Source organism: Fuscovulum sp. (assembly GCA_035192965.1).
In the GTDB taxonomy this organism is placed as follows: domain Bacteria; phylum Pseudomonadota; class Alphaproteobacteria; order Rhodobacterales; family Rhodobacteraceae; genus Paragemmobacter.
This window is the reverse complement of the sequence record CP136571.1, coordinates 1,499,607-1,555,123: the sequence shown is the minus strand read 5'-3', so window position 1 is coordinate 1,555,123 and position 55,517 is coordinate 1,499,607. Positions and strand designations below refer to the sequence as shown.

The window sequence follows — 55,517 nt, the reverse complement described above, 5'->3', positions numbered from 1 at the left end:
CATAGCCGCCGGAGCCGTGAACTTCCTTAACGACCAGTTCGCAAAGGTTGTCGAGGACATAGCCAAGATCATCCTGCTTGCCGCATTGCCAGGTGGGCACGTTTTGCAGGATCGGTTCTTCGCCCAGATAGAAGCGCACCATTTCAGGGACGAAGGTATAGACCGCCTTGTCATCCGCGACGCCCGCGCCGGGGGCGGAACAGATGCTGACCCCGCCAGACCGGTAGACATCCATCAACCCCGGCACGCCCAGTGCGGAATCGGGGCGGAAGCAGAGCGGATCAATGAAGGCGTCGTCGATCCGGCGATAGATCACATCCACACGTTTCGGGCCTTCGGTCGTGCGCATCCAGACAAATTCGCCTTCGACGAACAGGTCTTGGCCTTCCACCAGTTCAATCCCCATCAGATCGGCGAGAAAGCTGTGTTCGTAATAGGCGCTGTTGAACGGCCCCGGTGTGAGAAGGACGATGGTCGGTTCCTTGGTGCATTTGGGTGGGGCGACCGAGGCGAAGGTGCGGCGCAGAATTTCGGGGTAGCGGTCGACGGGTTCGATGCGGTTGCCGCGGAACAGGTCGGGGAACATCCGCATCATGATTTCGCGGTTTTCCAGCATGTAGCTGACACCCGATGGCGTGCGGCAGTTGTCTTCCAGCACGAAGAAATCTTCCGGGCCAGTGCGGACGATGTCGATGCCCACGATATGGGAATAGACGCCCTTTGGCGGTTTGATCCCGGCGACCGCCTTTTCGTAAGCCTCGTTCTGATAGACCAACCGGGCGGGGATGCGGCCGGCGCGGACAATTTCGCCCCGTCCATAGACATCGACGAGGAAGGCATTGAGCGCGCGGGCGCGTTGCTTGATGCCCTTTTCCAGCTTGGCCCATTCTGAGCCGGTAAAGACGCGAGGGAACATGTCGAAGGGGATCAGCCGGTCGGGATCGCCGCCTTCGCCATAGACCGCGAAGGTGATGCCGATGCGGCGGAACAATTCTTCGGCCTCGGCCTGTTTTAGGGTTCTGAGTTCGGCCGGCATGGCGTTCATCCAGTCTTCCAGCCGCGCATAGGGCGCGCGAACCTTGCCGCCGTGATACATCTCGTTGAAGTATTGCGTCACCGTCACCGCCCCCGCGCCATCCCACAGGCTTTAGTAAATCAGGCGATGTTGCGGGGGGGAAGGGTTTCATCCGGCTGAAATGGGTGAGGCATGGGCATATGCCCAAAATACAGGCGAAATCAGTGGCTGGCGTTGGGTTGGCGCGGCGCTAACTTGGGGTCATGGCGCACAATCCCGTTCTGACCTTCACCGATAGGGGCATTTACTGCCCGGATGGTGATTTTTTCATCGACCCGTGGCGGCCGGTGGATCGGGCATTGATCACGCACGGCCATTCCGACCATGCCAGATGGGGGCATCGGCAGTATCTGGCGACGCATCAGGCGCTGCCGGTGATCCGGCATCGGCTTGGCCAGATCGAAGCGGCGGGGATCGCCTATGGCGAGCGGTTTCAGATCGGCGGGGTGACGGTTTCGTTTCACCCGGCGGGGCATGTGCCCGGATCGGCGCAGATCGCCGTGGAACGGGCGGGCGAGGTCTGGGTCGTGTCGGGGGATTACAAGGTGGAGCCCGACGGGCTGGCCGAGGGCTTTGCCCCCATCCGATGCCATGCCTTCATCAGCGAATGCACCTTTGGCCTGCCCGTCTTTCGTTGGCAGCCGCAAGAGCGGGTGATGGATGTGATTGGCCAGTGGTGGGCGGCCAATGCGGCGGCGGGGAAGACTTCGATCATCGGCGCCTATAGTTTTGGCAAGGCGCAGCGGTTGATGGCGGGGGTGGCGCCGATTGGCCCGATCCTGACACATGGCGCGGTGGAAGAGATCACAGCGATCCTGCGGGCACAGGGCTATGCGCTGCCCGATACGGTGCGAGCGGTGGCGGGGGTGGATGGCAAGACGCATCCGGGTGCCTTGGTCATCGCGCCGCCTTCGGCGCTGGGGTCGGCTTGGGCGCGGCGGTTCGGGCCTGCGGAAGAGGCCTTTGCCAGCGGCTGGATGGCGGTGCGCGGCATTCGCCGCCGCCGCGCGCTGGGGACGGGTTTCGTGGTGTCGGACCATGCCGATTGGGACGGGCTGAACGCCGCTATCCGTGCGACGGGGTGCGAGCGGGTCTTTGTGACCCATGGCTATACCGCGCCATTCCGGCGCTGGCTGGCCGAACAGGGCTATGATGCAGGGATCGTGGCCACCGAATACGGGGAGGAGGCCGAAGAGCCACCCGCCGAGGGCGCGGCATGAGGCAATTTGCAGAGCTTTTCGCCGCGCTGGATGGCACGACCAAAACCACGGCAAAACTTGCCGCATTGACGCGTTACTTCCAGACCGCGCCTGAGGATGACCGGGTTTGGACCATCGCGCTTTTGTCGGGGCGGCGGCCGAAGCGGAGTGTCACGTCGACCGAACTGCGGGAATGGGCGGCGGAGGCGGCGGGGTTGCCGCTTTGGCTGTTCGAGGAAAGCTATGCGATGGTGGGCGATCTGGCCGAGACCATTGCGCTGATCCTGCCCGTGGCCGAGGGGGTGGAGACGCCGTCGCTGTCGGCCATCATCGCCGAGTTGATGCTGTTGACCGGGCAAAGCAGTGAGGCGCGAAAGGCGGCGATCCTTGCCTATTGGGCGCGGCTAGGCCCGACAGAGCGGCTTTTGTTCAACAAGCTGATCACGGGCGGGTTCCGGATGGGGGTGAGCCAGGGATTGATGACGCGCGCCCTGTCCACCGCGACGGGGGTGGAAGAGGCGGTGTTGGCGCATCGCTTGATGGGGGATTGGGCCCCGCAGACCACGCGCTTCGACATGCTGGTTCGGGATGATGCATCGGGGCCTGCGTCGCGGCCTTATCCTTTTGCGCTGGCGGCACCTTTGGAAGATGGGCCCGAGGGGCTGGGTGATCCGGGCGACTGGCGGGCAGAATGGAAATGGGATGGCATCCGGGGGCAGTTGATCCAGCGGACGGGGGCGTTTGCCCTATGGTCGCGCGGGGAGGAGTTGATTACTGACCGTTTCCCGGAATTCGCTGCGCTGGCCGATTTCCTGCCCCCCGGCACGGTGATCGACGGCGAGGTGCTGGCCTGGGATCGGGCGACGGACCGGCCTCTGCCCTTTGCCGATCTGCAAAAGCGGATCGGGCGCAAGACGGTGCCGAAAAAGCTGTTGGTTGAGGCCCCTGCCCTGATGCTGGCCTATGATCTGCTGGAGGATGGGGGGCAGGATTGGCGGGATCGGCCCTTTGCCGAACGGCGTGCGCGTCTTGAGGCGGTGGTGGCCGGGCTGCCGGAGGGGATGCCGTTGCGGCTGTCGCCTGAGATTGCATTTGAAAGCTGGGGCGGACTTGGCGCAGAGCGGCAGGGTGCGCGGGAGATGCGGGCCGAGGGGGTGATGATCAAGCGCGCGGCGTCGGGATATCACGTGGGGCGCAAGCGCGGCGATTGGTGGAAGTGGAAGCTGGACCCGTGGACGGTGGATGCCGTGATGATCTATGCGCAAGCGGGGCATGGGCGGCGAGCGAACTTGTATACCGATTTCACCTTTGCGGTGCGTGATGGCAATGCGCTGGTGCCCTTCACCAAGGCCTATTCGGGGCTGACCGATGCGGAATTCGCTGAGATTACCCGTTGGGTGCAGAAGAATACACTGGAACGGTTTGGCCCGGTGCGGCGGGTGCCGCCGGAACTGGTGTTCGAGATCGGGTTCGAGGGGATACAGGAAAGCCCGCGCCACAAATCGGGGATTGCGCTGCGCTTTCCCCGGATGATCCGCTGGCGGCGCGACAAGCCGGTGGATGAGATCGACACGCTGGAGGGTTTGCGCGATTTGCTGCGGGCGGCGCGGGGGTGAGGCGTCGGCAGCGGGGGTTTTGCACCCCCGCACCCCCGCAGGATATTTGAACAGAGAAGATGTAAACGGATGGATGGATTGCGCCGAAGTGAAGGGGCTTCCCTTGCACCTTTGCCCCATGCCGCCCTAGATGGAGGCCAAGCATATGCATGAGGTTTCCCGATGACGCTTCCCCTGCCCCGCCCCGTATTTGACGCCAATGCCAGCGGTGGGGGCCTTGGCAAGTTGCCCGATTGGGATTTGACCGATCTCTATGCCGCGCCTGATGCGCCGGAATTCGAGCGTGACATGGGCTGGCTGGAAAAGGCCTGCGCCGAATTTGCAGGCAAGTATGAGGGCAAGTTGGCCGCGCTGGATGCGGGCGGGTTGCTGGCCTGTGTGCGGGAGTATGAGCAGATCGACGTGGTGGCGGGGCGGATCATGTCTTTCGCCGGGCTGCGCTATTACCAGAACACGATGGACAGCGAGCGCGCAAAGTTCATGGCCGATGCGCAGGACCGCATCACCACCTTCACCACGCCCTTGGTGTTTTTCAGCCTGGAGTTCAACCGTCTGGATGAAGGGCATCTGACCGGGTTGCTGGCGCAGAATGCTGACCTTGCGCGGTACAAGCCGGTGTTTGACCGGATGCGTGCGATGCGGCCTTATCAACTGTCGGATGAGTTGGAAAAGTTCCTGCACGACAATTCGGTCGTGGGAGCAAGCGCCTGGAACAAGCTGTTTGATGAGACGATGGCCGGGCTGATGTTCAGCGTGGCGGGTGAGGAAGCAGAGCTGAACCTTGAGGCCACGCTGAACCTGCTGACCGATACCGATCGCGCCAAGCGTGAGGCGGCGGCGCGGGCACTGGCGGTGGTGTTTGACAAGAATATCAAGCTGTTCTCACGCGTGCACAACACCTTGGCCAAGGAGAAGGAGGTCGAGGATCGCTGGCGCAAGATGCCCACGCCGCAAACCGGGCGGCACCTGTCCAACCACGTGGAACCCGAGGTGGTGGAGGCGCTGCGCAATGCCGTTGTAGCAGCCTATCCGAAGCTGTCGCATCGCTATTACCGGCTGAAGGCGAAATGGATGGGGTTGGAGACGTTGCAGATCTGGGATCGCAACGCGCCTCTGCCGATCGAGGCCCCGAAAACGGTGGATTGGGAAACGGCGACGGCGATGGTGCTGGATGCCTATGGCGCGTTCGACCCCAAGATGGCCGATCTGGCCAAGCCGTTTTTCGAGAAAGGCTGGATTGATGCGGGTGTGAAACCCGGCAAGGCGCCCGGCGCGTTCGCCCATCCGACGGTGACGGCGGTGCATCCCTATGTGATGCTGAACTATCTGGGCAAGCCGCGCGATGTGATGACGCTTGCGCATGAGTTGGGGCATGGCGTGCATCAGGTGCTGGCCGCCGGTCAGGGGGAGTTGCTGTCATCGACACCGCTGACGCTGGCCGAAACGGCGAGCGTGTTTGGCGAGATGCTGACCTTCCGCAAGCTGCTGGACGGCGCCAAGACGCAGGCCGAGCGCAAGACTCTGCTGGCGGGCAAGGTCGAGGACATGATCAACACGGTCGTACGGCAGATCGCGTTTTACGATTTCGAATGCAAGCTGCACGCGGCGCGGCGCGAGGGCGAGCTGACGCCCGATGACATCAACGCGCTGTGGATGAGCGTGCAGGCGCAATCGCTTGGCGATGCGTTCGAGTTCATGGACGGGTATGAAACCTTTTGGGCGTATATCCCGCATTTCGTGCATTCGCCGTTCTATGTGTACGCCTATGCCTTTGGCGATGGGTTGGTGAATGCGCTTTATGCGGCCTATGCCGATGGCTTGCCGGATTTCGAAGAGAAGTATTTCGAGATGCTGAAGGCAGGCGGGTCGAAGCACCACAAGGAATTGCTGGCTCCGTTCGGGCTGGATGCCAGTGATCCGAAGTTCTGGGACAAGGGGCTGTCGATGATCGCGGGATTCATCGACGAGCTGGAGGCGATGGAGGCCTGACCCGGCAGATCCGCGCGGATATGGGACCGGGAGCAAGCGATTGCCCCCGGTCTTTTGTTTACCAGTGGATTTCGCGCGCCGTGGCGAAGGCCGCGTCGATCATCACCTGCGTGCCGCGGGTAAACTCCAGCGGGCAGGGATAGGCGGCACCGGTGCGGATGGATTTCCCGAAGTTTTCCACCTGAAGCTTGTAGTGATTGGCAGCGGGCCAGCGTTCGGACGTGATGTTCGAGCCGTGATGCAGTTCGATCCGCGCCTCGGCGAAGAGGTTGGCATTGAAGGGGCCGTTGGCCACTTTCAACAGGCCCTTGTCGCCGTGGAAGGTGACCTCTTGGCGGTTTTGCAGGCGCATCGACGTCATCGCGGTATAGGTCGCGCGACCAAGCGGGCCTTCGAGGATGGCGTCCAGTTCGGCCCAGACATCAACGCCGTTTTCGCGGATCATGCGGCAGGAGATATCTGTCGCCTCGGCCCCCGTCACGAAACGGGCAGAGCCGTAGGTGTAGACGCCGATATCGCGGATGCCACCGCCGCCGGTTTCGGGGCGGTTGCGGATGTTCTGGGTTTCTTCGTGGTTGTCATAGCTGAAGAAGGCATCGACATGGCGCAGCTTGCCGATGGCCCCGCCCTGCACCAGTTCGCGGGCGCGGATCCATTGCGGGTGGTGGACGATCATGTACGCCTCGGCTGCCAGCAGGCCGGTCCGGTCACGCGCGGCGATGATGGTGTCGATTTCCTCGGCCTTCATCGCGATGGGCTTTTCGGTCAGGACGTGCTTGCCGGCCTCAAGCACCTTGAGCGTCCATTCCACATGGATGTGGTTCGGCAACGGGATGTAGATGGCGTCAATCGACGGGTCTGCCAGCAGGTCGGCATAGGTCATCTGTTTGAGGCCGGGGCAGAAATCCCAGCCGGTGGCCTGACCGGGCTTTGACGTGCCAAGGGCGACGAGTTCGGCGTTTTCGGCCATGTGGATGGCGGGGGCCATCTGTTCGCGGGCGAAATTGGCATTGCCAAGCACACCCCAGCGCACGGGTTTCATTGCGGGTTCCTCCGGTTTGGTGACGGCGCAGGCTAGGCGGGGTTGGCGGCCGGTGCAAGCCCGGGCTGGCGCTACCCGATCTTGCGGAACAGTTCCAGCAACTGGCCCCGCGCCACAAAAAGGATGCCTGCCAGATAGGCCACGGACAGGAATAGGAGCGTGATCCAAGTATAGGTGAACAGGGCGGCGATCAGTGCGGCAAGGCCCACAAGGATGTAGCGCGCATCTTCAGCATAGATGGTGACGCGTTTCAGTGATGGGGTGCGGATGCGGCTGATCATCAGCCCGCCCATGGCGACCATCCAGAAAAAGATCACCTCGGCCGGGATACGGACATCGCCGGGGAAGCAGAAGGCAAGGTAGATGGGGGCCAGAACCAGCATTGCGCCTGCCGGGGATGGCACACCGATGAAAGAGGTGCGCTCTGCCGGTTCGGCCCCTTCGGTATGCTTGTTGCCGACGTTGAAGCGGGCCAGCCGCAACATGCAGCAGATGGCGTAGATCAGGACGGCGATCCAGCCGAGGCTGGCCTCGCCTTTCAAGCCCCAGAGATAGAGCACAAGCGCGGGGGTGACGCCGAAATTGACGAAGTCACCCAGGCTGTCGAGTTCGGCACCGATTGCGCTTTCGGATTTCAGCATCCGCGCGAGGCGGCCATCCAGCGCATCCAGGGCGGCAGCAACTCCGATCAGGGCGACGGCGGTGGCGATCTGACCGTCGACCGCAAAGCGTATGGCGGTCAGCCCTGAACAGAGCCCGAGGATCGACACGAGGTTGGGCAGAAGCTGCAGGATATGCAGCTTGCGGCGCGGACGGGTCTGATCATCGGGCGGCTGGGTCATTCCATGCGGGCCATGCGTTGCGGGCTGTCGATGCCGAGGGTGGCGATGACGGTTTCCCCGGCGACGCAGGTCTGGCCAAGGGCCACCTGCGGCTGGATCCCATCCGGAAGGTAGATATCGAGGCGCGAGCCGAAGCGGATCAGGCCGAAGCGTTCGCCGGTGCGGATATCCTGCCCCTTCACCGCGAAGCACAGGATGCGGCGGGCGACGAGGCCTGCGATCTGCACCACGGCGATGGAGCGGCCATCGGCCATGTCGATGCGGACCGAGTTGCGTTCATTGTCGACAGAGGCCTTGTCGAGCGAGGCGTTCAGGAATTTGCCCGGACGGTAGCTGATTTCGCTGATCCGGCCCGCGATGGGGGCGCGGTTCACGTGGCAGTTGAAGACCGACATGAAGACCGAGACGCGCATCAGCGGTTCCGGCCCCATGCCCAGTTCGGGCGGTGGGACGGCGCGTTCGATGAGCGAGACCACGCCATCGGCGGGGCTGACCATCAGGCCCGCATTCTGCGGCACGGCGCGTTTGGGATCGCGGAAGAAGTAGTAGCACCAGACGGTGAGGCCTACACCGATCCAGCCAAGCGGATCCCAGATCCAGAACAGCACCAGCGTCACGGCGGCAAAGGCCGCGACGAAGCGGATGCCTTCCTTGTGCATCGGCTTGATGAAGGTCTCTAGCATGGTCATGGGCGGCCTCCGGCTTTGCTGCGGTCTACCCCTCTGGAACGGTCGAGGCAACCGCTGACAGGACCTGCGGCTGCCCTTGCATATAGGCATGCCGGGGGCGCGCACCAAGCCAGAGCCCGGGTGGTGGTTGGTGGTTTGGTGGGGTTACCGGAAGAATCGGTCGATACGGGAGCGGCGCAGTTCATAGCTGTCGCGCAGCCAGGTTCGGATGGGCCGGGTGCCGGGAACCGCGCGGATGACGCTGCGCAGCCCGCCGGGAAGGCGTTCGATCCAGCTGTCGCCGCGTTCCGTGTTGCGGAAATCCGCCGCGCCGTCGCTTTGCTTGCCGTTGAAGGTTTCGACACAGGGCCGGGTCGATTCAGCCCGATTGATGTGCAGCGCGACGAGGGATTCAAAGCATTGCACAGACCAGATGCGGTTTTCCGATCTGGTGGTGTCGAGCAGGCCGGAGCGTTGATTGATGCGGTCGATCAGGCCTTTGGTGTATTCCAGAAAGGAATACCGCCGGGGGCCGAAGCCATCCATGTAGGAGGTATGCGTATCTTCGACGACCAGAAGGCCGTGGTCGCGGATGGTGTCGACCATGGCCTCGACCGTGGTAATCTGCTGGGCATAGGTATGACCGCCATCATCAAGCAGGATGTCGACCGGGCCGACCGCGCGGCGGAACTCCTGCCAGAACTCTAAGCTGGACTGGCTGCCGATAAAGATTTCGAACCCGTCCTTTTCCCATTTGCGGGCATTGGGGTTCAGGTCGATCCCGATGATGCGGGCCTGTGGGCCAAAGAATTCGCGCCACATGAAGAGCGAGCCGCCGCCCAGGACGCCGACTTCGACAAAGGTGATGGGTTTGCCGCGATAGGGGCTGAAGAGCGCGTCATAAACAGCGAAATAGCTGCTGTGCTTCATGGTGCTATAGGGGCTGTTGCGATAGGCGGCGAAGCTGTGCGTCTGTTCCATACCGATCTTGCCCACCCCTGAAGACCCCGGAACCGTTCCCCGTTATCAGGCAAGGCGGCACCAATGATTAACTTTCGTTAACTTTCAGGACCGGGTGTGGCAAGAAAAACCCGCGCTCGCCGGTCGGGGCGGGCGCGGGCGCGGGATGTTCGGTGTTTTTGGCCAAGAAAGGCCCGAGGTTCTGTCCTTCGCCATGCCCTGCGCCAAGGGCTTTGGCGGGCGGGGCCTTCGTCAGGCGGGGATGGCCATGCCTTTGACGCGGGCGAGTTCGCGCATCTTGTCTTGCAGCTTTTCGAAGGCCCGCACCTCGATCTGGCGGATGCGCTCGCGGCTGACGCCGTAGCTTTCCGACAGTTCTTCCAGCGTGACGGGCGTGTCGGCCAGACGGCGCTGCATCAGGATGTCTTTCTCGCGGTCGTTGAGCACGGACATGGCCTGCACCAGCATGGCGCGGCGGGCGTCGAGTTCATCGCGTTCGGCATAGGCATCGGCCTGATCGCTGTCTTCGTCCTCCAGCCAGTCCTGCCATTGCGTGGCCCCTTCGCCATCGGACCCGACCGTTGCGTTCAGCGAGGCATCCGAGCCGGAGAGGCGGCGGTTCATGTCGATGACCTCATCCTCGGTCACCGACAGATCCTTGGCGATCTGGGCCACGTTTTCGGGGCGAAGATCGCCCTCTTCCAGCGCGCCGACCTTGGCCTTGGCCTTGCGCAGGTTGAAGAACAGCTTCTTTTGCGCCGAGGTCGTGCCGAGTTTCACCAGGCTCCAGGACCGCAGGATGTATTCCTGAATCGAGGCGCGGATCCACCACATGGCATAGGTCGCAAGGCGGAAGCCTTTTTCGGGGTCAAAGCGTTTCACTGCCTGCATCAGGCCGACATTCGCCTCAGAGATCACTTCGGCCTGCGGCAGGCCATAGCCGCGATAGCCCATCGCGATCTTGGCGGCGAGGCGGAGGTGACTGGTGACAAGCTGGTGCGCGGCGCCGGCATCCTGATGATCCACCCAGCGCTTGGCCAGCATGTATTCCTGTTCCGGTTCCAGCAGCGGAAACTTGCGGATTTCCTGCAAATAGCGGTTCAGGCCCTGTTCCGGGCTGGGTGCGGGAAGGTTCTGGTAGGTGCTCATGTCGTGCCCCCTATACTGTTGCCGGGTCTTGCTTAAGCCCCCGGACGCGCGAAACTGGTATCTGGCGGTGCAGGATGCAAGCCCGCCTTTTCCTTTCTACGGTATTTGGGAAAGGTTCCGTCTTTGTTAAAGACGCGGCAACGTGCTTTCACGCACATGTCAGGCATTGTTTCAGCAGATCAGTGCGCAGCGCGAAGGGTTTCAACCAGCGCGGCAAGGTCAGGCGGCAGCGGGCTTTCAAACTCCAGCACCTGACCTGTGACGGGGTGGACAAAGCCAAGGGTCGCTGCATGAAGCGCCTGACGGGGGAAGCTGTTGCCCGCCTCGGCCGCTGCATCGCCCACGAGTTTGGGCGCAAGACGGCGACGGCCACCATAGGTTTGATCGCCCAGAAGGGCATGGCCGGCATGGGCCATATGAACGCGGATCTGATGGGTGCGGCCGGTTTCCAGCCAGCATTCCACCAGCGCGGCAGCATTGGTGCCAAAGGATTCGATCACATGCGCGCGGGTAATGGCGTGGCGGCCCGCGCCATCCCAGACCACGGCCTGACGCTGGCGGTCTGTCTTGTGCCGGGCAAGCCCTGTGGCGATACGGACGATGCCACCCGGTTCAAAGCTGACGCCGCGGGTGCCGCGCAGGCGCGGGTCGGCGGCATCGGGCAGGCCGTGGACCAGGGCGATATAGTGGCGGTTCACGGAGTGATCTTCGAACTGCTTGGCCAGCCCGTGATGCGCGCGGTCGGATTTCGCCACGACCAGCAGGCCGGTCGTATCCTTGTCGATGCGGTGGACGATGCCGGGGCGTTTTTCACCGCCAATGCCGGAAAGCGTGTCGCCGCAATGGTGCAGCAGCGCGTTGACGAGGGTGCCGGAAGGGGAACCAGGGGCGGGATGGACGACCATGCCTGCGGGTTTGTCGATCACGATCAGATCGTCATCTTCATAGACCACCGTCAGAGGGATCGCTTCGGGCTGGGCATCGTAATCCTCGGCCGGGGCGAGGATGAGGGTGAAGCTGTCCCCCTCGGCCACACGGGTTTTCGGATCGGTGGCGGGGAGGCCGTCCTTGAGGACGGCGCTTTCGGCGATCATCTTCATCAGGCGGGACCGGGACAGCGCCGCTTCCTCTGGCACCTCGCGCGCGAGGGCCTTATCAAGGCGGTCAGGCGGGTTTGGCCCGATGGTGACGATCAGGGTGGCGGCGCCGTCTTCGATGGCTTCTGGTGAAAGGTCTGGCATGGACGATACTCCTGATCCCGCTGGGCTTCCGCCCAGCCTGACCTTTCTGAAATGGCTGGTCATCGTGCTGATGATCACGATGATCGTGGGTGTCATAACCATCGTCGGCCTGCTTGTCACCCGGATGCCGAGCGGGGCGGGACCGGTGCTGCCCGAGAGCCTGACCCTGCCTGAAGGGGCGAAGGCCGAGGCGGTGACGGTGGGGGCGGATTTCGTGCTGGTCGTGACGACGGATGGGCGGGCGCTTGTCTACGGGCGCAACGGGGCGTTCCGGCAGGAGATTGCGCTGTCAGAGTGAGGCGTCACCCCAAAGGGCAGTGAGGATAGCATCCAGCCCATCGGTCAGCGCGGCGGGGCCGGGTTGCAGGATCAGGGGCGACTTGATTTCATGGATCCGGTTGTTGCGGATGGCGGGAATAGTGTCCCAGCCGGGACGTGCGGCAATGCGGGCGGGGACGACCTTTTTCCCGCACCAAGAGGCGAGGATCACGTCGGGCGCGCGGGGGATCACCTGATCGGGCAACAGGATGCGGTCTTTGGCGGCCTTTTGCGTGGCGAGTTCGGGAAAGGCATCCTGCCCGCCTGCGATCTGGATCAGCTCGGACACCCACCCGATGCCGGAGATGAGCGGTTCATCCCATTCCTCGAACAGCACTTTCGGGCGGTTTGGACGGGGGATGGCAGCGATCCGTTGGAGACGCGCCTCGTAGCTGCGGGCGAGGGTTTCGGCGGTGTCCGTTGCGCCGGTCAGCATCCCGCAGGTGCGGATCATGCGCAGGATGCCCGCAACATCGCGCTGGTTGAAGGCGTGCACCTCGACGCCTTCGCGGATCAGATCGGCCACGATGGGGGCCTGAAGATCGGAGAAGGTCAGCACAAGGTCGGGGTTGAGATCGAGGATCTTGGGGATATCGGCAGAGGTGAAGGCCCCGACGCGGGGCTTTTCGCGGCGGACGCGGGCGGGGCGTACCGCGTAACCGGTGACGCCCACAATGCGGTGATCCTGCCCCAGCAGATAAAGGGTTTCGACGGTTTCCTCGGTCAAGCAGACGATGCGGTGATAAGTCATTTCGCGGCCCTGCGTTCTTCTTCGGCTTTGCGCCAGACTTGCCAGTCGGCAGCGGCGGCGGTGATGGCGCGGCGGGTGGCGGCACCCACCGCCTCGCCTATGGCTGTGTGTAGGCCGGCATAGCGGGTATCGCCCGGATCGCAGGCCAGCGCCGCGCAATCGGTGCCGGTGCCGGTGGCGGTGCCCGTGGGCAGGGTGAGGCCCGCCTCCATCACCGCGGCGGTGCGGGCCTGCACGGCGATGGAGAGCGCCTCAAGCTGGGCGGTTTCCGTGAGGGCGGCGTCAACGGCGGTGCAGAGGTTGATCGTGCCCCAATCGGCGCTGTGATAGGGGCGGCGGGTGCCCACCGCTTCGGCATTCGACAGGCCGACAGTGGCGAGGCAAGTGGCGGTGATGCCGTCCACGGTCACCCCAGCCAGATGGTAGGTGCCGATATCGCGCGAGGTGAGCATACCCACGGCATCGGGCCAAGCCTGCATTTCGCGGGCAAACCACGATTCAACATCGAAATCGCGGGGAAGGTCGGCGTTCTTCACCTCACGCCAGATCACGGACGTGGCGGTGGCAAAGCCGGGGCGGAAGGGGGCCCAGCTGAGCACACGCATGGGGCGCGGCAGGTGGGCGGCAAGCCAGGGGCGGGTGAGGGATGCGCGGATCATCGGGTGACGGAAAGCGGTTGGAAGACGGGGCCATGGGGCGTTTCCGTGTGGAAACCTTGGACGCCAAAGACGCGCGCAAGGAGCGCGTCGGACAGCACGTCACGCGGGGGGCCATCGGCGGCGATGCGACCCGTTTCCAGCATGATGAGGCGCGTGCAATGCCGCGCGGCGAGGCCGAGATCATGGACGGAGGCGATGACAGACCGCCCCTCGGCCGCGAGGTCGGCAAAGACCTGCATGGTGCGGATCTGTGCCGCGGGGTCGAGCCCGGCCACGGGTTCATCGGCCAAAAGGAGCGGCGTTTCCTGCGCCAGTGCGCGGGCGATCAGCACGCGGGCCTGTTCGCCGCCCGACAGTGCGGTGGCGGTGCGTCCGCGAAAGCCCGTCAGACCCATGCGGTCCAGCGCGCGGTCGATGGCGGCCTGATCCTGCGCGCGCAGCAGACCCGCGTGGTGCGGGACGCGGCCAAGGGCGACGATGGAGTCAACGGTTACGGGCCAGGCGATTTCGCGGGCCTGCGGCAGGAAAGCGGCGATGCGGGCGCGGTCCTGCGGCGAGAGGGTGGAGAGATTTGAGCGGCCCAGATGCGGCAGCAGGCCCAAAGCGGCGCGCAAAAGCGTTGTCTTGCCCGCGCCGTTGGGGCCGATCAGACCCACGAACTCCCCCTGCCCCACCGTCAGAGAAATGCCCTCCAAGACCGGGCATTCTCCGCGCTTCACGGTCAGGTTTTCAAGGTGCAGCAGGGTCATGCTTCCACCCCGCGCATGCGCCACAGAAGGTGCAGGAAGAAGGGCGCGCCGATCAGGGCGGTCAGGACGCCAAGCTTCAGGTCCTGATCCGGGGTGATCAGGCGCACGGCGATATCCGAGGCCAGCAGCATGGCCGCGCCGCCCAACATGGCGGCGGGCAGCAGGCGCGAGGGTTGGCCTCCTGTGAGCGGGCGCAGCAGGTGAGGGATCACAAGGCCGACAAAGCCGATGGCCCCCGCCACGGCGACAGAGGCACCGATGGCGGAGGCGGTGCCGAGGATTATCATCAAGCGCAGGCGGCGCAGGCTGACGCCCATGGATTGCGCCGCGTCTTCGCCAAGTGTCAGCGCATCCAGCGCGCGGCCCGTGGACAAAAGCATCACGCTGCCTGCCAGCATGAAGGGGGCGGCGATCCAGACATGGGTCATGGACCGGTCGGCAAGCGAGCCCATCATCCAGTAGACGATTTCCATCACGGCAAAGGGGTTGGCCGAAAGGTTCAGCACGAGTTGGGTTCCAGCCCCGGTGAGCGCCGAAATCGCGATGCCGGCAAGGATCAGCGACAGCGCGCCGCCGCGCGGACCAGCGAGGGCGAGGATCAGCAGGACCGACAAGGCCGCCCCGGCAAGCGCGGCCAGCGGCAGGGCCAGCGTGAAGGCAGCGGCGAGGCCGGTCTGGAGCGAGAGGACCGCGCCCAAAGCGGCGGAAGAAGAGACGCCGATCAGGCCCGGCTCGGCCAGCGGGTTGCGCAGGAAGCCCTGCATTGCGGCACCTGACAGCCCCAGAACGGCGCCGACCAGCAGGCCTAGGATGGCGCGCGGCAGCCGGATCTCTTGCATGACCAGAACGACCGGGCCGCCTTCGCCGCTGAGCAGGGCAGAGAGACTTTCCGACAGGCCCAGCGCCGCGGGACCGATCAAGAGCGAGGCGAGGAACAACACCGCGACCAGCAGTCCAAGCAGGGTGAGGAGGAGGCGTTGAGACATCATTCCGATGCTCCGATCGCCGCGCGTGTCTGGGCCATGGTGCGGATGGCGTTCAGGATATGGGGCGTGCCGCAGACCCAATCGGCATCGCGGACCGAGGCGCGGGCGGCATCGTTGCGGATCGCGTCCAGCGCGGGGTGGGTCAGGATCTCTTCGGCCCGCGACGCGCCGGGATAGGGGGTGGAAGTCACGACGACCGTGGGTTCGGCGATAACCAGCCGTTCCAAGGGCAGGATGCCGCCCCCGGTGAGGCCTGCTTCGGCCCCGACATTGGCAAAGCCGGTGAGGGTGAGGATGGCGTCAGACAAGGTGCCCGATCCCGCGGTATAGCCGTTGGGGTAATACATAGCCGCCGTGACGGGCGCGCCGTCAAAGCCCAGCGCGGCAAGGTCGGATTCAAAGGCCTGCGCCATCGCCTCGCCTTGTTCGGCGCGACCCAAGGCAGTGCCGATCAGGCGCATATGGGCGGCGACATCTTGCAAAGTGTCGGCGGGGGGAAGCTGGACGACCTCGATCCCCAGCCCGCGCAGCAGGTCGACTGAGGCGCGGGCAGTGTAGGTGCCGGCCAGCACGAGATCGGGGTGCATAAGGAAGATCTGTTCCGCCCCGCCCCGGTTGATCGGGTAGGCGCGGGCCTCTTCGACCATGGCAGAGGACAGCGGGTCAAGCGACAGATGGCTGACCGACAGCAACTGCCCGGGGGCAGCCAGCAGCATGGCAAGCTGATCGGTGCAAAGGTTCATCGACACCACCCGTTCGGGCGGCGCCGCCACCGCCGCCCCGGCCCAAAGGGCAAGGGCGACGGGGAGGAGGGGATTAGAACGACGCACGGAGGCCAAGGTGCACTGACCGGCGCGGTGTGGCAAAGTCCTGCACGATTTCGTAGATCTCATCCGTCAGGTTTTCCACTCGCAGATAGAGCTCACGGTCCTGCCCGAGGTCATAGGCGACCTGCGCGCGGTAGACGGTGTAGGTGTCGGAGTCTGCGCCCGCATCCTCTGCGCCCGAGGCATGGACAAGGCCGAAGCTGCCGGTCCACCCATCGCCCAGCTCGGCATCGAGGTTGAGGCTGAGCTGGTTCAGCGGAACGCGTGTCAGAGGCAGCCCGTTGGGACGGCGCGCGTCGGTATAGGTATAGGCACCGACCAGCGTGAGGGTCGAGGTGACCGGCACTTCGAGACCCAGTTCAACACCCTGACGGACCGATGTGCCCGGCAGGTTCACGAGGGTATCCGGAGCGGGCGTCGCGTCATAGGTGACCAGATTGTCAGTCTCTAGCCGGAACAACGTGGCCGACAGCGTGGTGCCATTGAGGAATTCCTGATCAATGCCGATCTCGTAGCTGGTGCTTTCCTCGGGCGTCAGGTTCGGGTTGCCGACGAAGAAACCATAATCGCCATACAGTTCGTCAATCGACGGGGCCCGGAACCCGGTGCCGAATGAGGCGCGCAGGACCGTGCCAAGGCCGACTTGCCAGCTTGCGGCAAGACGGCCAGTGGTGAAGGTGCCGAATTCCGAATGTTCATCCAGACGCAGGGTGGCCGAGACATCGACACCATCTGTGGGCGACCAGAGGGCCTGACCGAAAGCGCCGACCGTTGTGGTATCGCGCGAGCCGCCGGGGATGCGGGTGTAATCCGCGCCTTCCTGCATCGCGTCGATCCCATAGACGAAGGAGAGTCTGTCAGACACCGAGGTGGTGGCGTTCCAGCCCAATGCCCAGCGGTCGCCCGCGAAGAAGGAGTTGCCCTGATCGACATCGACCACGTCGCGCGTCACCCGGAAATAGCTGAGGTCGAACAGATGCTGGGTGTTGCCTGCATCAAGTTCGGCAAAGACCCGGGCGCCGTATTCGTTTTTGGTTTCGGTGTTCGGCAGATCGGCCAAGACGAAAAGCGGGGCGGGGAAGCCGTCAAAGCCGGACGTCGTTTCCTGTGTGAAGGCCGAGCCCCCGATGGTGAGCGTGTCAGACAGTGCATAGCGGGCCGAAAAGGACAGGCGCGTTGCCTCGGACGGGTCGGCCTCGGCGCCGCCGGCGAAGACGGAGAAACCGTCGCTCTGGTAGCGGGTGCCCGAAAAGGCGGTTTCCAGACGGCCTTGCCGTTGCGTCAGGCCATAGCTCAGGATGGCGGTATTGTCGGAGCCGTATTCGGCGAGAAGGTTCTGCTTCTGGCCGTCTTCCTCAAGCCGGTCATGGGTGGTGATGTTGATGACCCCGCCCACGGCAGAGCCGCCCCAGAGTGCGGATTGCGACCCGCGCAGCACCTCGATCCGCGAAATGTCTGCGGCGAGGAGGGAGCCGAAATCGAAGGAGGTTTCGGTCTGCGTCGGATCGGTGACGCGGATGCCGTCGACGAACACGGCGATGTAGCGGCGGTCTGCGCCGCGGATACGAAGGTTGGTAGTCGTGCCGACAGGGCCTTGGGTGGTGACGGTCACGCCCGGGATGCGGTTCAGAACGGCGGCGACGGTGGTGTCGCCCGCCTTTCTGATGGCCTCGGCATCGACGACCTGAACCGAGCTGCCGGTGCGGTTGGCAGCCTGCGCGGTGCGGTTGGGGGTGATCACGATTTCCGGCAGCCGGACATCCCGGTCGGCTGTCTGCGCGTTGACCGGGAATGCTGCGAGGAGTGCGATGAGTGAGACGGAGAGGCGTTGCATGCCTGTTTCCCTTCCTGCGGGCCACGGGGGCCCTGACAAAAACATATGTCTTGGGAAAGGGATGGCCCCTTCCGCCGACGGTGAGTTCGTCACCTCAAGCGGAAAGTCCGCTGCCCGATGCGCTCCCCGCGCCCCGGAAAGGGTGATCACCTTGGCAGGTCTCCTGGCTTGCGGGTCAGGGTTCGGGTGGGCCTTCCCGGGGATAACCCCAGTGGCATATTCCACCATCACTCGCCGCTTACAGTTGCGGGGGCAGCCGCGGATTTGCACCGCGTTCCCTTTTCATCCGACATCTGCCGGAACCGAAGGCACATCCTGCATAGTGCGACTGGAATTGCTGTCAATGGAATATTTTTCGCCGTGTCGGGTTTGAGATGCGGGATGCCGCTTGTGGGCTGCGGGGTGCACGCAAAGTGGATGGTTTTTGCGTAAACCAATGTTTTAGAACGGAAATACGGGATTTCGGCGTGCAGCAAACCGTGCAGCATCCTGTGCAGCAAAGTGTATGCACGCTTCGAACGGGGGGTTAGGGCCGCGTTAACCTTTGGTCCGGCGGAAATCGCAGCGCGGGGGGCGGAAAGCGACGCGCGGGTGGCGGTACGGGGCGGGACCCCGGCATCCTGCCCGGTCCAGCATGAAGAAATGCTGAAGGGGGAGAGCGGGATGATCGGGGATCTGGGGGCGCGGGATGCGACGGCGCTGGCGGAACTGGTCGCGGCCAAGGAAGTGACGCCGGGCGAGTTGCTGGATGCCGCGCTTGCAGCGGTGGCGGCGCGCAATCCGGCGATCAATGCCGTGGTGCTGATGCAGGAGGAGGTGGCGCGGCGGGCCATCGCCTCGGGTCTGCCCGACGGGCCGTTCAGGGGGGTGCCGTTCCTGTTGAAGGATCTGGGGTGCGAGGCGGTGGATTTCCCGTCACATAACGGTTCGCGCTTGCTGGCCGATACACGCTATGGGCGCGACTCGGCGATCTATGCGCGCATCCGGGCGACAGGGGTGGTCACGTTCGGGCGGACCACCAGCCCGGAGGGCGGGATCGGCGCGGCGACAGAGGCGGCGGTCTATGGCGGGCCGACGCGCAACCCGTGGCACACGGATCACACGCCGGGCGGATCGTCCGGTGGTGCGGGGGCGGCGGTGGCCGCGGGGATCGTGGCCTTTGCACATGGGTCGGATGGCGGCGGGTCAGTGCGGATACCGGCGTCGAATTGCGGGCTGTTCGGGTTCAAGCCGACGCGGGCGCGGCTGCCAGACGGGCCTTATGTCGGCGAAGGCTGGGCGGGGATGGCGATTGACGGGTTCCTGACGCGGTCGGTCAGGGATACGGCGGTGATGCTGGATGCCTGCGCAGGGCCGGATCTGGGTGCGCCCTATGTGGCCCCAGCCCTGCGCCGCAGCCATGCCGATGCGATCAGCCGACCGCCGCGCCGGATGCGGGTGATGATCTGCGATACGACCTTCACGGGCGCGGCGATCCACCCCGAGGTGCGGGCCGTGGTGCATCAGGCCGGGCGACTGCTGGAAAGCTTGGGGCATCATGTGGAGCCGGGGCGGCCGCAGGCGGATGTGCCGATGATGATGCGGGCCTGGACGGATATCGTGGGGGTTGGCACCGCACTGGGGGTGCGCAAGGCATTGAAGGGGCGCGAAGCGGCCGGGTTGGTGGAAGGCGTGTCGCGGGGCGCGATGGCCCATGCGGAAGGGTTGCATCCGACGCGCTATCTGGAGGCGGTGGGCGAGATCCACGCCTTTGGCCGCCAGATGGCCGGGGTGTTCGAGGGCCAGTTTGATGTGATCCTGTCGGCCACGCTGGCGGAACCCCCCGCGCAGGTGGGGCGGTTCAATCACGACACCGAGGATTATCTGGCCTATCGGATCGGACCGGGGGGAATCTTTGAATACTCGCCCTTCTGCGCGGTGTTCAACGCCAGCGGCCAGCCGGCGGCGAGCCTGCCCTTGGGGTGGTCCGAAGGGGATCTGCCCATCGGGGTGCATCTGGCCATGCCCTTTGGCGCGGATGAAGACCTGATTGCGCTTTGCGCGGAAATTGAGCGGGCGGCACCCTGGGCCGGGGCGCGGGCCCCGATGGCGGGGCCAGTGGATTCTTAACGCTTGCCAAGCCGAGATTCGCCCGTTCAGATATGATCAAAAGAAAAAGCAGACAAATGGGGAGCGCCAGAGAGTGACCGAAGCCGTCACCATCGAGGCCAGAAACACCGTCAAGGCCTTTGGCCAGGGCGACGCTGCCGTGCGGGCGCTGGACGATGTTTCGATCCAGATCCGCAAGGGCGAGTTCTTTACCCTGCTGGGACCGTCCGGCTGTGGCAAGACCACGCTGCTGCGCCTGATCGCGGGATTCGAGATGCCGACCAGCGGGACGATCCTGCTGGATGGCACGGACATCACCGAATTGCCGCCGAACCGGCGCCCGGTAAATACGGTGTTCCAGAGCTATGCACTGTTTCCGCATCTGAGCGTGGCGGAGAATGTGGGTTTCGGCCTGACAATGCAGGGCCGCCCCAAGGCCGAGGTGCAGGCGCGGGTGGCCGAAATGCTGGCCTTGGTGAAGCTGGAGGCGATGGCGGGGCGCAAGACCAGCCAGTTGTCGGGCGGGCAACAGCAGCGGGTGGCGCTGGCGCGGGCCTTGGCACCGCAGCCGAAGGTTCTGCTGCTGGACGAGCCACTGAGCGCGCTGGACCTGAAGCTGCGCAAAGAGATGCAGGTCGAGTTGAAGCGGTTGCAGACCGAGACCGGGATCACCTTCATCTTCGTGACGCATGATCAGGAAGAAGCGCTGACCATGAGCGACCGGATCGGCGTGATGAGCGCGGGCAAGTTGCAGCAGGTGGGCAGCCCGAAGGAGATCTACACCCGGCCCGTGAACCGCTTTGTCGCCAGTTTCATCGGCGAGACGAATTTCCTGCCCGCCACGGTGGTACCAAGTGGGGTGAAACTGGCCACGGGGGATGTGGTGGAGGTGGCGACGACGCGGCCGGGAACGGTGACGCTGACGGTGCGGCCCGAACAGGTGCGGCTGGTGGCGGCAGGTGAGCAGGGGGCGATAGCGGCGACGGTGAAGTTCCAAGTCTATTTCGGGACGGATACGCATTGCCACCTTGCGCTGGCCGATGGAACCGAGGTGGTGGCACGGCTTCAAAGCCCGGCCAATGGCGAGGCGGGGATCGAGCCCGGGCAGGCGGTGGGCATCCGCTTTGCGCCGGGCGCGGCGCAGGTTCTGGAGGATTGAGGCGATGAGCGCCGCCGAGGAGCGCCTGCGAAAGCAATCGGCCCGCAACGGGTGGCTGTTGTCGTCCCCTGCCCTGCTGTTGCTGATGGTGGCCGCCATCGGGCCGCTGTTCATCATCATCGTCTATTCTTTTCTGACGCCCGGCCAATACGGCAATGTGGTCTGGGAATTCAGCTGGGATGGCTGGGTGAGCATGATGTTCACGCGCGACATCTTTGACGGCACGCTGGGGCTTGCGGATGCGCATCTTTCGATCTTCTGGCGGTCGGTGAAGCTGTCCTTGCTGACAACGGCGGCGACCTTTGCGCTGGGCTTTCCGACGGCCTGGTTCATCGCCACGCGTCCGCCCCGGCAACGGGGGTTGTGGCTGTTTCTGATCACCATTCCGTTCTGGACGAACCTGCTGATCCGGACCTTCGCGATCATGGAGGTGATCCGTCAGGAAGGGGTGCTGAACACGTTCCTGTTGTGGACCGGGGTGATCAACGAGCCTTTGGCGATCATCTATACTGATACAGCGGTGCTGATCGGGATGGCCTATGTCTATTTGCCGCTGATGGTGCTGCCCCTGTTTGCAGCGATCGACCGGTTCGACATGCGCCTTCTGGAGGCGGGGTACGATCTTTACGCGACGCGCTGGCAGGTGTTGCGGCGGGTGATCCTGCCCATCGTGAAGCCGGGGATCATCGCCGGATCCATTCTGGTCTTTGTGCCGTCGCTGGGGGCTTATGTCACCCCGCGCGTGCTGGGTGGCGGCAAGAACATGATGATCGGGAATTTCATCGAATTGCAGTTTCTGGCAGGGCGGAACTGGCCGCTGGGGGCGGCACTGTCGGTGACGCTGCTGGTCATCGTGACGGTGGCGCTGCTGATCTATGTGCGGGCCGCGAACCGGGGGAGCAATCCGCATGGCTGAGCGGCGGTTCGAGGTGGCGCGCATTCCCGGCTTTGCCTTGGTGGCGGTGGCGACCTTCGTAATGCTTTATCTGCCCATCGCGACGCTGGTGGCATTTTCCTTCAACGCGGGCAACAGCATCGCGGTATGGGAAGGGTTTTCGCTGCATTGGTATGAGGATGCGTGGGACAATCAGGCGGTGAAGGATGCGACCGGGCGGTCGCTGCTGATCGCGGTCTGCGCGGCGGTGATATCGACGACGGTGGCGACGCTGGCCGCGCTGGGCACGACGCGGCGGGCGAAGTTCCGGGGCGAGACTTTCATCTATGTGGCGATCAACCAGCCGCTGATGGTGCCCGAGATCGTGACGGCGGTGGCGCTGATGATCCTGTTCGGGATGGTAAAGGTCGCAACGGGCTATCAGGGGCTTGGCTACCTGATCCTGGCGCATTCGGCATTCTGCATTCCCTTTGCCTATCTGCCGATCCGGGCGCGGCTGGAGGGGATGGACCTGTCGCTGGAGGCGGCGGCGACGGACCTTTACGCCTCGCCCTGGCAGACGTTCCGGCATGTGACGCTGCCTTTGCTGGGGCCGGGGATTTTGGCGGGGGCGATGCTGGCCTTCGTGATTTCGCTGGATGACGTGATCATCACCGAATTCGTGAAATCGGGCGGGCAGGATACGCTGCCCACCTACATGCTGGGGCAATTGCGCCGGACGATGACGCCCGAGGTGAATGCGATTTCCACCGCCTTGCTGGCGCTGACGGTGGTGCTGTTGACGGCCTTTTTCCTGCTGACGCGGAAACGGGACTGACAGGAAAGAAAAACGAAACCAACAAGGGAGCAACTGCAATGAAAAGACTGATGACGGCGAGCGCGCTGCTGATGGCCACCACGGCCATGGCGCAGGCGGAAGGGCAACTGAACCTGTACAACTGGGGCAACTATACCAGCCCCGAACTGCTGGAGAAGTTCAAGGCCGAGACGGGCATCACCGTTACGGTGACGGATTACGACAGCAACGACACTGCTCTGGCCAAGGTTGAGGCGGGCGGCCACGGGTTCGATCTGGTGGTGCCTTCGGCCAACTATGTGCCGATCTGGGTGGAAAAGGGGCTGATCGTCGAACTGGACGCATCCAAGCTGCCGAACAAGGCCAATATCGCGCCGGAATGGGCGGATGTGGCCTGGGATCCGGGTCGTGCGCATACGATTCCGTGGCAGTGGGGATCGACCGGGGTGGCGGTGGATACGGCCGTCTATCCGGGCGACATCAACACCAGCGCCGTCTGGCTGGAGGTGCCGGAGGAGTTGAAGGGCAAGATCAACGTGGTGCCGGAGATGAATGACATCGTGGCGATGGCCACGATGTATGCGGGTGGCGAGCCCTGTTCGGAAGATGCGGAAGTGCTGAAAAAGGCGCGCGACCTGCTGGTGGCGGCCAAGCCCAACTGGATCAGCATGGATTACGGCGCGACCGAGCGGCTGTCGAACGGCGATTGGGCGGGATCGGTGAACTGGAACGGATCCACCATGCGCGCGCGGATCGCCAATGCGACGGTGGCCTATGGCTATCCGAAGGAAGGCTATCCCCTGTTCATGGACTCGGTGGCCCTGCTGTCGGATGCGCAGAATGTGGAAGAAGCCTACAAGTTCCTTGATTTCATCATGGTGCCGGAGAATGCCGCGATGATTTCTTCCTTTGCGCGTTACGCGAACGGGATTGCCGGATCGGAAGCCTTCATGCCCGAGGACATGAAGACCGCGCCGGAAGTTGTGATCCCGGAAGAGCACAAGGCGGCGGGCGTTTTCCTGCCGACCTGCACCGGCAAGGCGCAGGAGTACATCACTGCGATCTGGACCGAATTGCAGAAGTGATCCAGCGGAGTGCCGCCCCCGCAAGGGGCGGCACATGTCTTTTAGGTCACGGGCGCGGGCCTTCGCCCGCGCCCGTTCCAGTTGGGGCGCTGCCCCAAACCCCGGAGTATTTGAGCCAAGATGAAGACCATGGAGATTTGTGAACTTTCGGCATCACGCCTTTCACGGCTGATCGCGACGGGAGAGGTGCGGCCATCTGAGGTGATGGAGGCCACGCTGGCGCGGGTGGCGGCGGTGAACGGGGCGGTGAATGCCATCGTTTCAATGCCGGATGCGGATGTGCTGATGGATCAGGCGCGGGCGGCGGATGATGCGCCGCGCCGGGGCTGGCTGCACGGAATTCCCATGGCGGTGAAGGATCTGGTGGCGGTCAAGGGGATACGCACGACCTGGGGGTCGCCGATCTTTGCCGATCACGTTCCGGTGGCCGATGACCTGTTGGCAGCGCGGATGCGGGCGGCGGGGGCGATCTTCATCGGCAAGACCAATACGCCGGAATGGGGGCATGGCAGCCATAGCTTCAACCCGGTGCATGGGGTGACGCGCAATCCCTATGACCTGACGCGCACGGCGGGGGGATCATCGGGAGGCGCGGCGGTGGCGCTGGCGTGCCGGATGGTCGCGGTGGCTGACGGGTCAGACATGATGGGATCGCTGCGCAATCCGGCGGGGTGGAACAACGTTTATGGTTTCCGCCCGTCCTACGGGTTGGTGCCAGCCGATGCGGTGGGGGCGACGTTTCTGGCCACGATGGCGACCGAGGGGCCGATGGCGCGGACGGTGGAGGATGTGGCGCGGCTTTTGGAGGTGCAGGCGGGGGTGAACCCGGAAGTGCCCTTCGGGCGTGCGGCGGAGCCGTTTGGTGACCTGCTGGACATCGATATGCGGGGCAAGCGGATCGGCTGGCTCGGCGATTGGGGCGGCGCCTATGGGTGTGAGCCGGGGATAATTGAGCTGTGCGAAGCGGGGTTGCGGGTGTTCGAGGAGATGGGGGCGGTGGTGGAGCCGGTGGCCCCCCCCTTTCCGGCGGAACAGCTGTGGTTTGCCTGGACGACGATCCGGGCGATGCTGAATGCGGGCGACAAGCAGGCGATGGCGGCGGACCCGGCCAAGCGGGCGCTGATCAAGCCGGAAAGCCTGTGGGAAATCGAACAGGGAACGAAGGTTTCGGCGGCGGAGTTCCATGCCGCGAATGTCATTCGATCACGGTGGTATGCGCGGGCGGCCAAGCTGTTCGGCGACTATGACGCGCTGGTGATGCCGACGGCGCAAGTCTGGCCTTTTCCGGTTGAGTGGCGCTGGCCACAGTCGATCAACGGCCGGGCAATGGACACCTATCACCGCTGGATGGAGGTGATGATACCGGTGGGCCTGGCGGGGTTGCCCGCCTTGAACGTGCCAGTGGGGTTTGGCGCGCAGGGGCTGCCGATGGGGATGCAGGTCTTCGGAGCTTTTGGAGCGGATGCCAAGGTGTTGGCCATGGGGCAGCAATATCATCTGGCGACAGATTGGCCGGGGCGGCGCGCGCCATTCTTGGAAACAACGGCGCTATAGATCGTAGCGGGCGAGTTCGCTGTAGACGCTGCCCTGCTTTGTCTGGCGGGACTCGAACAAGATGAAGTGATCGACCTGCCATGCGGGTGTGGTGAAGGTGCTGCCCGCCGCAATGGCGCGTTCGAGACGGAAGGTATCTTCGGTTCCCGGGGGGAGGAAGCGGCCGAGCGTGACGTGGGGGTGGAAGCGGCGGCGTTCCGTGACAATCCCGGCGCTGCGGGCGGCGTGGTCGAGTTTCGCTTGCAGGCGGGTGAGCGGTTCGGAGGGGGCAACGCCGGCCCAGGCGGCGCGGGGTTTGGCGCCACCAAAGAGGCCGAGGGATTTCAGGGACAGTGGAAAGGGTGGAACGCGGGTTTGAGCGAAGCGTTCATGCGCGGCCTCCAGCACGGGTTCGGGCTGTTCGCCCAAGAAAACGAGGGTGAGGTGGAAGCCGTCAGGATCGGTCTTTTTCGGCAGGGGCAGCAGGAATTGCTGCACGCGCAGCGCGGAGAGGGCCTCTTCCGGCAGGGGAAGGGCGAGGAAAGCGCGGATCATCGGCGGGCCAGATGGGCGAGGCGGTCGCGGATTTCGGGGCGGACGGGGCCTTCGCGCGGGGGGTCGAGAAGCGTGGTGAGCATGTGCGGTTCCGGAGCCGGGCGGGTGCCGCCGCCCCATGACAGGGCGCGGAGGATGGCGGCCGCATCGTCGGGCAGGTGGTCGGGGATTTCAAGGCCGTTGAGCGCGGCCCAGAGTGCCGTCCAGCAGCGGCCCACGGACCATGGGTTGTACCCGCCGCCGCCCAGCAGCAGGAGACGGGGCGCGAGGGGGCGGATTTCGGTGAGCGCCTCAAGATAGGCGCGGTTGGACAGGGCCAGGCGGGAGAGCGGGTCTTCCATCAAGGAGTCGGCCCCGGCTTGCAGGACGATGGCCTGCGGCCTGTGCGCGGCGAGGCGGGGGAGGATGAGGCCATGGAGGACGGCGCGGGCCTCGGTATCGTTGTAGCCGCGCGGGACGGGGAGGTTGAAGGCGTTGCCCCCGGCATCATCGGAGAGTGCGCCGGTAAAGGGCCAGCGGTTTTCTTCATGGACCGAGATCATCAGCAGGTCGGGATCGCCTGCAAAGGCGGGCTCTACGCCATCGGGGTGGTGGGCGTCGATGTCGATATAGGCGAGGCGTTGCAGCCCGGCATGGCGCAGCGCCATGAGGGCGAGGACGGGGTCGTTGAGGTAGCAGAACCCATTTGCGCGATCAGGCAAGCCGTGATGGGTGCCTCCGCCGGGAACGTGGATCGCGCCTGCCGGATGGGTGGCAAGCAGTTCGGCGGCAAGTATGACGCCGCCTGCGCCAGTGGCAGGGCGGCGGAACATTTCTGGGAAAATCGGGTTGGAGGTGGTTCCGAGGTGGTGGCGGGCGCGGGTGTCGGCATCGACATGGCCGGTTGCCTCGGCCTGTTGGAGGGCGGCGATATAGGCGTGCGTGTGATAGGCAGTCAGCGCGGCGGGCTTGGCGCGCGGGCTTTGGCGGAACCGGTCCGGCGGCAGCCAGCCCAAGGTGCGGGCAAGGTCCATCACGGTGGAGACGCGGGGCACGCGCAGGGGGTGGGTCTGCCCGTAGGAGGAGCCGCGATAAATGCCCGAGCCGAGGAAAAGCGGCCCCGGAAGGGCCACCGAAGCGGAAGATGTCACGGCAGCAGGGCTTCGATCTTTTCCACGACGGGGGCGGCGGTGGGGCGCATCACGCTGCCCCAGGTGGCGACAACCGCGCCATCGCCATCCAGCAGAACCTTGTTGAAGTTCCAGTTGGGTTCGAACCCTTCGGTCGTGGCGAGCCACTGGTAGAAGGGGTGGGCAGCCGCGCCACGGACGGGGGTGATGTCCGTCATCGGGATGGTCAGGTCGAAGTTGACGGCGCAGAATTCCTTGACCTCATCCGCGGAGGCGAGTTCCTGGCGGAAATCATCCGAAGGCACAGCAAGGACGACGAGGCCACGGGTGGCGTATTCATCATGCAGGGCCTGAAGATCATCGAACTGCGCGGCAAACCCGCAAAGCGAAGCGGTGTTGACCACCAGAACCGGCTGCCCCTTGAAGGTATCAAGGTCGATGGTGCCGCCGTCAATCGAGGGAAAGCTGAACCCGGCGACCGCGGCCACAGGCAGAAGAGCCAGCGCAGCAGAAGCGAGGGTAGTGGACATCGCACGAGGAAAAAGGCGCATCGCGGCTTCCTGAAATGGCTTGGCTTTACGTTATCAGGCGCAAGATAAGGCGGGTAGGGCCAAGGTCAACGCGACCTTGGCATGAAGCAAATGGCGGCACGGGCGTGAAATGCTGTCGTAAGTGGCATATTGCCGACAAAATCCAAAGAAACCACGTAAAATCCGCAGGAAAACCAATCTCGGAGTGGAAGTTCGGGGCGCGACCTATCATATACGAGGACAAAGCAGCGATCCGGATGAAAAACCGGGTTGAAAGATCGGGCGAGCAGATGAAACGGAGCCAGACAAGCCAATTCCTTTCCCTGGGGGAGGACGGACCGCGCAACCAGTTTGCTGCGTTGTGCTGGCGACTGCATCGCGGGCGTGTCGAGGTGCTGCTGATCACCAGCCGCGATACCGGGCGGTGGGTCATTCCCAAAGGCTGGCCCGTCGCAGACAAGAGCCCGGCCGAATCCGCCGCGCAGGAGGCCTGGGAAGAGGCCGGGGTGCGTGGACAGGAAGGTAAGGATGCGTTGGGCCTGTATACCTATGACAAGCTGCGCGGCACCAAAGAGGCGCTGCCCTGTGCAGTGTCGGTCTTTCCGTTGCGTGTAGAGGAGCTTGCGGCGCGCTTCCCCGAACGCAAGGAACGCCGCCGCCGTTGGTTCGGGGCGGACAAGGCCGCCAAGCTGGTGGCCGAGCCGGAATTGCGGGCGCTGTTCCAGAAGCTGGCGCATGATCCTGCAGTCCTGACCCAAGCCACGGCAGGACCTGCGACCTGACCGCGACCCGTGACGCGTGGCTTGATTTCCGGACCGATCTGCATAGGTCGGAAGGATGAGACGAGACTGCCCCTTGCAACCCGGTGATCCGCGATGATCCGCTTCAGCCTGAAATGTGCCAAGGACCACAGCTTTGAAAGCTGGTTCCCGTCGGGCAGCGCGTTCGACACGCTCAAGGCGGCGGGGCATGTGGCCTGCCCGGTCTGCGGATCGGGTGAGGTCGAAAAGGCGCTGATGGCCCCCAGCGTGGCGGCCCTGCGCGGCGAGGCGGAGCGGCCTTCGCTGGGCGCGCCGGCGACCGAGCTTGAGGCGGCGCTGGCCGCGTTGCGCCGCCAGGTCGAAGAGAATTCCGATTACGTGGGGATGGACTTCGTGACCGAGGCACGGCGCATGCATGCCGGTGAGGTACCTGAACGCGCCATCCATGGCGAGGCGCGGGCGGATGAGGCGCGCAAGCTGCTGGAGGATGGGGTGCCCGTCACCCCCCTGCCCTTTCTGCCCGCGCGCAAGGCCAATTGACGCCGCCCGATTGGGGCGTGATTGCCATGAACGGTTAACCATTTTCCCCGCGGCCGATGTGCGCGCGCCCTAATCTCGTCACAGTTCGGGGCGAGTCTTCCACCTGTGCCAAGTGAACGGGTGATCGTGATGCCAGACCAGATGCAAGATGAACGGGTGGATGCGGCGCTGGCGCTGGCAGTCCATGTGTTCCAGACCACGGAACTGGCCTGTTTCGCCCGGGGAACGCGGATCGAGACGGCGACGGGATTAGTCGCGGTCGAGGATCTGCGCGACGGCATGATGATCGAAACTATGGATCATGGGATGCAGCCGGTGCGGCGGGTGCTGTCAAAGCTGGTGGACGGGCGCGGTGCGCTGGCCCCAGTGGAGATCGCGACCGGGGTTTTGGGTAATGTGCGCCCGGTGCGGGTATCGCCGCATCACCGGATGGTGGTGTCGGGCTGGCGCGCGGAATTGCTGACCGGCGAGCCGGAGGTTCTGGCGGCGGCGGCCGATCTGGTGGATGGCGACCGGGTGCAGGTGGTGCCGGAGGAGCGGGTGGAGTACTTCCATCTGCTGTTTGACCGGCACGAGATCATCTTTGCCGAAGGGGCGGCAACGGAAAGCTATCACCCCTTTGCACAGGATGCGGCTGAGTTGGCACCGGACACGCTGGCCGAGCTTCTGGCCGTGTTTCCCGATCTGGGCCGGGCCTTCTGGGAAGGCACTTTGTTGGGAGGGACTGCGCGGCCCTGTGCCAGCCGGACCGAGGCGGCGCTGCTGCTGGCCTGATGGGGCCGCGCGATGCGCGACCCTGCCGATTAGATTTGGTTCGTCAGATCTGCTTTTCCGGCATCTGCACGCGCAGGCCATCCAGCGCGTCGGACACCTTGAGCTGGCAGGTGAGGCGCGAGCGGGCCGGATCGGGGTTCCAGGCGAAATCAAGCATGTCTTCTTCCATGCTGTCCTTCTTCGGCAGTTTGTCTACCCAGGCCGGATCGACATAGACATGGCAGGTGGAGCAGGCGCAGGCACCGCCGCAATCGGCCTCGATCCCTGGGATGCCGTTGTCGCGGGCGCCTTCCATCACGGTGAGGCCATTCGCGACCTCGACCACGTGTTCCTTGCCGCCATGTTCCACATAGGTGATCTTCGCCATTCTACCCTGCCCGTTGCGCCAGATGTGCGTTGCTGACGTTCGACATAGGCGATTTCGGGGGCCTTTGCCAGTGGGGCGGATGACGCGGGGGATGGGATCGGGCGGCTTGCCAAATCCGGCAGATGTTCTATTTTTGTTCTTATGTCACACCCTGCCCCGCGATCCCCTGATCCTGCCCTGCGCCCTATGTCGGATTGGCTGGTGCCGACGACACGGCCCGGAACATGGCCGCGCCCGCCAGCGGCGCTGGTGGCGGCGCGGCTGGATGAGCCGCCTGCAGGGGCGCGCGTCTGTGTGGCGGGGCTGGTGTTGCTGCGGCAGCGGCCCGGCACGGCGAAGGGGGTGATCTTTGTCACGCTGGAGGATGAGACAGGCACCTGCAACGTGGTGGTCTGGGCCAATGTCTATGAACGGTTCCGCCGCGCGGTGATTGCAGGGCGGATGCTGCGGGTGACGGGCAAGTTGCAGCGTGACGCAGGCGTGGTGCATGTGGTGGCCGAGGTGATCGAGGATCTGTCGCCCATGCTGGACCAGTTGCTGCGTCCCGATTTCCGCCATGACGGGGTGCGGGCGGGCGATCAGCCCTGAGGGGCGGGCTTTCAGCGCACAGGGAATGCCGCTATGCTGCGCCGTGATCCGGGCAAACCGGGCGGGCAGGACATGGGGCGGATGCAGAGAACAGCGATAGCGACGGGTCTGATGCTGGTGGTGCTGTGCGCCTGCCAGACGGCGGGCGTGCCACAGGCCCCCCGCAGCAGCGACCTTGCGCGCGAAATCGTGCGGCTGGACCGGCCCGGACCGCCCGCGCAGCCCGAAGGCGCGTGCTGGGAAAGCGACGTGACGCCTGCGGTGATCGAGACGGTGACGGAACAGGTGGTGGTGACACCCGAAACGCGGGCCGAGGATGGCAGCGTGCTGACCCCTGCCAGCTATCGCACCAACACAAGCACACGCATCCTGCAGGACCGCGAGGAGGTTTGGTTCCGCGCGCCCTGCCCTGCCGATTATACGGTGGGATTCATGGCATCGCTTCAGCGGGCGCTGAAAGCGCGGGGCTATTACACGCTGGAATTGACCGGGCAGATGGATGCGGGCACGCGCGATGCGGTGCGGCGCTATCAGACCGAGCGGGGGCTGGACAGTGCGCGCCTGTCGCTTGCGGCGGCGCGGGAACTGGGGCTGCTGCCCACCGCGCTGGAGGAATTGTGAGCGTCTGGGCGGGCCGCGCCCGCGCGCGGATGGCCGCGCTGTGGGAGGGGGCGACGGATGGGGCGCATGATCTGGGCCATCTGGACCGGGTGTGGAAAAGCTGCCGCCTGATTGCGCTGGATGAGCCGGGGGCGGATGCGGACGTACTTGCAGCGGCGGCCTATTTCCACGATGCGGTGAACCTGCCCAAGGACAGCCCTGATCGGGCGCAGGCTTCGCGACTGTCTGCGGATCTGGCGGTGCGGGAACTGGCGGCGATGGAGTTTGACGCAGGGCGAATGGCGGCGGTGCATCACGCCATTGCAGCGCACAGCTTTTCCGCCGGGATCGCGCCGGAAACGATAGAGGCGCGTATCCTGCAGGATGCGGATCGGCTGGAGGCGCTGGGGGCGATTGGGTTGGCGCGGATGTTCCTGATCGCCGGGCAGATGGGGGGCGCCTTGTTCCATGCCGTTGATCCGCTGGCGATGGAGCGGGCGCTGGATGATCGCCGCTATGCGCTGGACCATCTGGACGTGAAGCTGTTCCCGGTGGCCGCCGCGATGCAGACGGCGACAGGGCGGCGGATGGCAGAAGAACGGGCGGAATGGATGGAAAGCTTTCGTACCCGGCTGTTGCACGAGATCGGATAGCAAAGGGGCGGCAGGTTGCCCCGCCGCCCCGGATGATGATGCTGTGACCGCCCTTATTGTTCGGCAGGGGCCATTTCTTCGACCGAGAGAGCCACGAAGCGCGGGTCGCCTGCACGACGTACCAGCAAAAGCAGCGACTTGCGGCCCGCATCGCGCGCCTCGGTCACCCGGTCTTCGAGATCGGAAAGGCGCGAAACAGGCTGTTGCCCTGCCTCGGTGATCACGTCGCCTTCGCGGAGGCCTTTGCTATAAGCCTCGGACAGGGTGTCGACCGCGGTGACAGCCAGACCCTTGGCATCATCCGGCAGGCCCAGTTCGGCGGCGGTTTCTGCCGTCAGCGGCGCGAGGGTGAGGCCCAGGAGGTTCAGTTCAGCCGGGTCCTGCTGCGGGTCGGCGGCGGCGGGGACGACCTCGGAAGCCTCGGCCTCTTCGCGGCGGCCAAGGGTGACGGAAAGCGTTGTCGTTTCGCCTTCGCGCAGGACGATCACGGGAACGGCGGAGCCGACCGGGCTGTCTGCGACCTGACGGGTGAGGTCGCGGACCGAGCCGATTTCCTTGCCGTCGAAAGTGGTGATCACGTCACCTGCCTGCATCCCGGCGTCTTTGGCCGGACCGTCGGGGACATCGGTGATGAGCGCGCCGGCAGAGGCTTCCAGCCCCATCGCCTCGGCCACGTCGGGCGTGACGTCCTGAATGCGGACGCCCAGCCAGCCGCGGCGGGTTTCGCCGAATTCACGCAGCTGATCGACGACCTTGGTCACCACATTGGAGGCCATGGAGAATCCGATGCCGATGGAGCCGCCATTGGGCGACAGGATGGCAGTGTTCACGCCGATGACCTGACCGTCCATGTTGAACAGCGGGCCGCCCGAGTTGCCGCGGTTGATCGCGGCGTCAGTCTGGATGTAATCGTCATAGGTGCCCGACAGTTCGCGGCCACGGGCGGAGACGATGCCCGCGCTGACCGAGAAGCCCTGACCCAGCGGGTTGCCCATGGCCATGACCCAATCGCCCACGCGCATCAGATCGGAGTTGCCAAACTGGACGAAGGGAAGCGGTTCTTCGGACGTGACTTTCAGAAGCGCAATATCGGTTTTGGGATCGGTGCCGACGAGTTCGGCTTTCAGCCGGTCACCGGAGAAGAATTCGATCTCGATCTCATCCGCGCCTTCGATGACGTGGTTGTTGGTGACGATGTAGCCGTCTTCGGAAATCACGAAGCCGGAGCCCAGCGCCTCGGACCGGCGGGGTTCTTGCGGGCCACCCTCACCATTGGGGGGCATGAAATCGCGGAAGAAATCCTCGAAGGGGGATCCTTCGGGGACCATCGGGCCGTTTCCTGTGGGGGCGGCGACGACGGCAGAGGTGGTGATGTTCACCACGGACGGGCTGATCTGCTGGGCCAGGTCGGCAAAGCTGTCGGGGGCCGATTGCGCGCGGACGTCAAGCGCCGAACCCAGCGCCAGCGACAGGCCGAGCGCAAGGGCCAGAAACACACGGGGGGTTGGGCGCTGCGCGGATTGGGCGCGGGCCTGAGGGGACAGAACGGTGGGATGCACTCCGAACTCCTTTCGTTTGGCGGTGCCGCGCTGCCAATGGCCGGCACGGCGGAGCACGCTTGTGATCATCAGGTAGGCGCTGCGGATTGCAATGCAAACCGGGTCGCGCTCTCTCAACAGCATGTGAACCCTTTGCGCAGATTGTTTCAAGAGGCGCAAAAGGCGCGCGCTAGGGTGCGCCTGCCAGCTGCCGCGCCGTCCAGACCAGCAGGACGCCTGTGGCAACGGCGGCAAGACCAAGGCTGCGGCGGCGTTCGGGGGACAGGGCGGCGAAGAAGGCCAGCAGTTGTTCGATACGTGAAGGGGCCAGCGCAAGCGCCAGCCCCTCGATCACCAGAACCAGGCCGAGGCCCAGTAGAAACCAGGTCATTCCGTCACGGGAACTTCGGGGTCGGTTGCGTTGCCGCGTCCGGCGTCCGAGCTCAGATAATCGAAGAATTCGCTGGTCGGCTCCATCACGATGGAGGAATTGCCCGGCTGCAACGCGCGCTCATAAGACGTGAGCGAGCGGGTGAAGGCGAAGAATTCCGGATCGCGGCCAAAAGCTTCGGCATAGATGCCGTTGCGTTCGGCGTCGGCCTCACCGCGGATGACGTCGGCCTCACGGCGTGCATCGGAGGTGAGTTCCACCACCGTCCGGTCGGCAGAGGCGCGCACGCGCTGCGCCGCTTCGTTACCGCGGGCGATTTCATCGGCTGCCTCGCGTTCGCGTTCGGCCCGCATCCGGGCGAAGGTCGCCGAGAGGTTCTGATCAGGCAGGTCGGTGCGGGTGAGGCGGACGTCGATGACCTCGATCCCCAGATTCGCTGCCTGACGGCGGGCGATATCGCGGATCTGGTTCATCAAGGCGGTACGATCCTCGGACAGGACGCGGCTTGAATCGACCGAGCCGAGCACCTGCTGGATGGCCGGGTTGATGATGCCTTCGAGGCGGCGCAGAGCCTGCGGCTCGCCCCCGGCGCCGACCGCTTCGCGGAACTGCACAAGGTTGGCGATCCGCCAGCGGGCGAAAGCATCGACGACAAGACGGCGGTCGTCCAGCATGGTGACTTCGACCGGGGTGGTGGGCAGACCGAGGATGCGGCCATCGTAACGGACAACGTCCTGGATCAGCGGGATCTTGAAGCCGAGGCCCGGGTCTATCTTGATCTGTTTGACCTGACCAAATTGCAGGACCAGCGCCTTTTCGCGTTCGTCCACGATAAAGACCGAGGACAGGGCCGTTGCGCCGATAATGGCGACGATGGGCAGAAGGATTGCGCTTTTCATCAGTTGGTCGCTCCGGTCGCGGCGGCACCCTGAGCGGGGACCGGACGGTTAAGCTCGTTCAACGGCAGGAAGGGCACGACACCCTGACCGCCACCTTCCCCACTGGAGACGCCATCAAGGATGACCTTGTTCATGCCGCCCAGGACTTTTTCCATCGTTTCCAGATACATGCGGCGGCGGGTCACTTCGGGCGCCTTTATGTATTCCTCATAGACCGACAGGAAGCGGCTGGCTTCACCCTGCGCCACGTTGACGACCTGGGCGCGGTAGGCCTCGGCCTCTTCGAGCAGGCGGGCGGCTTCACCGCGGGCACCGGCGGTGACGCGGTTGGCGTAGGCGTCGGCCTCATTCTGGAGGCGTTCGCGTTCCTGCTGCGCAGCCTGCACTTCGCGGAAGGCGTCAATCACCTCGCCCGGAGGAGAGGCGCGTTGCAGGTTGACGCGGATGACGTTGATGCCGGCCTGATAGGAATCCAGTGTGTTCTGCACGTTGGTTTGCAGATCCGTGGCGATCACGCCCCGGTCACGGTTGAGAATGGGTGACAATTCCGACCGAGCGATGATGTCGCGCATCGCGGATTCGGATACAGCGCGGATCGTGTCATCGGGATCAGCGAGGTTGAACAGGAAGGCCGAGGGATCGGCCACGTTCCAGACCACCTGAAAACCGATATCCACGATGTTCTGGTCGCGGGTCAGCATCAGACCATCGCCGATGGCCCCATCGCCCACAGCGCCGATATCGGTCGTGCGTTCGCCGGTAACGGAAACGATTTCCGCCGTGATCACGGGCCAGGGTGCGAAGTTCAGACCGGGATTGCCGACAGCGGAGAATTCGCCAAGGAACAGTTCGACAGAGCGTTCTTCGGGACGGACTGTGTAGAATGACATGAAGGCCCAGAGGCCGACCGCAGCCAATGCGCCGAGAAGCAGGCCCTGTTTGGTGACAAGCGGGCTGTTCGGATCGCGGCCACCGCCGCCGCCCGTTGGACCACGGCCACCGCGACCGCCCATCAGGACGCGCAGCTGTTCCTGGCCTTTTTTCATGATCTCGTCGATTTCGGGGATCTGCGGGCCGCCCTCGCCCGGCCGGCGCGCACCGCGCCCGGGATCGCGTCCGCCGCTATCACGTCCGTTGTCGCGCCCGCCGTTCCGGTCATCATCGCCCGGGCCGCCGCCGCCGCCCCAAGGACCACCGCTTCCTGCCATTGATCGTACCCTTTTTTTGTCGTCCGGCTTTAACTGTGTATGTCTGCGCCAAATTCAAGCAGTTGAATGCCCGCGTCTAGCCTTTTCGGGTCGGTTTGCGCATTGTCACCAACTCTTCCGAAATGGTGGGATGCACCGCAACGGTGCGGTCAAAGTCCTCTTTCGTGGCGCCCATGCCGATGGCAATGGCGGCAAGCTGGATCAATTCGCCCGCATCCGGTGCGACGATATGGCAGCCCAGAACCTTGCGCGTGGCGGCGCTGACGATGAGTTTCATCAGAACGCGGTCCTGCCGCCCGGCGAAAAGCGTCTTCATCGGGCGGAAGGTGGCTGCGTAAACCTCGATCTCTTCCTGTTCGCGGGCGGCCTCTTCCGACAGGCCAACGCTGCCCAGTTCGGGCTGGGTGAAGACGGCCGAGGCGATCAGGCTGTGATCGAAACGGGTGGGGATGCCGCGAAAGACGGTATCGGCGAAGGCGTGGCCTTCGCGGATGGCGACGGGCGTCAGGTTGACGCGGCCGGTCACATCGCCCACGGCAAAGATCGAGGGGACGGCGGTCTGCGAATAATCGTCGACGAGGATCTGGCCATTGCGGCCGAATTTCACGCCAAGCTCTTCCAGACCAAGGCCTGTGGCATTCGGTTTGCGGCCCGTAGCATAAAGGACGAGGTCAAACTCGCGTTCCGTGCCATCGGTGGCCACGGCGCGGATGCCAGTGGCGGTTTTCTCCAAACGGATGACGTCGGTGCCGCAATGAATGGCGATGCCGCGCATCTGCATCGCATTGGCGACGTGACCCCGGGCCTCATCATCAAAGCCACGCAGGATTTGCGCGCCACGGTAATACTGAGTGGTTTCCACCCCGAGGCCGTGCAGGATGCAGGCGAATTCCGATGCGATATAGCCGCCGCCGACGACGAGGGCGCGTTTGGGCAGGGAATCAAGGTGAAAGATCTCGTTCGATGTGATGGCCAGTTCGCGGCCGGGAATATCGGGGATGAAGGGCCAGCCGCCGGTGGCGATCAGGATGTGCTTGGTGGTGAACACCTCGCCCGTGGCGAGCCGAACGGTGTGCGGATCCACCACGGTGGCGCGGGCGTCGTGGATGGTCACGCCGGCATTGGTGAGCGTGTTGCGATAGGCGCCTTCCAGACGGTCAAGCTCCGCCTCCAGCGCGGTGCGGAAGCGGGGCCAGTCGAACGTGCCGGCCTGCACCTGCCAGCCATAGGCGGCGGCATCTTGCAGCGTGTCGGGAAAGCCAGATGCAAAGACCATCAGCTTTTTCGGCACGCATCCCCGGATGACGCAGGTGCCGCCCATGCGGCTTTCTTCGGCAAGGCCAACCTTTGCCCCGCCTTCGCCTGATGCGATGCGCGCGGCGCGGACCCCGCCCGATCCGCCGCCGATGACGAAAAGATCGTAGTCGAAGGTCATTCGATATCCGCGAAGATGTTGTCGGTGGGGGCGAATTCGACGAAATCCTCGCCTTCGGTCCCCTGATTGATGTCGCGCACCGTCACGCGGCCGTCGCCGTGGCCGATGACCACGATATCGCAGATGTCGATGAACAGGCCGTTTTCGACGACGCCGGGAATCTGGTTCAGCACCAGCGCCAATTGGCGCGGGTTGCCGATGCGCTTGAGATGCAGGTCGATGATGAAATTTGCCTCATCCGTGACCAAGGGGCGGTCGCCGTTCATGCGCAGGGTGCAATCGCGGTTGAGCACGTCAAGGCTGACCAGCGTTTCCTCGATCAGCGCCTTGGTGGTTTGCCATCCGAAGGGGATCACCTCGACCGGGAGGGGGAAGGCGCCAAGCTGGCTGACCTCTTTCGCGGCATCGGCGATGACGATCATCTGGTCAGATGCGGTGGCGACGATCTTTTCCTGCAAAAGCGCGGCGCCGCCGCCCTTGATGAGCGCGAGATTGGGGTCGAACTCATCGGCCCCATCAATGGTGAGGTCGAGCCATTTCACCTCATCCAGTGTGGCGATGGGGATGCCGAGCGAGGCGGCAAGTTCCGCCGTGCGCGATGAGGTGGGGACGCCCACGACCTTGAGCCCGTCTTCGCGGATGCGTTCAGCCAGGCAGCGTACCATCCACGCGGCGGTGGAGCCGGTGCCGAGGCCAAGCTTCATCCCGTCTTCGACAAATTCGGTGGCGCGTTTGGCGGCAACGAACTTGGCTTTGTCGATGGGGGAAAGCTCTGCGGGCATGGGGCAACTCCTTCGGACCTTGCCCGCTTATAGGCAAAGCGCGCGGGTCGTGTAAGGGTGAATTGCCGCCCTTTGCCCTGCTGGGCCGTCAGTCTGTGGCGGAAAGCGGCTGAAGGGCGCGGGTGAGTTCGGCAAGGCCCGTCTGCCCATCGGCATCGGCATCAAAGGCAGCAACGGCGCGCATCAGCCCTTCGTCGAGGGGGCGGGAGGCGCGGGCGACCCCGGCCTCGGCATGGGCGCGGAGTTCGGGGGGTGAGAGGGTGCCATCGGCATCCGAGTCAGCGGCGGCGTGATCGCGCATCAGCCGGGCGCGGGCAGGCGGCGATAGGGTGGCAGCGCGGGCAGTGACTTCGGGCGTGGTGAGCGTGCCATCGGCATCGAGATCGGACTCAAGGAAGGGCCGCAGGGCGCGGGTGCGGAAAAAGGCGCGGTCCAGCGCGATGGCGGTCTCAATGACGGCAGGTGTGATGGTGCCGCCCGTGCCATGGCCATGGATCAGATCCGTTGCCATGGCGGCGAACCGGTCAGGGCGGGCGAGGATGGCTTCGGCCACCTCGGGCGGAAGGGAAGCGGGAAGGAGGGCCGCCTCCTGCGCGGCCAAGGGGGCCGCGAGGAGGAGGAATGGAAATAGGGCGCGCATGACTGCTCCGTTCTAGAGGCTCACGAAGGTCAGGATGGGGGGGCGGGGTTAACGGGCGGTGAAGATCAGCGGGCAGATGTGCGGATTATGCTTTCCGGATGTCGCTTTCCGCAGCACGTGGCATGGTGGCGCGGCGCATTCTGGCGCGGCAGTCGGCGGGGGACCACATGTACAGGCTTTTCGGCGTTCAGGATTTCGCGAATCTGGCGGTGCATGTCGCGCTGGAAGAGGCGGGCGTGCCCTATGAGGCGGTGTTTCTGGATATGGATGCGGGCGATTTGCAATCGCCAGACCATCTGGCGCGGCATCCGATGGGGCTGGTGCCTGCGATGCAGACGCCGGACGGGATGATGTTCGAGACGGGGGCGATCCTGCTGCATCTGGGCGAGCGGCACGGGTTGGCCCCGGCGCAGGACGCGGCGGAGCGGGGGGTGTTCCTGTCGTGGTTCGTGTTTGCGAATAACGGGCTGCATACGGCGGTGATGGACCTGATCCACCCCTACCGGGTGAGCGAAGAGCACGCCCGTATCGTGGCCGAGGCGGCGCGGGTTCGGCTAATGGAGCGGATGGCGGTGCTGGAGGCGGTCGCAGTGATGCGGCCTGGCTGGCTGTCGCCGGATCAGCCGGGGATTCTGGGAATTTACATTTCCATGCTTTTGCGCTGGATGCGGGCCTTCCCTTGGGCGCCCGATCTTGCCATTTCCGCACAGGACTTCCCTGCGCTGCACGCTGTGGCAGCCGCCTGCGAGGCGCGGCCTGCCACGCTGCGCGCGGCCGCGGCGAATGGACTGCAAGGGCGGTTCTTCACCGATCCGGAGGTCTGATCCCATGTTCCTTTCGGTCTTTGACATGTTCAAGGTTGGGGTCGGCCCGTCTTCGAGCCACACGATGGGGCCGATGGTCGCCGGGGCGCGGTTTCTTGAGAAGATGCGCGCCTCGCCGTTTCACTTCCGGGGGTTGCGGGCATCGCTGCATGGATCGCTGGCCTTTACCGGGGTGGGCCATGCCACAGACCGGGCAACGATCCTTGGTCTGGCGGGGTTCGAGCCGGCCACCTATGACGCCGCCAAGGCCGAGGCGGCGCTGGCGGATATCAAGGCGCGCAAGGTGATCGACGTGCCGGGGATGGGCGAGCTGGCCTTTGATCCGGGGCGGGATCTGGTGTTCGACTATGGCCCCGCCCTGCCCGGCCATGCCAACGGCATGATCCTGCGCGCCACGGATGCGCAGGGCGACGTGATCATGGAAGAAACCTATTATTCCATCGGCGGCGGCTTTGTGCTGACGGCGGGGGAGTTGGCCGATGCGGGGGGCTCCAAGGCGCGCGCGCGGGCAGATGTGCCCTATCCGTTTGAAACAGCAGATGAAATGCTGGCGATGGCCAAGGCTTCGGGGCTGAGCATTGCGCAGATGAAGCGGGCGAATGAGGTGAAGTTTCGGTCGGCGGCCGATCTGGACCGCGGGATGGAACGCATCTGGCAGGTGATGAACGATTGCATCACACGCGGGATGGCGGGTGAGGGCATCCTGCCCGGCGGGTTGAAGGTGCGCAGGCGGGCAAAGGGCATCCATGATGCGCTGATGGCTGAACGCGGGCTGAATATGACGCCGCCGCATGTGATCAACGACTGGATGTCGCTTTATGCGATGGCGGTGAATGAGGAAAACGCCGCTGGCGGGCAGGTGGTGACCGCACCCACGAATGGGGCAGCGGGGGTGGTGCCTGCGGTGATCCGCTATTGGCTGGACCATGTGCCGGGGGCGTCTGCGTCGAAGGTCGGGGAGTTCATGCTGACGGCGGCGGCGGTGGGCGGGCTGGTCAAACACAATGCCAGCATCAGCGGCGCGGAATGCGGCTGTCAGGCAGAAGTAGGATCAGCGGCGGCCATGGCGGCGGCGGGCTTGGCCGCCGTGCTGGGCGGCACGCCGGAACAGGTTGAAAACGCAGCCGAAATCGCGCTGGAGCATCATCTGGGCATGACGTGCGACCCGGTGAAGGGCCTTGTGCAGGTGCCCTGCATCGAACGCAACGGGCTGGGGGCGATCAAGGCGGTGTCGGCGGCATCGCTGGCGCTCCGCGGTGATGGAATCCATCTGGTGAGCCTTGATGTCTGCATCGAGACGATGCGCCAGACCGGGCGCGACATGCATGAGAAGTACAAGGAAACCAGTCTGGGCGGGTTGGCGGTCAACGTGCCGAACTGTTGATCCCTAGCTTTGCGTGATCAGATGGCCGGTGCTGGCGACGCGGGCATATAGCGCGAATTCGTCCGCATGGGCGGCACGAAAGCGGTCCTCCAGCCCCGACGGCAAGGTCGGTGCAGAGCCGGGATCACGAGGCGACCTGTTCTTGTGGTGCAGCTCCAGTTCCGTGCCGAGGCGGGCCTGTACGAAGGCAAGCAGCAGGTCCAGCCGGGCATAATCAAAGACATGCGTCACCGGAGGGCCGCCGTCGAGAAAGCCGAGGAAGCGGTCCTGTCGGCCCAGCGCGGCATAGGGCGGGGGCGGATCTGACAGGCGCGCCTCGACGAATTCGGCGAAGGTCAGCCCTTGCGTGGAATTGGGACGGCCTGCCAGCGCATCACGCTGTCGGTAGCGAAACCAGCTTTCCATCTGCTCCAACGGGTCGCGCATCACGGCGAAGGTTTCCGGCGCGAAACCCAGTTCCTCGGTCAGCAATGGGGCCCAGCGGCGGGCATAGACGGTGGCGTTCATATGCGGAAACTGACGCGCGGTTTCCGGGGTTTCGGCATAGGGGCCAAGCATCGCCCGTATCGCCTGCGAGGCCGTCTTGGGCGTGGCAAGATAAACGAGACGGGCCTTCGCAAGAACCAGCACACCACACCTCCGTGCGAACTGGTCGGAGAGTGGGGACGGATGAAGGCCAGAGCAAGGGGGGACGGCGCATCGAATGTCGCTTTTGCGATGGACGAGGGCAAAGGCGGGGGTTAGCCAAGCGGGTATGAGCCGCCAGCCTGACCGTATCGTTCCCGGCATCGTCCTGATGCTTGCCTTCTGCGCGCTGGCGCCGCTGCTGGATGTGTCATCAAAGCTGGCGGCGGAAAACGGCATCCCGGTGGGGCAGATCACCACAGCGCGGTTCGTGGTGCAGGGGGCGCTGATGCTGCCTGTGCTGTGGTGGATGGGCCTGCCCTGGGCGGTAAGCCCGCGGGTGCTGGGCTTTGTGTTTCTGCGGGCGGTGTTTCTGATCCTGTCGACCTTTTCCTTTGTGTCGGGCATCGCGGTGATGCCGGTGGCGGATGCGCTGGCGATTGCCTTTGTGGAGCCGTTCATCCTGCTGATTCTGGGCAGTCTGATTTTTGGCGACGAGGTGGGGCCGCGCCGGATTGCGGCAAGCGCCGTGGGCTTTGGTGGGGCGCTGTTGGTGATCCAGCCGTCGATCGCGGCCTTTGGCTATGTGGCGTTGTGGCCGTTGGGGACGGCGTTCTTCTTTGCCTTTTACATGCTGGTGACGCGGGCGATGGCGGCCTACATGCACCCGGTCACGATGCAGGCGCATACGTCATTCGCGGGGATGGTGATCTGCTTGCCGCTGATGGTGCTGTTTGACGGCACGGGCTGGGCGCAGTTGGACCCGGTGATGCCGGGCGGATGGAACTGGCTGTGGCTGTTCGGTGTGGGGTTCTGGGCCGGGGTCAGCCATATGTGCATGACCTACGCGCTGAAATTCGCGCCATCGGCCACGCTGGCCCCGCTGCACTATTCCGAAATCGTGGCGGCAGTGGCCTTGGGCTATCTGATCTTTGGCGATTTCCCCAATCCGCTGACCTGGGCAGGGATCGCGGTGATCGTGTCATCGGGGCTTTATGTCATCCACCGCGAGCGGATCAGCGCACGGGCAAAGCGGCAGGCGGCTGCCATGCCGCCCCCAGAAGCGATCTGAGCGCGGCATCGAGCCGGGCGCGCGGCAAGATCACAAGCATGCCGGGGCCGTCCATTTCCAGTTGAACGGATGATGTTATGACGCGGTTCGATGTGCCGATCAGGCCTGCGGGCGCGAAGGCAATCCCATCGATAGGCCATTCCAGCCCGGTGCTGCGTCCGGTGATTGGGGCCATGGGAAAGAGCGACAGCCGGTCGCCGGGTTTGAGCGTCAGGCTGAGGCTGGGCGGGGCATGAAAGATCACGTCGCGCGGGCCGATGACAAGGCAGCGCCGGTCGCCGTGGCGGACAAGACTGTTAAAGACGGCAAGCCCGTGATCGACCCGCGCGCCGGTGAAACCCAGCGCAAGCGTGAAAGGCGCATCGACAGACCGCAGCGCCTTGTCGAAATCTGTCGTCATCTGTTCGCGAATCGGGAACAGTCGCGCTGCGCCGAGCGTGGCCCGGGCGCGGTCGGAAATGGAATCGAAATCACCCACCACCGCCTCGGGCATGTAGCCTGCGGCAAGGGCCCGGTCGGCCCCGCCATCTGCGGCAAGAATCCTTGGGGCACGGGCGGTTGCGAGGCGGAATTCCGCCTGTGAAACCGGGCCGCCGCCGACAAGGGTGACCCCGTCGGTTGATTGGACAATGAGGGCGTTCATTGCGATACTGTTTTCCGAATTGAGGCAGTTCGAGCGTTCGTGGGCCATAATCAATCCTTCAAATTACCCCTATCTGTCCATGAAAACGATCAGGAACGCGGTAAATTGGCGTAGTCGAACTGGCGGAAAGCGAGCATCCGATGAACGGTGCGAGTAAAATTCTAACGGTCTCTTACGGGACCTTCTCATGTACCCTCGAGGGTTTCGAAGATCCCTTCAATACGATGAAGGCGATTGCCGAATACTTCCGCGATCTTGCGGCGGGGGACCGATATTTCGGGGCAGAGCCTCCGACGCCGGATGCAGCCATGCTGCATCAGATTGCGGAGCGCGAGATTCAGCGCCGGGTCGAGGCGAAGATCCAGGACAACGGGGTGGTGCTGCGGGCATCCGATGAGCCGGAGGCAGCGCCGATGACGGCCGCGCCTTCGCAGCTTGCCGCGCCGGTCGTGGCCGAGGTTCCCGTGGCGGTGGCCCCCGTGGCCGCTTCCGTGGCAGAGCAGCCCGCCGTGCAGCCGCCCGTTCAGCCCAGCGTGGCCCCGGCCAGTGCGCCAGCGACCGAGTCGGTGGTGGAAAAGCTGTCCCGTCTGCGGTCCGAGATCGCAGCTCAGCCGGGTGCCATGGCCCCTGCACAGACCGCGCCGGTGGTGAGCTTCGCGATCCCCGACTATCTGGAAGATCAGGACGCCGAAACGCTTGAGGCTGCGGCGCTTGTCGATTTCCTGCCGGAAGATCTGATGTCGGATACCGGGATGGACCTGCCAGAGGATGTGGCAGAGGACGCCCCGGTCGAAGAGATGCGGACCGAAGCGCCGGTGGGTGCAGAGGCGGATGTTTATGTGGAAGAGCCCGCCGATCTGGCCGCCGAACTGCCGGAGATCGATTTCTCGGCCGTGATGGCAGAGGCGGAACCGGCTGCAGAGGTAGAGGCGGCAGAGACGGATGCGATCGATCCGGCATCGGTGATGAATGCGGTTGACGCGCCGTCCGAGGATGCCGCCGTTACTGTTGCCGAGGACGTGTTTGTGGCGGCAGTTGATGCCGAACCGGATCACGTGGACGACCTGCCCGAATCGCTGATGGCGGCGCTGTCGGATGAGGCAGAACCCGTTGCCGTGGCGGCGCTGGACGAAGACTATGAGGTTGAGGCCGATATCTGGGCCGAGACGGCGGCGGAAGATGGTGCGGCAGAAGATGTTGCGCCGGAACAGCAGGCGGATGCAGGCGACGATAGTCTGATCGCATCGCTGGGCGCCGTGATGAATGCGGAACCTGAGGCCGAGCCTGTGGCGGAAACCGCTGTCGAGGAAGCCGTAGCAGAGGACGAATCCATCTGGGCGGAAACCTGGGCAGAGACGACCGAAGCGCAAGCGGAAGCGGTTGTGGAAGCCGAGGCCGCGCCGATTGCAGAGCCCGCGACGGATGTTGATGCCGAAGCCGAGGCTGAAGCTGAAGCTGACGATCTGCGTGCGGCGATGATCGCGGAACAGGCCGCGGTTGAACCCGCGACTGTGACCGAGGATACATCCGGCGGCATGGAACTTCGCCCCGGTTCAGCAGAAAAGCTGCAGCGTGCCCGGGCACGTGTCATCCGCATCCGCAAGAGCGATGACGTGGTCGCGCCTGTTGCCGCAGCGGTGGCAGAGCCGGAAGCGATGGTCGAGGAAGCACCAATCTCTGCGGCAGCCTTTGCCGAAGTTGACACAGCCGCAGACGCAAACCTTGCATCAACGCCCCTGCTGTCGGCCGAGGATGAGGCCGAATTGCAGCGCGAACTGGCCGCCCTGCGGCGTGGCGAAGCGGAACAGGAAGCCGATGCCGTCGCCGCCCTGTCGCAACAGCAAGACAGCCGCCGCGGCTTTGAAGGACCCTCTGCCGATGAGGCGCTGAGCCGTCTGATGAAGCAGACCGACAACGAGATGGAAGGCAGCGAAACCAAGCGCCGCCAGTCGGCCATCCAGCATCTGAAGGCCGCCGTGGCGGCCACCGTGGCCGACCGCAAGGTGACCGGCGAAAAGGCGGGCGAGACGGAAACCGTGTCGCGGCTGGCGCGCTATCGCAACGATCTGGCAATGGCGGTGAAGGCCGCCCTGCCGGGCGGGCGCGGCACGGCGACGGGCGAACGCCCTGCCCCGCTGGTTCTGGTTTCTGAGCAGCGCATCGACCGGCCCCGCCCGATCAGCGCGCCCAATGCCAGCGCAGCGCCTGCGCCGATCCGCCCGCGCCGCGTAACCTCGGCCGGGTTCGGCATGGCGGCGGCGACGGATCTGGACCTGTCGGACGATGAAGAAGAGGGCGACGACCTGTCGAACATGTTCGGCGACAGCAAAGGATTTGCCGAGTTCGTCGAAAAGATCGGGGCGTCGAGCTTTGAACAGATCCTTGAGGCATCGGCGGCCTATCTGGCCGGTGTCGAAGGACGGCCGCATTTCAGCCGTCCGCAATTGATGCGGCATCTGACAGAGGTCATCCCGCAAGGGACGTTCCAGCGCGAAGACGGGCTGCGCAGCTTTGGCACCCTGCTGCGCGACGGCCGCATCGCCAAGGTGCGGCGCGGGCAGTTCATGCTGTCGGAAGAATCGACCTATCTGGCCGAGGCGCGCAAGCTCGCGCAGTAACGGGATCGCGGGTCGAGAGCTGCCACTCAGACCCCAAGGGAAAAGGCGGACCGGGAACGGTCCGCCTTTTTTCCGTTCTACGGCGCGTTAATCGCCGCGGTTGGCGTTCGGATCATTCGGATCGGCCTGACCCACGCCGCGGAAAATGGACCGGAATGGCAACGCCCAGACGATGCCCAGCACCACATAAACGATGAATTCGAGCCAGATCGGCGGGCGGTCAAACAGGCTGACGGTAAAGAGCGCCGCCGCGATATAGAGCGGCAACCCGACTACAAGGATCAGGAGCGACAGGCGGCGGCGGGTCTTGTAGGACAGCGACATCGGTTTCCTTGGATCAATCCTCGAACGGGTCGGTCACGAGGATCGTGTCGTCGCGTTCCGGCGAGGTGGAAAGTAGCGCGACAGGGCAGTGGATCAACTCTTCGATCCGGCGGACATATTTGATCGCCGCACCCGGCAGATCGGCCCAGGACCGCGCGCCGGCGGTGGATTGGGTCCAGCCTTCCATTTCCTCATAGATCGGGGTGACGCGGGCCTGAAGGTTCGCGGCAGTGGGCAAGTAATCCAGCCGCTGGCCATCAAGTTCATAGCCCACGCAGATTTTCAGCGTCTCAAACCCGTCCAGAACATCGAGTTTCGTCAATGCAATGCCCGACACGCCCGAGGTGGCGCAGGTCTGGCGCACCAGCACGGCATCGAACCAGCCGCAGCGGCGCTTGCGCCCCGTCACGGTGCCAAACTCATGGCCGCGTTCACCAAGGCGCGCGCCGTCGGCATCGAAAAGCTCTGTCGGGAAGGGGCCTTCACCCACGCGGGTGGTGTAGGCCTTGACGATGCCAAGGACGAAATCCACCGCAGTCGGACCAAGCCCGGTGCCGGTGGCGGCCATGCCGGCCAAAGTGTTCGATGAGGTGACATAGGGGTAGGTGCCGAAATCCACATCCAGAAGCGCGCCTTGTGCGCCTTCGAACAGGATGCGCTTGCCCGCGCGGCGGGCATCGGTCAGCACTTTCCAGACCGGTTTGGCATAGGGCAGGATCTTGGGCGCGACCTCCATCAGTTGCGCCTTGAGCGCGACGGGATCGACGGGTTCCAGACCAAGGCCCGCACGCAGGGCGTTATGATGGGTGAGCAGACGGCCAATGCGAAGATCCAGCGTTGCCTCATCCCCTAGGTCGGCCACGCGGATGCTGCGGCGGCCGACCTTATCTTCATAGGCGGGGCCGATGCCGCGCCCGGTGGTGCCGATCTTGGCCACCGCAGTCTGGCCTTCACGGGCGCGGTCCAGTTCACCGTGGACAGGCAGGATAAGGGGCGTGTTTTCCGCGACCATCAGGTTGTCGGGGGTGACATCCACCCCCTGCCCGCGCAGTTTTTCGATCTCGGACAGCAGCGCCCAAGGGTCCAGCACCACGCCATTGCCGATGACCGACAGCTTGCCGCCGCGCACGATGCCCGAGGGCAGCAGTGACAGCTTGTAGACATTGCCATCAATGACCAGCGTATGCCCGGCATTGTGGCCGCCCTGAAAGCGGGCGACGATATCGGCACGCTCGGAGAGCCAGTCGACGATCTTGCCCTTGCCCTCGTCGCCCCATTGGGCGCCCACGACAACCACATTGGCCATGACAGCGGTCCTTTCCCGGTCTGGTGAAACCGACTGTGCTATAGCGGGGAGCGGGGGGGATGGGAACGGGGAAACGGTTCTGTGTCGGCCCGTCAGGGCCAAATTCGTTCGAACGAATTTGCAAATTTCTTCGAAGAAATTTGGCGCAAGCCCGGGCTTGCGCGGGAATGGCGACCAAGGCAGGGTGCGGGGATGTTTCTCTATATCACCCTTGGCACCAATGATCTGGCGGCGGCGATCCGGTTCTATGATCCGGTCTTGGCCACGCTGGGCCTGGTGCGTGCCCGGACGCTGGAGACGGAAATCGGATATGCCGCGCCGGGCGACAGCCGGTGCAGGTTATGGGTGACGCAGCCCTTTGACGGGCGGCCTGCCACGGTGGGCAATGGGTCGATGCCTGCGCTGGTGGCTGAAAGCCGGGATGCGGTGGATGCGTTTTACCGGGCAGCGCTGGCGAATGGGGGCAGTGATGAGGGCGCCCCGGGGTTGCGGCCCTTTGGCCAGTCATTCTATGCCTGCTATGTGCGCGATCCGGATGGCAACAAGCTTTCCGCCGTTTGCGAAGGGCTGGCGGGGGTTTGATCTGGATGCAGACGAGGTGGCAAAGGGACTTCGCTACTTCACCAACGTTCCCTGATGATAAACAATAATGTGGATCGGCATGCCCTGCCGATCCAGCGCATAGGTGATCGTGCTGTGCAGAAGGCCCCGCCCTGCGGTCAGATCACCCCGTAGTGGTCCCGATAGTGGCCCTCTCCCTTCGATCATCCAAGTGAAGTCGTAGAGGTAGACCGGCATGCCCTGACGCCCATAACGCACCCCGCCTGAGCCATCGCCACCATCCATCCCCATTTTCAGACCCGCCTCAGTCAGCCATGCCGCGATCCCCTCGGCAGACCCGATGGAAGCGAAGGCATGGTGCAGGCAGACGGTGAGTTCCGCGTCATCGCGCATCCCTTCCCAGTCAAAGGAAGATGGCTCCACCGGATATCCGGGTTTCAGACACTCCAGAATGCCCGGCCGTGCCATCAGCGCAGGCACCGCATTGATCCGACGGGCAAGGTAGATCTGGCGCGTTCCGGGCAGGATCGGCTTGCCGAACACCTGAACCGGATAGGTCTGCTGGTCGCTGAGGAGCTGGAAGCGGACCTCATCCGCAGTAGCATGGCCACCTGCCAAAGCAGTGGCCCAACCGACCAGAGAACCGAACACAGCACGCAAAGAAATCGTCACATACTCCCTGTGGTTGTGCGAAGGGTAGCGGCGGCCAAAAGCTGCGTCAACGCCAGTGCAGATGTGTCTGTCTTGGGTCGGGCACGGAGGCACAATCTGCAAGTTGGTCGATGCTACCCGACTCTGACAGGTCTATGGCGGGGACGCGCCGGGGTTGCGACCCTTTGGCCTGTTCATTTACGCCTGATGTGCGCGCGATCCGGATGGCAACAAGCTGTCGGCGGTTTGCGAAGGCATGTAGGGGGCGTGACGCGCCTACTTGCGCCCTTTCCGGCTTGCGCCTAGATAGGCGCGTCAGTCTAGGGAAGCGCCTGAATGGAAAACGTCGTCCTCACCATCCACCTGATCCTTGCGCTTCTGCTGGTCGGCATCGTGCTTTTGCAGCGGTCCGAGGGTGGCGGTCTGGGCATGGGCGGTGGCGGCAACAACCCGGCGGGGCGCAGCGCAACGACCGCGTTGCAGAAACTGACATGGCTGTTGGCCGCAGCCTTTATCGTAACATCGCTGACCTTGACGATCCTCGCGGCACGTGGCGCGGATTCGGGTTCAGTGATTGACCAGATCGGTGCCGAACAGCCCGCCGATGCGCCCGCCAGCCTTCCGGCCGGGTCCGAGCTGCTGCCGCCTGGGCCGACGGATGCACCGCTGGCACCGCCGCCGGCAGATGCCCCGGCCACGCCGCCGGCAGCTAGCGAGTAACCACCACTTCTTGACGGATAAACCACGGGCCAGACTGCATCTTGCGGTCTGGTTGCGCGCGGGCGCAAGCTGCGTTAAGGCTTAACCCCCGTGATGATGCGATTCCCTGCGGGCGAATCGTGTTGGATTTGAACAACGAAATCGCGGGAGGCCATCCATGGCGCGCTACATCTTCATCACTGGCGGCGTGGTTTCGTCCCTTGGCAAAGGGCTGGCATCCGCCGCGTTGGGGGCGTTGTTGCAGGCGCGCGGCTATACGGTGCGGTTGCGCAAGCTGGACCCCTATCTGAACGTTGATCCCGGCACGATGTCGCCCTTTGAACATGGCGAGGTGTTCGTCACTGATGATGGCGCGGAAACCGATCTGGACCTTGGCCATTATGAGCGATTCACCGGCGTGTCGGCGCGGCAGAGCGACAGCATTTCATCGGGGCGCATCTATTCCAACGTGCTGGAGAAGGAACGGCGCGGGGATTATCTGGGCAAGACCATTCAGGTCATTCCGCATGTGACGAATGAGATCAAGAATTTCCTCCGCATCGGTGACGATGAGGTGGATTTCATGCTGTGCGAGATTGGTGGCACGGTGGGCGATATCGAAGGGCTGCCGTTCTTTGAGGCGATCCGCCAGTTCATCCATGAACGCCCGCGCGGCCAATCCATCCTGATGCACCTGACGCTGCTGCCCTATCTGGCGGCGAGCGGCGAGTTGAAGACAAAGCCCACGCAGCACAGCGTGAAGGAATTGCAGAGCATCGGCCTTGCGCCCGATGTGCTGGTCTGCCGGTCGGAGCATCCGATCCCGGAGAAGGAACGCGAAAAGATCGCGCTGTTCTGCAATGTGCGCAAAGAGCATGTGATCCCGGCCTATGATCTGAAGACGATCTATGAAGCGCCGCTCGCCTATCACCGCGCGGGGCTGGATCAGGCGGTGCTGGATGCCTTTGGCATCACCCCTGCCCCCAAGCCCAATCTTGCGCGCTGGGAAGATGTGATGGACCGGCTGGTGCATGCCGAGGGCGAGGTGCGGGTCGCCATCGTGGGCAAGTACACCCAGTTGGAAGATGCCTATAAATCGATTGCCGAGGCGCTGACCCATGGCGGGATGGCCAACCGCACGCGGGTTCGCGCGCAGTGGATCGACGCTGAGATATTCGAGCGCGAAGACCCCGCGCCGTACCTTGAGAATTTCCACGCCATTCTGGTGCCGGGCGGCTTTGGCGAGCGCGGCACCGAAGGCAAGATCAAGGCGGCGCAATTCGCGCGGGAAAAGAAGATCCCCTATCTGGGTATCTGTTTGGGCATGCAGATGGCGGTGATCGAAAGCGCGCGCAATCTGGCGGGGATGAAGAATGCCGGGTCGGAAGAATTTGACCACGAGGCAGGGGCGAAACGGTTTACGCCCGTCGTCTATCACCTGAAGGAATGGGTGCAGGGCAACCATGTCGTGGCGCGCAAGCTGAGCGATGACAAGGGCGGCACGATGCGGCTTGGGGCCTATACGGCGACGCTGGCGGAAGGATCGCGCGTGGCGGGGGTTTACGGGACCACGACGATCGAGGAACGCCACCGCCACCGCTATGAAGTGGATATCCAGTATCGCGACAAGCTGGAAAGCTGCGGGCTGATCTTTTCGGGCATGAGCCCCGATGGGCGGCTGCCAGAGATCGTGGAGGTAAAGGATCACCCCTGGTTTATCGGGGTGCAGTTCCATCCGGAACTGAAATCCAAACCCTTCGCCCCCCATCCGCTGTTTGCCGATTTCGTGCGGGCAGCGGTGGAGATGAGCCGGTTGGTGTGAGGGAACGCGAAATCTGACGCAGATTTCGCGACGTTTTCTGCGCGCAGAAAACGGGGGCGCATCATTTGGGGCGCCGGAATTTGCGTCAAATTCCGACGCGGTCTTTGCGTCAAAGACCGCTTTGCGGCTCCAATAGCCCGCCTTGAGCGTGACATGCGTTTCACGCCCAAGGAACTTGGCCGGAACACGCTTAGGCGGCAGGTTTGCCGGGGCGTTCGTGGCTGAAAAGGGTCCACTGGACCCTGTTTTCCCCGCGCAAGGTGCGCGGGGCCGCCATTCACCCCACCATCCCCATCACCACGGGCTCGACCTCGTGCCAGCCTTCCCAGATCATCTTCAGCGCGACGTAGAAGATGATCGCAAGGCCGACATAGGCGATCCAGCGGTGCTTGTTCAGCAGCTTGGCGATGAAGCTGGCGGCAAGGCCCATCAGCGCGATGGACAGGGCAAGGCCGATCACCATCACCGACGGGTGGTCATGCGCCGCCCCGGCCACGGCGAGGACGTTGTCGAGGCTCATCGACACATCGGCCACCACGATCTGGATCGCGGCCTGACGGAAGGTCTTTTTCGGCGCGCCGCCCGCGATGGTGCCATCGCGGTTCAGGTCTTCGCCGACCAGCGCCTCGGCCCCGGCCTCGTCGTCGCCATGCCCGCCTTCGCGCAATTCGCGCCACATCTTCCAGCAGACCCACAGCAAGAGGATGCCCCCGGCCAGGATCAGCCCGGTGATCGCCATAAGCTGGGTGGTCATCAGCGCGAAGGCGATGCGTAGTACCGTTGCAGCAAGGATGCCGACAAGGATCGCCCGTGTCCGCATTTCGCGTGGCAGGCCCGCGGCGGCGAGGCCGATGACGACGGCATTGTCGCCCGCAAGCACAAGGTCGATCGCGATGACCTGGGCGAGCGCGGTCAGCCCTTCGGTGGTGAAGATTTCCAGCATGTCCCTCTGTCCCTTATGGGGTTTTGCCCTTGGCTACGCCTGCGGCTGCGGGCTGTCCATCACGCGCTTTGGCATGGGGCCAGAAAGATGCGAACTGCACCGTGCCGGCATCAGGCGGGCGTTGCACGGCGCGGCGTTCCCGGTTAGGCGAAGGGCATGCTTTCCTATCAACACAGCTATCACGCCGGGAACCTTGCCGATGTCCAGAAGCACGCGCTGCTGTGCTGGGTGCTGGACTATCTGACGCGCAAGGACAAGCCGCTGACCTATATCGAAACCCATTCGGGGCGCGGGCTTTATGATCTGGGCAGCCCTGAGGCCAGCAAGACAGGCGAGGCCGCGCTGGGGATCGCGCGGGTTGAGGGCGCGTTCAATGCCGACCACCCCTATCGCCGGTCGCTGGCGGGGGTGCGAGCACTGCACGGCGCGCAGGCCTATCCGGGATCGCCCCTGCTGGCGGCAATGGCGCTGCGCGAAGGCGATGTGATGCATCTGGCCGAGTTGCATCCGCAGGAACATTCGGCGCTGTCGGCGCTGCTGTTACCCTGGGGTGCGCATATCCAGAAGCGGGACGGGTTCGAAATGGCGATGGCCGTGACGCCCCCTACCCCGCGGCGCGGGATGATGCTGATTGACCCGTCCTATGAGGTGAAGGCCGATTACCAGACCATCCCCAAGCTGATCGGGCAGGTGGTCCGCAAATGGAATGTGGGGATCATCGCGCTGTGGTATCCGATCCTGACCGAGGGCGCGCATGGGCCGATGCTGCGGGCGCTGGAGACGGCGTTTCTCGGCAGCTTGCGGCATGAGTTGCGCTTTCCCCCGGTGCGGGACGGGCATCGGATGATCGGCACGGGAATGTGGATGCTGAACCCACCGTTCGGGATCGAAGAGGAATGCGCGCGGCTGGACGCGATGTTCCGGGGATTGGGCAATGCTTGAGTTTCGCACGCTGGATGTGTTCACCACCCTGCCCTTCACGGGCAATCCACTGGCCGTGGTGCTGGGCGCGGATGGACTATCGACGACGCAGATGCAGACCATCGCGCGGGAGTTTAACCTGTCGGAAACCATTTTCGTGATGGCCCCACGCGACCCCGCCCACCGGGCGCGGGTGCGCATTTTCTTTCCAACAGCGGAAATACCCTTTGCGGGTCATCCCACAATCGGTTGCGCCATCTTGCTGGCCTCCATGGATGCCGGACTGGAGGATGCAGGTTTGAGCGATTTCGAACGGCATATAGTGCTGGAGGAAGAGGCGGGGCTGGTTCCTGTTACCGTCTGGCGGAAAGGCGGGTTGATGGAGGCGGAGTTCACCGCGCCGGTCGTGCCGCATGGCACGGAGGGGTTGGTGGCCGAGGACCGGCTTGCGCCCGCTTTGGGGTTGGAGCCGGGTGAAATAGGTTTTGGCGCGCATCGGCCGGGCATCTGGCAGGGCGGACCGCGGTTTCTGTATGTGCCGGTTGCCTCGCTGTCCGTGTTGGCCCGGGCGCGGGCGATGCAGCCGCATTGGGATGCGGTGATGGCGGCGGCTGGGGTCGACAGCGCCTATCTGTATACGCCGGGAGCGGAACGCGATTTCCGCGCGCGGATGTTTTCGCCGACAGCGGGCATTCCGGAAGACCCAGCCACCGGGTCGGCCACCGCGATCCTTGCGGCGCAGTTGCGTGCGAGCGGAGTGCTGGCGGATGGGGCGAACCGGTTCCATCTGCGGCAGGGGGTGGAAATGGGGCGAGCCTCGGATCTGTTCCTGTCGGTCGATGTCGTGAGCGGTGCGGTACAGGCCGTGCGCATCCGGGGGGCGGCGGTGCCGGTCTCAGAGGGCAGGATCACAGTGCCGCAGGCGTGAAAGCAGGGCGGCTTGCCGCCGCCCGTTGTGCCGCCTATTCTTCCTTTCATGTTGCAAGCGATCCTGCGCGCGCTGAGCGCCCCCGAACCCACCCGCCTGCCCCAACCCGATGCCCGCCTGGCCTTGGCGGCGCTTTTGGTACGGGTGGCGAAAACCGATGGTCTTTATTCGGCGGAAGAGGCCGAACGGATTGACCGCGTGCTGATGACGCATCATCAGATTGGCCCGTTCGAAGTGGCCAAGCTGCGGGCCGAGGCGGAAGAGTTGGAGAACATCGCGCCGGATACGGTGCGGTTCACCCGCGCGCTGAAGACCGCCACGGCGTTGGAGGATCGGTCCGCGCTGATGGAGGCGCTGTGGTCTGTCGCACTGGCCGATGGGGTGCGCGATGCCGAGGAAGACCGCCTGCTGCGGATGGTGGCCTCCCTTCTGGGCCTGACGGATGTGGAATCCGGGCTGGCGCGACAGCGGGCCGAACGAGCCTGAGGTCTGACCTCATTCTCTGATGTTTTCAGGATGAGTACGGCGATGCGCGGCATCGCCCTTGCCGATGCGTTCGGTCTTGCTATTTATCGTTCGATAGATAATCTTTCGAGAAAGCGGGATCGGGGGCGGCGGCATGAAGGCTTCACACTTCGACTATGTCCGCGTCCAGTCAGTCGAGGATGCGGTCCGGGTGATGGCGGATTCGGACGGCGAGGCGCGGTTTCTGGCCGGTGGGCAGAGCCTGATCCCTGCGTTGAACTTTCGGCTCGATCGTCCCGGCCTGCTGATTGACCTGAATGCGGTGACCGCGCTTTCGGGCATCCGGCGAGAGGGGGATCACATCGTGATCGGCGCCCTGACCCGCCATGCCGAGGTAGAGCGTCACCCTTTGATCGCCGCTCATCTGCCGCTGCTGGCCGAGGCCGTGCAGCATGTGGCCCATTCAGCCATCCGCAACCGGGGCACTTTTGGTGGCAGCCTTGCACTGGCTGATCCCGCGGCAGAGATGCCTGCCTGCGCGCTGGCGCTGCGGGCGGTGATCCATGTACAGGGGCCAAAGGGGCGGCGCAGTATTCCGGCTGATGCGTTTTTTGAAGGCAGCTATGCCACCGCGCTTGCGCCCGGCGAATTGCTGACCGAAGTGCATATCCCCCTGCCCGATCCGGCGGCGCGGCACGGCTTTGCCGAATTGACCCGGCGGCGGGGCGATTATGCAATGGCGGGGCTGGCGCTGATGGCGGGGCCAGAGGCGCGGGTGGTCTGGTTCGGTCTTGCCGACAGGCCGCTGCGCGATCTGGGGGCCGAGGCCGCACTGGCGCAGGGGCCACATGCCGCTGCGGCGGCAGCGCTTGACGGAGTGGAGGTCTGGGGGGACCTGCAC

General features: G+C 64.4%; 57 protein-coding genes and 1 riboswitch (2 of these 58 cut by a window edge). Of the genes, 27 read left to right on the top strand and 30 right to left on the bottom strand.

From position 1 onward, the window contains the following. On the bottom strand, positions 1–1,096 hold the 5' portion of the coding sequence (locus RSE12_07655; GenBank protein ID WRH64761.1) for a circularly permuted type 2 ATP-grasp protein. The gene continues 296 nt to the left of window position 1, outside the view; 1,096 of the gene's 1,392 nt are visible here — the first part of the coding sequence; its start codon is at positions 1,094–1,096; its stop codon lies off the left edge, out of view. A gap of 182 nt (positions 1,097–1,278) precedes the next feature. Between RSE12_07655 and RSE12_07650 the strand changes: the two genes are divergently transcribed. The 3 genes from RSE12_07650 (at position 1,279) to RSE12_07640 (ending at position 5,879) form a co-directional block, all read left to right on the top strand. Next, a complete protein-coding gene (locus RSE12_07650; GenBank protein ID WRH64198.1) occupies positions 1,279–2,295 on the top strand; it encodes a ligase-associated DNA damage response exonuclease in 1,017 nt (338 codons plus the stop codon). Continuing rightward, entirely contained in the window at positions 2,292–3,890 is a 1,599-nt protein-coding gene (locus RSE12_07645; GenBank protein ID WRH64197.1) for an ATP-dependent DNA ligase, read from the top strand. Before RSE12_07650 ends, RSE12_07645 begins: the two co-directional genes overlap by 4 nt. A gap of 162 nt (positions 3,891–4,052) precedes the next feature. Continuing rightward, positions 4,053–5,879, top strand: a complete 1,827-nt coding sequence (locus RSE12_07640) for a M3 family oligoendopeptidase (protein ID WRH64196.1) — start codon at positions 4,053–4,055, stop codon at positions 5,877–5,879. A 58-nt stretch (positions 5,880–5,937) separates the two neighbouring features. Here RSE12_07640 and RSE12_07635 read toward each other — a convergent pair whose 3' ends face one another. The 6 genes from RSE12_07635 to RSE12_07610 all read right to left on the bottom strand — a co-directional run bounded on the left by RSE12_07635 (position 5,938) and on the right by RSE12_07610 (position 11,781). Next, the gene (locus RSE12_07635; protein ID WRH64195.1) at positions 5,938–6,921 is read right to left on the bottom strand and encodes a Gfo/Idh/MocA family oxidoreductase; all 984 of its coding nucleotides are present in this window, start codon (positions 6,919–6,921) and stop codon (positions 5,938–5,940) included. A 71-nt stretch (positions 6,922–6,992) separates the two neighbouring features. After that, positions 6,993–7,763 (bottom strand): CDP-diacylglycerol--serine O-phosphatidyltransferase, encoded by a 771-nt coding sequence (gene pssA, locus RSE12_07630; protein ID WRH64194.1) that lies wholly within the window; start codon positions 7,761–7,763, stop codon positions 6,993–6,995. Next, the gene (locus RSE12_07625) at positions 7,760–8,452 is read right to left on the bottom strand and encodes a phosphatidylserine decarboxylase (protein ID WRH64193.1); all 693 of its coding nucleotides are present in this window, start codon (positions 8,450–8,452) and stop codon (positions 7,760–7,762) included. Before RSE12_07625 ends, pssA begins: the two co-directional genes overlap by 4 nt. A gap of 144 nt (positions 8,453–8,596) precedes the next feature. Continuing rightward, positions 8,597–9,427 (bottom strand): class I SAM-dependent methyltransferase, encoded by an 831-nt coding sequence (locus RSE12_07620; GenBank protein WRH64192.1) that lies wholly within the window; start codon positions 9,425–9,427, stop codon positions 8,597–8,599. 216 nt (positions 9,428–9,643) lie between these two features. Beyond that, the gene (rpoH, locus tag RSE12_07615) at positions 9,644–10,540 is read right to left on the bottom strand and encodes an RNA polymerase sigma factor RpoH (GenBank protein ID WRH64191.1); all 897 of its coding nucleotides are present in this window, start codon (positions 10,538–10,540) and stop codon (positions 9,644–9,646) included. Positions 10,541–10,719: 179 nt separating this feature from the next. Further along, positions 10,720–11,781, bottom strand: coding sequence for an RluA family pseudouridine synthase (locus tag RSE12_07610; GenBank protein WRH64190.1), 1,062 nt, complete (start codon positions 11,779–11,781; stop codon positions 10,720–10,722). Here RSE12_07610 and RSE12_07605 point away from each other — a divergent pair. Continuing rightward, entirely contained in the window at positions 11,780–12,079 is a 300-nt protein-coding gene (locus RSE12_07605; GenBank protein ID WRH64189.1) for a DUF6476 family protein, read from the top strand. The two genes, RSE12_07610 and RSE12_07605, sit on opposite strands and share 2 nt — an antisense overlap. On the opposite strand, the gene RSE12_07600 is transcribed toward RSE12_07605, so the two are convergent. The 6 genes from RSE12_07600 to RSE12_07575 are packed head-to-tail and all read right to left on the bottom strand — an operon-like array spanning position 12,071 to position 17,905. After that, complete coding sequence (locus RSE12_07600; GenBank protein ID WRH64188.1) at positions 12,071–12,850, bottom strand: cobalamin-binding protein; 780 nt, start codon at positions 12,848–12,850, stop codon at positions 12,071–12,073. The genes RSE12_07605 and RSE12_07600 overlap by 9 nt on opposite strands. Then, positions 12,847–13,509: an adenosylcobinamide amidohydrolase gene (locus RSE12_07595; GenBank protein ID WRH64187.1), complete on the bottom strand. Its 663-nt coding sequence runs from the start codon at positions 13,507–13,509 to the stop codon at positions 12,847–12,849. Before RSE12_07595 ends, RSE12_07600 begins: the two co-directional genes overlap by 4 nt. After that, positions 13,506–14,258 (bottom strand): ABC transporter ATP-binding protein, encoded by a 753-nt coding sequence (locus tag RSE12_07590; protein ID WRH64186.1) that lies wholly within the window; start codon positions 14,256–14,258, stop codon positions 13,506–13,508. Before RSE12_07590 ends, RSE12_07595 begins: the two co-directional genes overlap by 4 nt. Continuing rightward, positions 14,255–15,244 carry an iron ABC transporter permease gene (locus tag RSE12_07585; GenBank protein ID WRH64760.1) on the bottom strand — a complete coding sequence of 330 codons (990 nt, stop codon included), beginning with the start codon at positions 15,242–15,244 and terminating at the stop codon, positions 14,255–14,257. Before RSE12_07585 ends, RSE12_07590 begins: the two co-directional genes overlap by 4 nt. Further along, the gene (locus tag RSE12_07580) at positions 15,244–16,074 is read right to left on the bottom strand and encodes an ABC transporter substrate-binding protein (GenBank protein ID WRH64185.1); all 831 of its coding nucleotides are present in this window, start codon (positions 16,072–16,074) and stop codon (positions 15,244–15,246) included. The genes RSE12_07585 and RSE12_07580 overlap by 1 nt, the downstream gene beginning before the upstream one ends. Further along, the gene (locus RSE12_07575) at positions 16,061–17,905 is read right to left on the bottom strand and encodes a TonB-dependent receptor (protein ID WRH64184.1); all 1,845 of its coding nucleotides are present in this window, start codon (positions 17,903–17,905) and stop codon (positions 16,061–16,063) included. Before RSE12_07575 ends, RSE12_07580 begins: the two co-directional genes overlap by 14 nt. A gap of 135 nt (positions 17,906–18,040) precedes the next feature. Beyond that, positions 18,041–18,227, bottom strand: a riboswitch (cobalamin riboswitch). Between the two features lie 341 nt (positions 18,228–18,568). Here RSE12_07575 and RSE12_07570 point away from each other — a divergent pair. From RSE12_07570 to RSE12_07545, 6 genes are all read left to right on the top strand, one after another. Next, entirely contained in the window at positions 18,569–20,014 is a 1,446-nt protein-coding gene (locus RSE12_07570) for an amidase (protein WRH64183.1), read from the top strand. A 73-nt stretch (positions 20,015–20,087) separates the two neighbouring features. Then, complete coding sequence (locus RSE12_07565) at positions 20,088–21,152, top strand: ABC transporter ATP-binding protein (protein WRH64182.1); 1,065 nt, start codon at positions 20,088–20,090, stop codon at positions 21,150–21,152. A 4-nt stretch (positions 21,153–21,156) separates the two neighbouring features. Then, a complete protein-coding gene (locus RSE12_07560; GenBank protein ID WRH64181.1) occupies positions 21,157–22,068 on the top strand; it encodes an ABC transporter permease in 912 nt (303 codons plus the stop codon). Beyond that, positions 22,061–22,864, top strand: a complete 804-nt coding sequence (locus RSE12_07555; GenBank protein ID WRH64180.1) for an ABC transporter permease — start codon at positions 22,061–22,063, stop codon at positions 22,862–22,864. The genes RSE12_07560 and RSE12_07555 overlap by 8 nt, the downstream gene beginning before the upstream one ends. A gap of 38 nt (positions 22,865–22,902) precedes the next feature. Further along, positions 22,903–23,928: an extracellular solute-binding protein gene (locus RSE12_07550; GenBank protein WRH64179.1), complete on the top strand. Its 1,026-nt coding sequence runs from the start codon at positions 22,903–22,905 to the stop codon at positions 23,926–23,928. 129 nt (positions 23,929–24,057) lie between these two features. After that, positions 24,058–25,482 carry an amidase gene (locus RSE12_07545; GenBank protein WRH64178.1) on the top strand — a complete coding sequence of 475 codons (1,425 nt, stop codon included), beginning with the start codon at positions 24,058–24,060 and terminating at the stop codon, positions 25,480–25,482. Here the strand turns inward: RSE12_07545 and thpR are convergent. Genes thpR through RSE12_07530 form a run of 3 tightly spaced genes read right to left on the bottom strand, consistent with a single transcriptional unit; the run spans position 25,477 to position 27,655 of the window. Then, the gene (thpR, locus tag RSE12_07540) at positions 25,477–26,016 is read right to left on the bottom strand and encodes an RNA 2',3'-cyclic phosphodiesterase (protein ID WRH64177.1); all 540 of its coding nucleotides are present in this window, start codon (positions 26,014–26,016) and stop codon (positions 25,477–25,479) included. The two genes, RSE12_07545 and thpR, sit on opposite strands and share 6 nt — an antisense overlap. After that, positions 26,013–27,146 (bottom strand): acetoin utilization protein AcuC, encoded by a 1,134-nt coding sequence (locus RSE12_07535; GenBank protein ID WRH64176.1) that lies wholly within the window; start codon positions 27,144–27,146, stop codon positions 26,013–26,015. The genes thpR and RSE12_07535 overlap by 4 nt, the downstream gene beginning before the upstream one ends. Then, on the bottom strand, positions 27,143–27,655 hold the full coding sequence (locus tag RSE12_07530; GenBank protein ID WRH64175.1) for a glutathione peroxidase: 513 nt from the start codon (positions 27,653–27,655) through the stop codon (positions 27,143–27,145). Before RSE12_07530 ends, RSE12_07535 begins: the two co-directional genes overlap by 4 nt. A 290-nt stretch (positions 27,656–27,945) precedes the next feature. Between RSE12_07530 and RSE12_07525 the strand changes: the two genes are divergently transcribed. The 3 genes from RSE12_07525 (at position 27,946) to RSE12_07515 (ending at position 29,730) form a co-directional block, all read left to right on the top strand. Next, a complete protein-coding gene (locus RSE12_07525; protein ID WRH64174.1) occupies positions 27,946–28,437 on the top strand; it encodes an NUDIX hydrolase in 492 nt (163 codons plus the stop codon). Positions 28,438–28,530: 93 nt separating this feature from the next. Continuing rightward, on the top strand, positions 28,531–28,956 hold the full coding sequence (locus RSE12_07520) for a DUF1178 family protein (GenBank protein WRH64173.1): 426 nt from the start codon (positions 28,531–28,533) through the stop codon (positions 28,954–28,956). A gap of 129 nt (positions 28,957–29,085) precedes the next feature. Next, entirely contained in the window at positions 29,086–29,730 is a 645-nt protein-coding gene (locus RSE12_07515; GenBank protein ID WRH64172.1) for a Hint domain-containing protein, read from the top strand. A 43-nt stretch (positions 29,731–29,773) separates the two neighbouring features. Here RSE12_07515 and RSE12_07510 read toward each other — a convergent pair whose 3' ends face one another. Then, positions 29,774–30,097, bottom strand: coding sequence for a 2Fe-2S iron-sulfur cluster-binding protein (locus tag RSE12_07510; GenBank protein WRH64171.1), 324 nt, complete (start codon positions 30,095–30,097; stop codon positions 29,774–29,776). A 186-nt stretch (positions 30,098–30,283) separates the two neighbouring features. Here RSE12_07510 and RSE12_07505 point away from each other — a divergent pair, with 186 nt between their 5' ends. The 3 genes from RSE12_07505 to RSE12_07495 are packed head-to-tail and all read left to right on the top strand — an operon-like array spanning position 30,284 to position 31,938. Beyond that, entirely contained in the window at positions 30,284–30,685 is a 402-nt protein-coding gene (locus RSE12_07505; GenBank protein WRH64759.1) for an OB-fold nucleic acid binding domain-containing protein, read from the top strand. Positions 30,686–30,718: 33 nt separating this feature from the next. Continuing rightward, the gene (locus tag RSE12_07500; protein ID WRH64170.1) at positions 30,719–31,306 is read left to right on the top strand and encodes a peptidoglycan-binding domain-containing protein; all 588 of its coding nucleotides are present in this window, start codon (positions 30,719–30,721) and stop codon (positions 31,304–31,306) included. Continuing rightward, positions 31,303–31,938: an HD domain-containing protein gene (locus RSE12_07495; protein ID WRH64169.1), complete on the top strand. Its 636-nt coding sequence runs from the start codon at positions 31,303–31,305 to the stop codon at positions 31,936–31,938. The genes RSE12_07500 and RSE12_07495 overlap by 4 nt, the downstream gene beginning before the upstream one ends. A gap of 53 nt (positions 31,939–31,991) precedes the next feature. Here the strand turns inward: RSE12_07495 and RSE12_07490 are convergent, their stop codons facing one another. The 7 genes from RSE12_07490 to RSE12_07460 all read right to left on the bottom strand — a co-directional run bounded on the left by RSE12_07490 (position 31,992) and on the right by RSE12_07460 (position 38,831). Further along, positions 31,992–33,620: a DegQ family serine endoprotease gene (locus RSE12_07490; GenBank protein ID WRH64168.1), complete on the bottom strand. Its 1,629-nt coding sequence runs from the start codon at positions 33,618–33,620 to the stop codon at positions 31,992–31,994. A gap of 46 nt (positions 33,621–33,666) precedes the next feature. Beyond that, the gene (locus tag RSE12_07485) at positions 33,667–33,867 is read right to left on the bottom strand and encodes a DUF2065 domain-containing protein (protein WRH64167.1); all 201 of its coding nucleotides are present in this window, start codon (positions 33,865–33,867) and stop codon (positions 33,667–33,669) included. After that, positions 33,864–34,769, bottom strand: a complete 906-nt coding sequence (locus RSE12_07480; GenBank protein WRH64758.1) for a protease modulator HflC — start codon at positions 34,767–34,769, stop codon at positions 33,864–33,866. Before RSE12_07480 ends, RSE12_07485 begins: the two co-directional genes overlap by 4 nt. Further along, positions 34,766–35,974 (bottom strand): FtsH protease activity modulator HflK, encoded by a 1,209-nt coding sequence (gene hflK, locus RSE12_07475; GenBank protein WRH64166.1) that lies wholly within the window; start codon positions 35,972–35,974, stop codon positions 34,766–34,768. Before hflK ends, RSE12_07480 begins: the two co-directional genes overlap by 4 nt. Positions 35,975–36,050: 76 nt before the next feature. Beyond that, positions 36,051–37,409, bottom strand: coding sequence for a glutathione-disulfide reductase (gor, locus tag RSE12_07470; GenBank protein WRH64165.1), 1,359 nt, complete (start codon positions 37,407–37,409; stop codon positions 36,051–36,053). Then, entirely contained in the window at positions 37,406–38,191 is a 786-nt protein-coding gene (gene rpiA / locus RSE12_07465; GenBank protein WRH64164.1) for a ribose-5-phosphate isomerase RpiA, read from the bottom strand. Before rpiA ends, gor begins: the two co-directional genes overlap by 4 nt. Positions 38,192–38,279: 88 nt before the next feature. Then, complete coding sequence (locus tag RSE12_07460) at positions 38,280–38,831, bottom strand: hypothetical protein (GenBank protein ID WRH64163.1); 552 nt, start codon at positions 38,829–38,831, stop codon at positions 38,280–38,282. A 98-nt stretch (positions 38,832–38,929) separates the two neighbouring features. Here RSE12_07460 and RSE12_07455 point away from each other — a divergent pair, with 98 nt between their 5' ends. Then, positions 38,930–39,655, top strand: coding sequence for a glutathione S-transferase family protein (locus RSE12_07455; protein WRH64162.1), 726 nt, complete (start codon positions 38,930–38,932; stop codon positions 39,653–39,655). Positions 39,656–39,659: 4 nt separating this feature from the next. Continuing rightward, positions 39,660–41,039: an L-serine ammonia-lyase gene (locus RSE12_07450; GenBank protein WRH64161.1), complete on the top strand. Its 1,380-nt coding sequence runs from the start codon at positions 39,660–39,662 to the stop codon at positions 41,037–41,039. 3 nt (positions 41,040–41,042) lie between these two features. Here the strand turns inward: RSE12_07450 and RSE12_07445 are convergent, their stop codons facing one another. Next, a complete protein-coding gene (locus RSE12_07445; protein WRH64160.1) occupies positions 41,043–41,669 on the bottom strand; it encodes a hypothetical protein in 627 nt (208 codons plus the stop codon). Between the two features lie 124 nt (positions 41,670–41,793). Here RSE12_07445 and RSE12_07440 point away from each other — a divergent pair, with 124 nt between their 5' ends. Then, positions 41,794–42,735 (top strand): DMT family transporter, encoded by a 942-nt coding sequence (locus tag RSE12_07440; GenBank protein WRH64159.1) that lies wholly within the window; start codon positions 41,794–41,796, stop codon positions 42,733–42,735. Here RSE12_07440 and RSE12_07435 read toward each other — a convergent pair. Next, positions 42,680–43,378, bottom strand: coding sequence for a thiamine diphosphokinase (locus tag RSE12_07435; GenBank protein ID WRH64158.1), 699 nt, complete (start codon positions 43,376–43,378; stop codon positions 42,680–42,682). The genes RSE12_07440 and RSE12_07435 overlap by 56 nt on opposite strands. 224 nt (positions 43,379–43,602) lie before the next feature. Between RSE12_07435 and RSE12_07430 the strand changes: the two genes are divergently transcribed. Continuing rightward, the gene (locus tag RSE12_07430) at positions 43,603–45,996 is read left to right on the top strand and encodes a hypothetical protein (protein WRH64157.1); all 2,394 of its coding nucleotides are present in this window, start codon (positions 43,603–43,605) and stop codon (positions 45,994–45,996) included. Positions 45,997–46,083: 87 nt separating this feature from the next. Here RSE12_07430 and RSE12_07425 read toward each other — a convergent pair whose 3' ends face one another. Together RSE12_07425 and RSE12_07420 are read right to left on the bottom strand one after the other, a co-directional pair. Further along, positions 46,084–46,320 carry a DUF2842 domain-containing protein gene (locus RSE12_07425; GenBank protein ID WRH64156.1) on the bottom strand — a complete coding sequence of 79 codons (237 nt, stop codon included), beginning with the start codon at positions 46,318–46,320 and terminating at the stop codon, positions 46,084–46,086. A 13-nt stretch (positions 46,321–46,333) separates the two neighbouring features. After that, positions 46,334–47,626, bottom strand: coding sequence for an adenylosuccinate synthase (locus RSE12_07420; protein ID WRH64155.1), 1,293 nt, complete (start codon positions 47,624–47,626; stop codon positions 46,334–46,336). A 192-nt stretch (positions 47,627–47,818) separates the two neighbouring features. On the opposite strand from RSE12_07420, the gene RSE12_07415 reads away from it, so the two are divergent. Next, the gene (locus RSE12_07415) at positions 47,819–48,208 is read left to right on the top strand and encodes a VOC family protein (protein WRH64154.1); all 390 of its coding nucleotides are present in this window, start codon (positions 47,819–47,821) and stop codon (positions 48,206–48,208) included. Positions 48,209–48,241: 33 nt separating this feature from the next. Here the strand turns inward: RSE12_07415 and RSE12_07410 are convergent, their stop codons facing one another. Continuing rightward, positions 48,242–48,859: a hypothetical protein gene (locus RSE12_07410; protein ID WRH64153.1), complete on the bottom strand. Its 618-nt coding sequence runs from the start codon at positions 48,857–48,859 to the stop codon at positions 48,242–48,244. Between the two features lie 315 nt (positions 48,860–49,174). Here RSE12_07410 and secG point away from each other — a divergent pair, with 315 nt between their 5' ends. Next, positions 49,175–49,558 carry a preprotein translocase subunit SecG gene (gene secG / locus RSE12_07405; protein ID WRH64152.1) on the top strand — a complete coding sequence of 128 codons (384 nt, stop codon included), beginning with the start codon at positions 49,175–49,177 and terminating at the stop codon, positions 49,556–49,558. A gap of 157 nt (positions 49,559–49,715) precedes the next feature. Then, positions 49,716–51,359: a CTP synthase gene (locus tag RSE12_07400; protein ID WRH64151.1), complete on the top strand. Its 1,644-nt coding sequence runs from the start codon at positions 49,716–49,718 to the stop codon at positions 51,357–51,359. Positions 51,360–51,636: 277 nt separating this feature from the next. On the opposite strand, the gene RSE12_07395 is transcribed toward RSE12_07400, so the two are convergent. Continuing rightward, positions 51,637–52,302 carry a TerC family protein gene (locus RSE12_07395; GenBank protein ID WRH64150.1) on the bottom strand — a complete coding sequence of 222 codons (666 nt, stop codon included), beginning with the start codon at positions 52,300–52,302 and terminating at the stop codon, positions 51,637–51,639. A gap of 156 nt (positions 52,303–52,458) precedes the next feature. Between RSE12_07395 and rlmJ the strand changes: the two genes are divergently transcribed. From rlmJ to RSE12_07375, 4 genes are all read left to right on the top strand, one after another. Beyond that, positions 52,459–53,244 carry a 23S rRNA (adenine(2030)-N(6))-methyltransferase RlmJ gene (rlmJ, locus tag RSE12_07390; GenBank protein ID WRH64149.1) on the top strand — a complete coding sequence of 262 codons (786 nt, stop codon included), beginning with the start codon at positions 52,459–52,461 and terminating at the stop codon, positions 53,242–53,244. Next, positions 53,237–54,151, top strand: coding sequence for a PhzF family phenazine biosynthesis protein (locus RSE12_07385; GenBank protein ID WRH64148.1), 915 nt, complete (start codon positions 53,237–53,239; stop codon positions 54,149–54,151). Before rlmJ ends, RSE12_07385 begins: the two co-directional genes overlap by 8 nt. Positions 54,152–54,199: 48 nt before the next feature. After that, complete coding sequence (locus RSE12_07380; GenBank protein WRH64147.1) at positions 54,200–54,637, top strand: TerB family tellurite resistance protein; 438 nt, start codon at positions 54,200–54,202, stop codon at positions 54,635–54,637. 133 nt (positions 54,638–54,770) lie between these two features. Next, positions 54,771–55,517, top strand: partial view of a xanthine dehydrogenase family protein subunit M gene (locus RSE12_07375; GenBank protein WRH64146.1) — the 5' portion only. Its footprint extends 69 nt past the window's final position; 747 of the gene's 816 nt are visible here — the first part of the coding sequence; its start codon is at positions 54,771–54,773; its stop codon lies off the right edge, out of view.

Coding starts and splice junctions, on each gene's coding strand:
- gor (WRH64165.1), bottom strand. CDS start 37,409: ATGACCTTCGACTACGATCTTTTCGTCATCGGCGGCGGATCGGGCGGG.
- RSE12_07455 (WRH64162.1), top strand. CDS start 38,930: ATGTCGCTTTCCGCAGCACGTGGCATGGTGGCGCGGCGCATTCTGGCG.
- RSE12_07530 (WRH64175.1), bottom strand. CDS start 27,655: ATGTCCACTACCCTCGCTTCTGCTGCGCTGGCTCTTCTGCCTGTGGCC.
- thpR (WRH64177.1), bottom strand. CDS start 26,016: ATGATCCGCGCTTTCCTCGCCCTTCCCCTGCCGGAAGAGGCCCTCTCC.
- RSE12_07500 (WRH64170.1), top strand. CDS start 30,719: ATGCTGCGCCGTGATCCGGGCAAACCGGGCGGGCAGGACATGGGGCGG.
- RSE12_07550 (WRH64179.1), top strand. CDS start 22,903: ATGAAAAGACTGATGACGGCGAGCGCGCTGCTGATGGCCACCACGGCC.
- rpoH (WRH64191.1), bottom strand. CDS start 10,540: ATGAGCACCTACCAGAACCTTCCCGCACCCAGCCCGGAACAGGGCCTG.
- RSE12_07385 (WRH64148.1), top strand. CDS start 53,237: ATGCTTGAGTTTCGCACGCTGGATGTGTTCACCACCCTGCCCTTCACG.
- RSE12_07395 (WRH64150.1), bottom strand. CDS start 52,302: ATGCTGGAAATCTTCACCACCGAAGGGCTGACCGCGCTCGCCCAGGTC.
- RSE12_07525 (WRH64174.1), top strand. CDS start 27,946: ATGAAACGGAGCCAGACAAGCCAATTCCTTTCCCTGGGGGAGGACGGA.
- RSE12_07640 (WRH64196.1), top strand. CDS start 4,053: ATGACGCTTCCCCTGCCCCGCCCCGTATTTGACGCCAATGCCAGCGGT.
- RSE12_07610 (WRH64190.1), bottom strand. CDS start 11,781: ATGCCAGACCTTTCACCAGAAGCCATCGAAGACGGCGCCGCCACCCTG.
- RSE12_07515 (WRH64172.1), top strand. CDS start 29,086: ATGCCAGACCAGATGCAAGATGAACGGGTGGATGCGGCGCTGGCGCTG.
- rlmJ (WRH64149.1), top strand. CDS start 52,459: ATGCTTTCCTATCAACACAGCTATCACGCCGGGAACCTTGCCGATGTC.
- secG (WRH64152.1), top strand. CDS start 49,175: ATGGAAAACGTCGTCCTCACCATCCACCTGATCCTTGCGCTTCTGCTG.
- RSE12_07590 (WRH64186.1), bottom strand. CDS start 14,258: ATGACCCTGCTGCACCTTGAAAACCTGACCGTGAAGCGCGGAGAATGC.
- RSE12_07510 (WRH64171.1), bottom strand. CDS start 30,097: ATGGCGAAGATCACCTATGTGGAACATGGCGGCAAGGAACACGTGGTC.
- RSE12_07575 (WRH64184.1), bottom strand. CDS start 17,905: ATGCAACGCCTCTCCGTCTCACTCATCGCACTCCTCGCAGCATTCCCG.
- RSE12_07460 (WRH64163.1), bottom strand. CDS start 38,831: ATGCGCGCCCTATTTCCATTCCTCCTCCTCGCGGCCCCCTTGGCCGCG.
- RSE12_07600 (WRH64188.1), bottom strand. CDS start 12,850: ATGACTTATCACCGCATCGTCTGCTTGACCGAGGAAACCGTCGAAACC.
- hflK (WRH64166.1), bottom strand. CDS start 35,974: ATGGCAGGAAGCGGTGGTCCTTGGGGCGGCGGCGGCGGCCCGGGCGAT.
- RSE12_07450 (WRH64161.1), top strand. CDS start 39,660: ATGTTCCTTTCGGTCTTTGACATGTTCAAGGTTGGGGTCGGCCCGTCT.
- RSE12_07400 (WRH64151.1), top strand. CDS start 49,716: ATGGCGCGCTACATCTTCATCACTGGCGGCGTGGTTTCGTCCCTTGGC.
- rpiA (WRH64164.1), bottom strand. CDS start 38,191: ATGCCCGCAGAGCTTTCCCCCATCGACAAAGCCAAGTTCGTTGCCGCC.
- RSE12_07505 (WRH64759.1), top strand. CDS start 30,284: ATGTCGGATTGGCTGGTGCCGACGACACGGCCCGGAACATGGCCGCGC.
- RSE12_07435 (WRH64158.1), bottom strand. CDS start 43,378: ATGAACGCCCTCATTGTCCAATCAACCGACGGGGTCACCCTTGTCGGC.
- RSE12_07585 (WRH64760.1), bottom strand. CDS start 15,244: ATGTCTCAACGCCTCCTCCTCACCCTGCTTGGACTGCTGGTCGCGGTG.
- RSE12_07490 (WRH64168.1), bottom strand. CDS start 33,620: ATGCTGTTGAGAGAGCGCGACCCGGTTTGCATTGCAATCCGCAGCGCC.
- RSE12_07440 (WRH64159.1), top strand. CDS start 41,794: ATGAGCCGCCAGCCTGACCGTATCGTTCCCGGCATCGTCCTGATGCTT.
- RSE12_07560 (WRH64181.1), top strand. CDS start 21,157: ATGAGCGCCGCCGAGGAGCGCCTGCGAAAGCAATCGGCCCGCAACGGG.
- RSE12_07570 (WRH64183.1), top strand. CDS start 18,569: ATGATCGGGGATCTGGGGGCGCGGGATGCGACGGCGCTGGCGGAACTG.
- RSE12_07380 (WRH64147.1), top strand. CDS start 54,200: ATGTTGCAAGCGATCCTGCGCGCGCTGAGCGCCCCCGAACCCACCCGC.
- RSE12_07650 (WRH64198.1), top strand. CDS start 1,279: ATGGCGCACAATCCCGTTCTGACCTTCACCGATAGGGGCATTTACTGC.
- RSE12_07555 (WRH64180.1), top strand. CDS start 22,061: ATGGCTGAGCGGCGGTTCGAGGTGGCGCGCATTCCCGGCTTTGCCTTG.
- pssA (WRH64194.1), bottom strand. CDS start 7,763: ATGACCCAGCCGCCCGATGATCAGACCCGTCCGCGCCGCAAGCTGCAT.
- RSE12_07520 (WRH64173.1), top strand. CDS start 28,531: ATGATCCGCTTCAGCCTGAAATGTGCCAAGGACCACAGCTTTGAAAGC.
- RSE12_07425 (WRH64156.1), bottom strand. CDS start 46,320: ATGTCGCTGTCCTACAAGACCCGCCGCCGCCTGTCGCTCCTGATCCTT.
- RSE12_07430 (WRH64157.1), top strand. CDS start 43,603: ATGAAGGCGATTGCCGAATACTTCCGCGATCTTGCGGCGGGGGACCGA.
- RSE12_07635 (WRH64195.1), bottom strand. CDS start 6,921: ATGAAACCCGTGCGCTGGGGTGTGCTTGGCAATGCCAATTTCGCCCGC.
- RSE12_07605 (WRH64189.1), top strand. CDS start 11,780: ATGGACGATACTCCTGATCCCGCTGGGCTTCCGCCCAGCCTGACCTTT.
- RSE12_07415 (WRH64154.1), top strand. CDS start 47,819: ATGTTTCTCTATATCACCCTTGGCACCAATGATCTGGCGGCGGCGATC.
- RSE12_07485 (WRH64167.1), bottom strand. CDS start 33,867: ATGACCTGGTTTCTACTGGGCCTCGGCCTGGTTCTGGTGATCGAGGGG.
- RSE12_07595 (WRH64187.1), bottom strand. CDS start 13,509: ATGATCCGCGCATCCCTCACCCGCCCCTGGCTTGCCGCCCACCTGCCG.
- RSE12_07625 (WRH64193.1), bottom strand. CDS start 8,452: ATGACCATGCTAGAGACCTTCATCAAGCCGATGCACAAGGAAGGCATC.
- RSE12_07645 (WRH64197.1), top strand. CDS start 2,292: ATGAGGCAATTTGCAGAGCTTTTCGCCGCGCTGGATGGCACGACCAAA.
- RSE12_07545 (WRH64178.1), top strand. CDS start 24,058: ATGGAGATTTGTGAACTTTCGGCATCACGCCTTTCACGGCTGATCGCG.
- RSE12_07420 (WRH64155.1), bottom strand. CDS start 47,626: ATGGCCAATGTGGTTGTCGTGGGCGCCCAATGGGGCGACGAGGGCAAG.